Annotated in this window: 59 protein-coding genes and 1 riboswitch (2 of these 60 running past the window's edge); of the genes, 38 read left to right on the plus strand and 21 right to left on the minus strand. The window is 71.6% G+C overall.

Translation table 11 applies throughout. From position 1 onward, the window contains the following. Positions 1-698: the 3' portion of a hypothetical protein gene (locus ACZ7CD_RS11355; protein ID WP_360390493.1), read on the plus strand. 202 nt of this gene lie to the left of the window's left edge; 698 of the gene's 900 nt are visible here — the last part of the coding sequence; the start codon falls outside the window, past its left edge; the stop codon is at positions 696-698. Positions 699-713: 15 nt separating this feature from the next. Here ACZ7CD_RS11355 and ACZ7CD_RS11360 read toward each other — a convergent pair whose 3' ends face one another. Continuing rightward, a complete protein-coding gene (locus ACZ7CD_RS11360) occupies positions 714-1,058 on the minus strand; it encodes a DoxX family protein (RefSeq protein WP_360390490.1) in 345 nt (114 codons plus the stop codon). Between the two features lie 247 nt (positions 1,059-1,305). Between ACZ7CD_RS11360 and ileS the strand changes: the two genes are divergently transcribed. Together ileS and ACZ7CD_RS11370 are read left to right on the plus strand one after the other, a co-directional pair. Continuing rightward, on the plus strand, positions 1,306-4,410 hold the full coding sequence (gene ileS, locus ACZ7CD_RS11365; RefSeq protein ID WP_360390487.1) for an isoleucine--tRNA ligase: 3,105 nt from the start codon (positions 1,306-1,308) through the stop codon (positions 4,408-4,410). Between the two features lie 27 nt (positions 4,411-4,437). Continuing rightward, a complete protein-coding gene (locus tag ACZ7CD_RS11370; protein WP_470378837.1) occupies positions 4,438-4,947 on the plus strand; it encodes a hypothetical protein in 510 nt (169 codons plus the stop codon). Here the strand turns inward: ACZ7CD_RS11370 and ACZ7CD_RS11375 are convergent. Beyond that, positions 4,879-5,340: an SRPBCC family protein gene (locus tag ACZ7CD_RS11375; protein WP_470378838.1), complete on the minus strand. Its 462-nt coding sequence runs from the start codon at positions 5,338-5,340 to the stop codon at positions 4,879-4,881. The genes ACZ7CD_RS11370 and ACZ7CD_RS11375 overlap by 69 nt on opposite strands. Positions 5,341-5,399: 59 nt before the next feature. On the opposite strand from ACZ7CD_RS11375, the gene ACZ7CD_RS11380 reads away from it, so the two are divergent. Next, a complete protein-coding gene (locus ACZ7CD_RS11380; protein WP_470375498.1) occupies positions 5,400-5,939 on the plus strand; it encodes a TetR/AcrR family transcriptional regulator in 540 nt (179 codons plus the stop codon). On the opposite strand, the gene ACZ7CD_RS11385 is transcribed toward ACZ7CD_RS11380, so the two are convergent. Together ACZ7CD_RS11385 and ACZ7CD_RS11390 are read right to left on the minus strand one after the other, a co-directional pair. Then, on the minus strand, positions 5,936-8,023 hold the full coding sequence (locus ACZ7CD_RS11385) for a TIR domain-containing protein (RefSeq protein WP_470378839.1): 2,088 nt from the start codon (positions 8,021-8,023) through the stop codon (positions 5,936-5,938). The two genes, ACZ7CD_RS11380 and ACZ7CD_RS11385, sit on opposite strands and share 4 nt — an antisense overlap. 134 nt (positions 8,024-8,157) lie before the next feature. Further along, a complete protein-coding gene (locus tag ACZ7CD_RS11390; protein WP_458430738.1) occupies positions 8,158-9,090 on the minus strand; it encodes a M28 family metallopeptidase in 933 nt (310 codons plus the stop codon). Between the two features lie 133 nt (positions 9,091-9,223). Here ACZ7CD_RS11390 and ACZ7CD_RS11395 point away from each other — a divergent pair, with 133 nt between their 5' ends. The 5 genes from ACZ7CD_RS11395 (at position 9,224) to ACZ7CD_RS11415 (ending at position 14,617) form a co-directional block, all read left to right on the plus strand. After that, positions 9,224-10,702 (plus strand): potassium/proton antiporter, encoded by a 1,479-nt coding sequence (locus tag ACZ7CD_RS11395; protein ID WP_360390472.1) that lies wholly within the window; start codon positions 9,224-9,226, stop codon positions 10,700-10,702. A 72-nt stretch (positions 10,703-10,774) separates the two neighbouring features. After that, positions 10,775-10,889, plus strand: a riboswitch (SAM riboswitch). 34 nt (positions 10,890-10,923) lie between these two features. Next, entirely contained in the window at positions 10,924-12,255 is a 1,332-nt protein-coding gene (locus ACZ7CD_RS11400) for an aminotransferase class V-fold PLP-dependent enzyme (RefSeq protein ID WP_458430739.1), read from the plus strand. Between the two features lie 23 nt (positions 12,256-12,278). Further along, a complete protein-coding gene (lspA, locus tag ACZ7CD_RS11405; protein WP_360390466.1) occupies positions 12,279-12,998 on the plus strand; it encodes a signal peptidase II in 720 nt (239 codons plus the stop codon). Positions 12,999-13,039: 41 nt separating this feature from the next. Continuing rightward, on the plus strand, positions 13,040-13,924 hold the full coding sequence (locus tag ACZ7CD_RS11410; RefSeq protein WP_360391465.1) for an RluA family pseudouridine synthase: 885 nt from the start codon (positions 13,040-13,042) through the stop codon (positions 13,922-13,924). 84 nt (positions 13,925-14,008) lie between these two features. Further along, entirely contained in the window at positions 14,009-14,617 is a 609-nt protein-coding gene (locus ACZ7CD_RS11415) for an NAD(P)-dependent oxidoreductase (RefSeq protein WP_470378840.1), read from the plus strand. Here ACZ7CD_RS11415 and ACZ7CD_RS11420 read toward each other — a convergent pair. Next, positions 14,591-15,490 carry a LysR family transcriptional regulator gene (locus ACZ7CD_RS11420; protein WP_458430742.1) on the minus strand — a complete coding sequence of 300 codons (900 nt, stop codon included), beginning with the start codon at positions 15,488-15,490 and terminating at the stop codon, positions 14,591-14,593. The two genes, ACZ7CD_RS11415 and ACZ7CD_RS11420, sit on opposite strands and share 27 nt — an antisense overlap. A 24-nt stretch (positions 15,491-15,514) precedes the next feature. Between ACZ7CD_RS11420 and ACZ7CD_RS11425 the strand changes: the two genes are divergently transcribed. Continuing rightward, entirely contained in the window at positions 15,515-16,279 is a 765-nt protein-coding gene (locus tag ACZ7CD_RS11425; protein ID WP_470378841.1) for an inositol monophosphatase family protein, read from the plus strand. Positions 16,280-16,413: 134 nt separating this feature from the next. Here ACZ7CD_RS11425 and ACZ7CD_RS11430 read toward each other — a convergent pair whose 3' ends face one another. Beyond that, entirely contained in the window at positions 16,414-17,265 is an 852-nt protein-coding gene (locus tag ACZ7CD_RS11430; RefSeq protein WP_470378842.1) for an AsnC family protein, read from the minus strand. 156 nt (positions 17,266-17,421) lie between these two features. Here ACZ7CD_RS11430 and ACZ7CD_RS11435 point away from each other — a divergent pair, with 156 nt between their 5' ends. Continuing rightward, complete coding sequence (locus ACZ7CD_RS11435) at positions 17,422-18,627, plus strand: cytochrome P450 family protein (protein ID WP_360390453.1); 1,206 nt, start codon at positions 17,422-17,424, stop codon at positions 18,625-18,627. A 64-nt stretch (positions 18,628-18,691) separates the two neighbouring features. Beyond that, positions 18,692-19,894, plus strand: a complete 1,203-nt coding sequence (locus tag ACZ7CD_RS11440) for an adenosylmethionine--8-amino-7-oxononanoate transaminase (protein ID WP_470378903.1) — start codon at positions 18,692-18,694, stop codon at positions 19,892-19,894. Here the strand turns inward: ACZ7CD_RS11440 and ACZ7CD_RS11445 are convergent. Beyond that, entirely contained in the window at positions 19,867-20,109 is a 243-nt protein-coding gene (locus tag ACZ7CD_RS11445) for a glutaredoxin family protein (protein ID WP_360390450.1), read from the minus strand. The two genes, ACZ7CD_RS11440 and ACZ7CD_RS11445, sit on opposite strands and share 28 nt — an antisense overlap. A 36-nt stretch (positions 20,110-20,145) precedes the next feature. Here ACZ7CD_RS11445 and bioD point away from each other — a divergent pair, with 36 nt between their 5' ends. The 4 genes from bioD (at position 20,146) to ACZ7CD_RS11465 (ending at position 22,757) form a co-directional block, all read left to right on the plus strand. After that, complete coding sequence (bioD, locus tag ACZ7CD_RS11450; RefSeq protein ID WP_360390448.1) at positions 20,146-20,865, plus strand: dethiobiotin synthase; 720 nt, start codon at positions 20,146-20,148, stop codon at positions 20,863-20,865. Positions 20,866-20,935: 70 nt separating this feature from the next. Then, positions 20,936-21,952: a biotin synthase BioB gene (gene bioB / locus ACZ7CD_RS11455; RefSeq protein WP_360390446.1), complete on the plus strand. Its 1,017-nt coding sequence runs from the start codon at positions 20,936-20,938 to the stop codon at positions 21,950-21,952. Next, positions 21,952-22,149 (plus strand): biotin synthase auxiliary protein BsaP, encoded by a 198-nt coding sequence (gene bsaP / locus ACZ7CD_RS11460; protein ID WP_360390444.1) that lies wholly within the window; start codon positions 21,952-21,954, stop codon positions 22,147-22,149. Before bioB ends, bsaP begins: the two co-directional genes overlap by 1 nt. Before the next feature lie 14 nt (positions 22,150-22,163). Continuing rightward, positions 22,164-22,757, plus strand: a complete 594-nt coding sequence (locus ACZ7CD_RS11465; RefSeq protein WP_360390441.1) for a DUF2567 domain-containing protein — start codon at positions 22,164-22,166, stop codon at positions 22,755-22,757. Positions 22,758-22,776: 19 nt separating this feature from the next. Here the strand turns inward: ACZ7CD_RS11465 and ACZ7CD_RS11470 are convergent, their stop codons facing one another. From ACZ7CD_RS11470 to ACZ7CD_RS11485, 4 genes are all read right to left on the minus strand, one after another. Next, on the minus strand, positions 22,777-23,499 hold the full coding sequence (locus ACZ7CD_RS11470) for a putative hydro-lyase (protein WP_360390439.1): 723 nt from the start codon (positions 23,497-23,499) through the stop codon (positions 22,777-22,779). Next, a complete protein-coding gene (locus ACZ7CD_RS11475; protein WP_470370685.1) occupies positions 23,496-24,740 on the minus strand; it encodes an MFS transporter in 1,245 nt (414 codons plus the stop codon). The genes ACZ7CD_RS11470 and ACZ7CD_RS11475 overlap by 4 nt, the downstream gene beginning before the upstream one ends. A 260-nt stretch (positions 24,741-25,000) precedes the next feature. Further along, positions 25,001-25,681, minus strand: coding sequence for an LON peptidase substrate-binding domain-containing protein (locus ACZ7CD_RS11480; RefSeq protein WP_360390433.1), 681 nt, complete (start codon positions 25,679-25,681; stop codon positions 25,001-25,003). A gap of 10 nt (positions 25,682-25,691) precedes the next feature. Further along, the gene (locus ACZ7CD_RS11485) at positions 25,692-26,387 is read right to left on the minus strand and encodes an NUDIX hydrolase (protein ID WP_458430746.1); all 696 of its coding nucleotides are present in this window, start codon (positions 26,385-26,387) and stop codon (positions 25,692-25,694) included. Between the two features lie 73 nt (positions 26,388-26,460). Between ACZ7CD_RS11485 and nadA the strand changes: the two genes are divergently transcribed. Genes nadA through nadC form a run of 3 tightly spaced genes read left to right on the plus strand, consistent with a single transcriptional unit; the run spans position 26,461 to position 29,947 of the window. After that, complete coding sequence (nadA, locus tag ACZ7CD_RS11490) at positions 26,461-27,480, plus strand: quinolinate synthase NadA (protein WP_458430747.1); 1,020 nt, start codon at positions 26,461-26,463, stop codon at positions 27,478-27,480. Then, complete coding sequence (locus ACZ7CD_RS11495; RefSeq protein ID WP_360390427.1) at positions 27,480-29,108, plus strand: L-aspartate oxidase; 1,629 nt, start codon at positions 27,480-27,482, stop codon at positions 29,106-29,108. The genes nadA and ACZ7CD_RS11495 overlap by 1 nt, the downstream gene beginning before the upstream one ends. After that, complete coding sequence (gene nadC, locus ACZ7CD_RS11500; protein ID WP_360390424.1) at positions 29,105-29,947, plus strand: carboxylating nicotinate-nucleotide diphosphorylase; 843 nt, start codon at positions 29,105-29,107, stop codon at positions 29,945-29,947. Before ACZ7CD_RS11495 ends, nadC begins: the two co-directional genes overlap by 4 nt. Here the strand turns inward: nadC and ACZ7CD_RS11505 are convergent. Then, the gene (locus ACZ7CD_RS11505) at positions 29,918-30,349 is read right to left on the minus strand and encodes a hypothetical protein (protein ID WP_360390421.1); all 432 of its coding nucleotides are present in this window, start codon (positions 30,347-30,349) and stop codon (positions 29,918-29,920) included. The two genes, nadC and ACZ7CD_RS11505, sit on opposite strands and share 30 nt — an antisense overlap. A gap of 70 nt (positions 30,350-30,419) precedes the next feature. Then, a complete protein-coding gene (locus ACZ7CD_RS11510) occupies positions 30,420-31,193 on the minus strand; it encodes a carbon-nitrogen hydrolase family protein (protein WP_470378843.1) in 774 nt (257 codons plus the stop codon). A 25-nt stretch (positions 31,194-31,218) separates the two neighbouring features. Between ACZ7CD_RS11510 and ACZ7CD_RS11515 the strand changes: the two genes are divergently transcribed. Next, on the plus strand, positions 31,219-32,721 hold the full coding sequence (locus ACZ7CD_RS11515; protein WP_470378844.1) for an ABC transporter substrate-binding protein: 1,503 nt from the start codon (positions 31,219-31,221) through the stop codon (positions 32,719-32,721). Here ACZ7CD_RS11515 and ACZ7CD_RS11520 read toward each other — a convergent pair. Then, the gene (locus ACZ7CD_RS11520; protein ID WP_360390413.1) at positions 32,714-33,205 is read right to left on the minus strand and encodes a hypothetical protein; all 492 of its coding nucleotides are present in this window, start codon (positions 33,203-33,205) and stop codon (positions 32,714-32,716) included. The genes ACZ7CD_RS11515 and ACZ7CD_RS11520 overlap by 8 nt on opposite strands. A 70-nt stretch (positions 33,206-33,275) precedes the next feature. Between ACZ7CD_RS11520 and ACZ7CD_RS11525 the strand changes: the two genes are divergently transcribed. After that, positions 33,276-34,400: an aminotransferase class V-fold PLP-dependent enzyme gene (locus ACZ7CD_RS11525; RefSeq protein ID WP_360390410.1), complete on the plus strand. Its 1,125-nt coding sequence runs from the start codon at positions 33,276-33,278 to the stop codon at positions 34,398-34,400. On the opposite strand, the gene ACZ7CD_RS11530 is transcribed toward ACZ7CD_RS11525, so the two are convergent. Further along, on the minus strand, positions 34,381-35,679 hold the full coding sequence (locus ACZ7CD_RS11530) for a M14 family metallopeptidase (protein WP_470378845.1): 1,299 nt from the start codon (positions 35,677-35,679) through the stop codon (positions 34,381-34,383). The two genes, ACZ7CD_RS11525 and ACZ7CD_RS11530, sit on opposite strands and share 20 nt — an antisense overlap. A gap of 133 nt (positions 35,680-35,812) precedes the next feature. On the opposite strand from ACZ7CD_RS11530, the gene hisD reads away from it, so the two are divergent. Genes hisD through ACZ7CD_RS11555 form a run of 5 tightly spaced genes read left to right on the plus strand, consistent with a single transcriptional unit; the run spans position 35,813 to position 41,671 of the window. After that, positions 35,813-37,129, plus strand: a complete 1,317-nt coding sequence (hisD, locus tag ACZ7CD_RS11535) for a histidinol dehydrogenase (RefSeq protein WP_360390405.1) — start codon at positions 35,813-35,815, stop codon at positions 37,127-37,129. Then, positions 37,126-38,232: a histidinol-phosphate transaminase gene (locus tag ACZ7CD_RS11540; RefSeq protein WP_470378846.1), complete on the plus strand. Its 1,107-nt coding sequence runs from the start codon at positions 37,126-37,128 to the stop codon at positions 38,230-38,232. The genes hisD and ACZ7CD_RS11540 overlap by 4 nt, the downstream gene beginning before the upstream one ends. Then, positions 38,229-38,828, plus strand: a complete 600-nt coding sequence (hisB, locus tag ACZ7CD_RS11545; protein ID WP_360390400.1) for an imidazoleglycerol-phosphate dehydratase HisB — start codon at positions 38,229-38,231, stop codon at positions 38,826-38,828. Before ACZ7CD_RS11540 ends, hisB begins: the two co-directional genes overlap by 4 nt. Further along, positions 38,828-38,983: a hypothetical protein gene (locus ACZ7CD_RS11550; protein ID WP_458430754.1), complete on the plus strand. Its 156-nt coding sequence runs from the start codon at positions 38,828-38,830 to the stop codon at positions 38,981-38,983. The genes hisB and ACZ7CD_RS11550 overlap by 1 nt, the downstream gene beginning before the upstream one ends. Positions 38,984-39,007: 24 nt before the next feature. Continuing rightward, positions 39,008-41,671 carry a hypothetical protein gene (locus tag ACZ7CD_RS11555; protein ID WP_470378847.1) on the plus strand — a complete coding sequence of 888 codons (2,664 nt, stop codon included), beginning with the start codon at positions 39,008-39,010 and terminating at the stop codon, positions 41,669-41,671. A 6-nt stretch (positions 41,672-41,677) separates the two neighbouring features. On the opposite strand, the gene ACZ7CD_RS11560 is transcribed toward ACZ7CD_RS11555, so the two are convergent. From ACZ7CD_RS11560 to soxR, 3 genes are all read right to left on the minus strand, one after another. Next, a complete protein-coding gene (locus tag ACZ7CD_RS11560; protein ID WP_470378848.1) occupies positions 41,678-42,268 on the minus strand; it encodes an RNA 2'-phosphotransferase in 591 nt (196 codons plus the stop codon). A gap of 433 nt (positions 42,269-42,701) precedes the next feature. Continuing rightward, positions 42,702-42,830, minus strand: coding sequence for a hypothetical protein (locus ACZ7CD_RS11565; protein ID WP_470378849.1), 129 nt, complete (start codon positions 42,828-42,830; stop codon positions 42,702-42,704). Beyond that, positions 42,830-43,276 carry a redox-sensitive transcriptional activator SoxR gene (gene soxR / locus ACZ7CD_RS11570; RefSeq protein ID WP_458434336.1) on the minus strand — a complete coding sequence of 149 codons (447 nt, stop codon included), beginning with the start codon at positions 43,274-43,276 and terminating at the stop codon, positions 42,830-42,832. Before soxR ends, ACZ7CD_RS11565 begins: the two co-directional genes overlap by 1 nt. A 73-nt stretch (positions 43,277-43,349) precedes the next feature. Here soxR and ACZ7CD_RS11575 point away from each other — a divergent pair, with 73 nt between their 5' ends. From ACZ7CD_RS11575 to priA, 5 genes are all read left to right on the plus strand, one after another. Further along, complete coding sequence (locus tag ACZ7CD_RS11575; protein ID WP_470378850.1) at positions 43,350-44,012, plus strand: thiamine pyrophosphate-dependent enzyme; 663 nt, start codon at positions 43,350-43,352, stop codon at positions 44,010-44,012. Next, positions 44,009-44,899, plus strand: coding sequence for a transketolase family protein (locus ACZ7CD_RS11580; RefSeq protein WP_458430757.1), 891 nt, complete (start codon positions 44,009-44,011; stop codon positions 44,897-44,899). The genes ACZ7CD_RS11575 and ACZ7CD_RS11580 overlap by 4 nt, the downstream gene beginning before the upstream one ends. A gap of 171 nt (positions 44,900-45,070) precedes the next feature. After that, entirely contained in the window at positions 45,071-45,889 is an 819-nt protein-coding gene (locus ACZ7CD_RS11585; RefSeq protein WP_360390379.1) for a hypothetical protein, read from the plus strand. Between the two features lie 24 nt (positions 45,890-45,913). Continuing rightward, the gene (gene hisH, locus ACZ7CD_RS11590) at positions 45,914-46,549 is read left to right on the plus strand and encodes an imidazole glycerol phosphate synthase subunit HisH (RefSeq protein WP_360390377.1); all 636 of its coding nucleotides are present in this window, start codon (positions 45,914-45,916) and stop codon (positions 46,547-46,549) included. Positions 46,550-46,645: 96 nt separating this feature from the next. Next, positions 46,646-47,377, plus strand: coding sequence for a bifunctional 1-(5-phosphoribosyl)-5-((5-phosphoribosylamino)methylideneamino)imidazole-4-carboxamide isomerase/phosphoribosylanthranilate isomerase PriA (gene priA / locus ACZ7CD_RS11595; RefSeq protein WP_360390374.1), 732 nt, complete (start codon positions 46,646-46,648; stop codon positions 47,375-47,377). Here the strand turns inward: priA and ACZ7CD_RS11600 are convergent. Together ACZ7CD_RS11600 and ACZ7CD_RS11605 are read right to left on the minus strand one after the other, a co-directional pair. Continuing rightward, the gene (locus tag ACZ7CD_RS11600; protein WP_360390372.1) at positions 47,343-48,044 is read right to left on the minus strand and encodes a Clp protease N-terminal domain-containing protein; all 702 of its coding nucleotides are present in this window, start codon (positions 48,042-48,044) and stop codon (positions 47,343-47,345) included. The genes priA and ACZ7CD_RS11600 overlap by 35 nt on opposite strands. 70 nt (positions 48,045-48,114) lie before the next feature. Further along, complete coding sequence (locus ACZ7CD_RS11605) at positions 48,115-48,489, minus strand: PPOX class F420-dependent oxidoreductase (protein ID WP_360390369.1); 375 nt, start codon at positions 48,487-48,489, stop codon at positions 48,115-48,117. A gap of 46 nt (positions 48,490-48,535) precedes the next feature. On the opposite strand from ACZ7CD_RS11605, the gene hisF reads away from it, so the two are divergent. From hisF to hisI, 3 genes are read left to right on the plus strand one after another with little or no spacing between them, the layout of a single operon-like run. Further along, complete coding sequence (gene hisF, locus ACZ7CD_RS11610; protein WP_360390367.1) at positions 48,536-49,294, plus strand: imidazole glycerol phosphate synthase subunit HisF; 759 nt, start codon at positions 48,536-48,538, stop codon at positions 49,292-49,294. After that, positions 49,291-49,662 carry a hypothetical protein gene (locus ACZ7CD_RS11615; protein WP_458430760.1) on the plus strand — a complete coding sequence of 124 codons (372 nt, stop codon included), beginning with the start codon at positions 49,291-49,293 and terminating at the stop codon, positions 49,660-49,662. Before hisF ends, ACZ7CD_RS11615 begins: the two co-directional genes overlap by 4 nt. Beyond that, the gene (hisI, locus tag ACZ7CD_RS11620; RefSeq protein ID WP_360390361.1) at positions 49,659-50,009 is read left to right on the plus strand and encodes a phosphoribosyl-AMP cyclohydrolase; all 351 of its coding nucleotides are present in this window, start codon (positions 49,659-49,661) and stop codon (positions 50,007-50,009) included. The genes ACZ7CD_RS11615 and hisI overlap by 4 nt, the downstream gene beginning before the upstream one ends. 16 nt (positions 50,010-50,025) lie before the next feature. Here the strand turns inward: hisI and ACZ7CD_RS11625 are convergent, their stop codons facing one another. Then, positions 50,026-50,637, minus strand: coding sequence for a TetR/AcrR family transcriptional regulator (locus ACZ7CD_RS11625; RefSeq protein ID WP_470378851.1), 612 nt, complete (start codon positions 50,635-50,637; stop codon positions 50,026-50,028). 38 nt (positions 50,638-50,675) lie between these two features. On the opposite strand from ACZ7CD_RS11625, the gene ACZ7CD_RS11630 reads away from it, so the two are divergent. From ACZ7CD_RS11630 to trpB, 4 genes are all read left to right on the plus strand, one after another. After that, positions 50,676-52,214, plus strand: a complete 1,539-nt coding sequence (locus tag ACZ7CD_RS11630) for an anthranilate synthase component I (protein ID WP_360390356.1) — start codon at positions 50,676-50,678, stop codon at positions 52,212-52,214. Continuing rightward, complete coding sequence (locus ACZ7CD_RS11635) at positions 52,204-52,629, plus strand: Trp biosynthesis-associated membrane protein (RefSeq protein WP_360390353.1); 426 nt, start codon at positions 52,204-52,206, stop codon at positions 52,627-52,629. Before ACZ7CD_RS11630 ends, ACZ7CD_RS11635 begins: the two co-directional genes overlap by 11 nt. Before the next feature lie 132 nt (positions 52,630-52,761). Next, a complete protein-coding gene (gene trpC, locus ACZ7CD_RS11640) occupies positions 52,762-53,571 on the plus strand; it encodes an indole-3-glycerol phosphate synthase TrpC (RefSeq protein ID WP_360390350.1) in 810 nt (269 codons plus the stop codon). Positions 53,572-53,608: 37 nt separating this feature from the next. Continuing rightward, on the plus strand, positions 53,609-54,370 hold the 5' portion of the coding sequence (trpB, locus tag ACZ7CD_RS11645) for a tryptophan synthase subunit beta (RefSeq protein ID WP_360390347.1). It continues 459 nt past the right edge of the window; the window shows 762 of its 1,221 coding nt (coding positions 1-762); the start codon lies at positions 53,609-53,611; its stop codon lies beyond the right edge, outside the window.

Genomic DNA, 54,370 nt, shown 5'->3' on the forward strand with positions numbered 1-54,370 from the left:
TGCCAGGGGTGACCGACGGGTTCTGCGACTGGCTGCCGCTCGCGCGCCACTTTGAGGACGACGGCTACCAGGTGCTCCTGCTCCAGGCGCGCACCGAGGTGCTCGACCTCGGCAAGTCCTTCCGGTTCGACCACGACGTGGTCGCCGCCGCCCAGGAGCTGGAACGGCGCGGGGTGACCTCGCTCATGGCGGGCGCCGGGACCACCGGTGCGACCGCCCTCGCCGCGGTCGCGGCCGACGTGCCCCGGCTGCACGGCATGTTCCTGCTCTCCCCGCTCGAACGCGTGGCGATGGGCGGCAACGTGCTCGACGCCGCCGCGGGCCTGGAGGCGTTCGACGGGCCCGTCTTCCTCGCCGCGGCGGAGGACGACGGTGTGGGCCTCGGTGGCGGGCGCGAGGTGACCGCCACCGGCGTCGTGGCGCGGCTCGGGAACGCGGCCCTGTTCAGCACCGTCAAGACCGTGCCCGGCTCTGCCCAGGGCGCCCGGCTGGCCGACGGGCCGGTGCGGGCGGACCTGCTGGCGTTCGTGCGGGAGACCGTGCCGCCGCCGGGCTTCCCGCTCTGGCTGCCGGTGGTCGCGGTCGCACTGGTCCTGCTGCTGGTCCCCGCGGTCATGCTCGTCCGGGGCCGCCGGGCCGTCCGCCGGCTGCCCGACCTCGGCGGCGCGAGGATCGTGGAGCTCGGGCCGCGCCCGTAGGGGCGGAGTCGCCGCTCAGCGGTCCAGGAACAGCAGGGTGATCAGCAGGCCGAGCAGCACCAGGTCCAGCACCACGCCGGTCGGCTTCGAGTCGTACCTCAGCCGGGTGACCGTCGCGCCGACCATCAGCAGGCCCAGACCGACCGTCGCCGCGTGCGCGACCCACGCCCAGGTGAACGAGCCGACGACGAGACCGGCCGCGCCCGCCCACTCCAGCGCGCCGATGGTCCGCCACAGGCCGCCGCTCATCCGGAAGTGGTCGCGGACCTCGATCGACTTCCGCGCACCCACGAGCTTGCCGGCGCCGGTCGCGACGAACAGGACGGCCAGCACGATGGACAGCGCGGTGGTCAACGTCATCGCGCGAGCATACGGTTTGCGCCCACCCGTTACGCTGTAACCACAGGCACCGATCCGGCCATCACCGGGGAGCCTCCGGAAGAACGGGTTCGGCGAACCTCAGTAGAACCGGACGGGACCGGCCCGTCACAGCCGAAGAACGAGCGGCTCACCCGCGTGGTGGGCAAGCGGGGTGGTACCGCGGCTCGCCGAGCCACATCGGCGTGTCGTCCTCGCGTGTCACATCTGACCGCGAGGAGCAGTGGAGATGGCCTACCCCAGGGCCGGAGCGAACGAGGTCCCGGCGCAGCCGTCCTTTCCGAACCTCGAGCAGGACGTGCTCGGGTACTGGAAGGACGACGAGACCTTCCAGGCGAGCATCGACCGCAACCCGGTGGGCGACGACGGCGCGAACGAGTTCGTCTTCTACGACGGCCCGCCCTTCGCCAACGGCCTGCCGCACTACGGCCACCTGCTGACCGGTTACGTCAAGGACGTCGTGCCGCGCTACATGACCATGCGCGGCAAGCACGTCGAGCGCCGGTTCGGCTGGGACACGCACGGCATGCCCGCCGAGTACGAGGCGGAGAAGCAGCTCGGCATCACGCACAAGAACGAGATCGACGCCCTGGGCATCGAGAAGTTCAACGAGGCCTGCCGCACGTCGGTGCTGCAGTACGCCGACCAGTGGCGCGACTACGTGACGCGGCAGGCGCGCTGGGTCGACTTCGACAACGACTACAAGACGCTCGACCTCGACTACATGGAAAGCGTCATGTGGGCGTTCAAGGCCTTGTGGGACAAGGGCTTGATCTACGAGGGCTTCCGCGTGCTGTGGTACTGCTGGCGCTGCGAGACGCCGCTGTCCAACACCGAGACCAAGATGGACGACGCCTACCGCGACCGGCAGGACCCGGCCGTCACGGTGGCGCTGCGCCTGGAGTCCGGCGAGAAGGCCCTGGTCTGGACGACCACGCCGTGGACGCTGCCGAGCAACCTCGCCGCCGCCGTGCACCCGGACGTCGACTACGTGACCGTGGTCGGCTCGGACGGGGACAGGTACCTGCTGGCCGAGGCCCGCGTCGCCGCCTACGCGCGGGAGCTGGGCGAGGAGCCCGAGGTCGTCGCCAGGTACAAGGGTGCGGACCTGGTCGGCAAGAGGTACCTGCCGCCGTTCGACTTCTTCGTCGGCCGCGAGAACGCCCACCAGGTGCTGACCGCCGACTACGTGACCACCGACGACGGCACCGGCATCGTCCACATCGCACCGGCGTTCGGTGAGGACGACAAGGTCGTGACGGACGCGGCGGGCATCGAGGTCGTCGTGCCGGTCGGCTCCGACGGCACGTTCACCGCCGAGGTGCCGCCGTACGCGGGCGTGCACGTGTTCGAGGCGAACAAGCAGATCATCCGCGACCTCAAGGACGCCGGTCTGCTGCTGCGGCACGAGACCTACGACCACCCGTACCCGCATTGCTGGCGGTGCAACAACCCGCTGATCCAGCGGGCGCTGTCGGCGTGGTTCGTCGCGGTCACGCAGTTCAAGGACCGGATGGTCGAGCTCAACCAGCAGATCAACTGGGTGCCCGGCCACATCAAGGACGGCCAGTTCGGCAAGTGGCTGGAGAACGCGCGCGACTGGAACATCTCGCGCAACCGCTACTGGGGCTCGCCGCTGCCCGTGTGGGTGTCGGACAACCCCGAGTTCCCGCGCACCGACGTGTACGGGTCGCTGGACGAGCTGGAGCGCGACTTCGGCGTGCGCCCGGCCGACCTGCACCGCCCGCACATCGACGAGCTGGTGCGCCCGAACCCGGACGACCCGTCCGGCCGGTCGACGATGCGCCGCGTGCCGGACGTGCTCGACTGCTGGTTCGAGTCGGGCTCGATGTCGTTCGCGCAGGTGCACTACCCGTTCGAGAACGCCGAGTGGTTCGAGAACCACTACCCCGGCGACTTCATCGTCGAGTACAACGGGCAGACGCGCGGCTGGTTCTACACGCTGCACGTGCTCGCGACGGCGTTGTTCGACCGGCCGGCGTTCCGCGACTGCGTGGCGCACGGCATCGTGCTCGGTGACGACGGCCAGAAGATGTCCAAGTCGCTCAAGAACTACCCGGACGTCAACGAGGTCTTCGACCGCGACGGCTCCGACGCCATGCGGTGGTTCCTGATGGCCTCGCCGATCCTGCGCGGCGGCGACCTGGTGGTGACCGAGCGCGGCATCCGCGACGCGGTGCGCCAGGCCGTGCTGCCGCTGTGGAACTCCTGGTACTTCCTCGCGTTGTACGCCAACGCCGAGGGCGTCGAGGGCACCTGGCGGGTCGACTCGAAGCACGTGCTGGACCGGTACGCGCTGGCGAAGACGCACGACCTCGTGCGCGACGTCACCGCGGCGATGGACGTCTACGACATCTCCGGTGCCTGCCAGCTGGTCCGCGAGTACCTGGAGGTGCTCACGAACTGGTACGTGCGGCGTTCGCGCGGCCGTTTCTGGTCCGGCGACCAAGACGCGGTCGACACGCTGCACACGGTGCTGGAGGTCGTCACGCGCGTCGCGGCGCCGTTGCTGCCGTACACGGCCGAGGTCGTGTGGCGGGGGCTGACCGGTGGCCGTTCCGTGCACCTGGCGGACTTCCCGGCCGTGACCGACCTGCCCGCGGACGACGCGCTCGTGGCGGCGATGGACGAGGTGCGCGCGGTCTGCTCCACGGCGTTGTCGCTGCGCAAGGCGAACAAGCTGCGCGTGCGGCTTCCGTTGGCGCGCTTGACGGTTGCTTCTTCTTCGGCGGCGGCGCTGGAGGACTTCGCGGAGATCGTGCGCGACGAGGTGAACGTCAAGGAGGTGTCGCTGACCCCCGACGTCGACGCGTACGGCCAGTTCCAGCTGGTCGTCAACGCGCGCGCGGCCGGTCCGCGGCTCGGCCCTAACGTGCAGAAGGTGATCAAGGCCGTCAAGGCCGGCGACTGGTCCCTCGTGGACGGTCAGGTCGTGGCCGCCGGGATCGAGCTGTTCGAGGGCGAGTACGAACAGCGCCTGGTGGCAACGGATCCGGCCGCCACGGCGGCACTGCCCGGTGGCGGCGGCGTCGTCGTGCTGGACACGGCGGTGACCCCGGAGCTGGAGGCCGAGGGTGTCGCGCGTGACCTCGTGCGGGTGGTGCAGCAGGCGCGCAAGGACGCCGCGCTGGACGTGTCCGACCGGATCACGCTGACGCTGGAGCTGCCCGAGGAGGTCCGCGCGGCCGTGGAGCGGCACCTGGAGTTCGTGAAGTCGGAGACGCTGACCGCGGACGTGGTGTTCGGGGCCGGTGTCTCGGAGGGCACGGTCGGCGACGGTGCCAAGGTGAAGGTGGCCGTGGCACGCGCCTGATGACGTGAGACGGGGCCGTTTCCGGGGATGTCGACCGGAAACGGCCCCGTCCCGTGTGCACGGCGGAAAACGATCGCGGGCACCGATGACGGCGCCACCTACCAGGTCGAGGACTTCGACGACGACGGGCGGGTCGTCGCCACCCGGTACGGCGCGCGGGACGAGCCGGTGCTCGGGCAGGTCTGGGACGCCGCCGGTGAACGCAGCACCCTCCAGCCGCCGGCCGGTCACCGCTACACGGTGGTGCGCTCGGCGCGGGCCGGATACGTCGTCGGCTTCGCCGCCGAGGACGGGTGGGGCGACCCGGTCGGTGTGGTGTGGGACGTGCGACGTGGTGGGGCTGACGTCCGGGGCTCCGCGGCGGTGCGGCGGGTGGTGCGGGTGAGCCGGTGCCCGCGGGCATCTACGAGAAGTTCGCGGACACGGGTGCGTTGTACGGGCGCGCATACCGCCGTGACCCGCCCGGCCTCACACCCGCACTGCGCGACGCTTCGTCAGCATCTCGAGGCCCTGTCGCAGCAGCCGCACCCAGGGTGACCACCGGGCCGGGCGGGCCGGTTCGCGGCCGGCTGCGCGTTCGCAGGCGTCGAGGAGGTCCTCCAGGCAGGCGTCGTGCAGCCACCGCACCGCCAGCGCCCAGCGCAGGCGGGTGAGCGGGGCGAACTCGCCGACCAGTTCGTGGGTCAGGACGGTGCCCGCGGCCGAGAACGTGTGGGTGCCCTCGCCGCTGGAGAACGCGAAGGTGATCGACGAACCGGGGATGAGCTCCATGCAGTGGTAGCGGATCGGGCCGTGGCCGCCGTCGGCGCCGACGCCGAGCGGGCGGTCGAACTCCTGCCTGCCCCAGGCGGGTGGCCAGAGCTCCTGGATGCGTTCGACGAACGGACCGGCCGGCACGCCGAGGTCCCGCGAGTGGACGTTCCTGATCATGGTGATCTCCCTCCATGCGGTGGCGTATGTTCTCGGAACGTACGGTAGCGTATGGAAGCGTGGTGCGGAGGACTCGTGACGACTGGACTGAGAAAGCGCTGAGAGCGTTGGCGGAAGGCGGGCTCAGCGCCGTCGCCATCGAGCCGCTCGCTGCCAGGGAGGGCGCCACCAAGGGCAGCGTCTACCACCACTTCAAGAGCCGGAAGGAGTTGCTCAGGGCCACCGTCGAGCGGTGGGAGCGCGAGCACACCGAGAAGGTCATCGAGCTGGTCGAGGCGGAGCTGACGCCGGAGGCCAGGCTCAGGACGTTGTTCGCGACGGTGCTCGACCGCACCCACAAGGGGTCGGTGGAGATGGCGTTGCAGGCCGGCGCCGACGACGAGGTGATCGCGCCGGTGCTGCGGCGGGTCACCGAGAAGCGGATCGCCTACCTCGCGGTGCTGTTCGAGCAGCTCGGGTTCGCGCCGGAGCAGGCGAGGAAGCGGGCGTTGATCGCGTTCAGCCTCTACCTCGGGCAGGCGCAGATGTGGGTGACGTCGCCGGAGCTGGTCGAGCCGGTGGTCGACGAGGCGGTGGAGGTCCTGCTCCGGCGCGGCTAGGGCAGCCCCACGAGGTGCACCGACATGGCCGCCATCGCACCGGCCGCGGCCGTCAGGGCCGGGAACACCGTCCAGGCGTCGGTCCGGGTGCGCGGTGGTGGCCCGCCCGCGACGACGAGGGGGAGCCAGCGGGTGCGCAGGGGCAGGTAGAGGGCGAAGAGCACGGTGTCGGCCAGCAGCACGACCAGCAGCACCAGCGCGATCGGGTACAGGACCGCGGGGTTGCCGCGGCCGGGCTGGACGCCGTCGACCGGGGTCCACAGCAGTGACACCGCCACGCCGGTCCACAGCGCGAAGAGCAGCCAGGCCGACCAGTAACCGCGGCGGAAGGCGGTCGCGGTGCACCGCCGCGTCACCACCCCGCGGTTCAGGGCGGTGTGGCGCCAGACCAGCAGCGCCGCCAGGGCGCACAGCACGGCCGACTGCCAGGCCGACGGGTGGAAGGCCAGGTACACCACCGCGAAAGCCGCGGCGAACGCGGGCAGGGTGCGGCCGTACTGCAGGAACGCGCGGACCTCCGGCGGCGCGAGGAACCGGTTGGGGACGAGCGGGGTCGGTGCCATGCCGTCCTCGACGGCGGCCGCGGCCGGTGAGCGCAACGACGACAGCAGGAACAGCAGGGTGTCGGAGCGGCGTTCGCGGAAGTCGAGCCACTGGTGGCGGCGCAGGTCCTCGTCGTCGGCGGGCAACACGAGCGGGTCCAGCAGCACGCCGATCGCGCCGGACCCGAGCGAGCGGATCGCCTCGGCCGCCTCCTCCCACGGGACCTGCGCGCTGACCAGCACCAGGGTCCAGCGGGGCGAGGAGGACGTGGTCAGGCCCGCGCGCAGGCAGGCCGCCCTGATCTCGTCGGCGACCGGCTCGTCGGCGGGCGCGAGGCACCGCACCCCGACGGACGGCCCGTCCCGCGACTCGGACGGGACGCCGCGCTGCGCCAGGAACTGGGTGAGGACCAGCCAGGGGTTGCGGCCCTTCCGGTCCGCGGGAAGTGCCTCGTGGTAGGCGGGCCAGCCCGCCAGGAGCTCGCGGTGCTCGGCGCGGGTCATGGGCGGCAGGCGGGTGCGGCGGGTGCCCGAGCCGGTCGGCAGCCACAGCCGCAGGACACGGGAGCGGAGCACCAGGGCCGTGCCCGCCAGACCGCACAGCACCACCACGACCAGCAGCACGGTGATCGTCTCCAGCGCACCGGCCACCTCCGGCGGGATGGCGTACAGCTCGTAACGCAGCGACCGGTCGAGGAACACGTGGTCGGGCAGCCCCGGCAACGGCACGGTCCCCACGACCACCTGCGCCACGTAGCCCAGCGCCAGCGCCGATCCGGCGGCGGAGGTGAACGCGAACAGCAACGCGCTGGACCGGCTGCGCCGCCGCGGCAGACCGGCGCCCGCGAGGACCACCCCGGTCAGCGCCGCGAACACCATCGCCGTCAGGCCCGTGAACAGGAACAGCATCGTCAGCCAGTACTTCTGCCGCAGCGCGAGCAACGCGCTCTGCCGGGTCCACCCGGTGCCACTGAACGGGTCGAACGTGAGCCCGGTGATCCGCACGTCCGTCACCGCCAGCAGCGCGAACGCCCACCCGAGGACGGCGGTCGTCACCACCAGCAGCAGGAACACCGCGAGCACCGGCACCGGCATCCGCGGCCACCCCCACCGGCTCGGAAGTGGCGCGCTGCCACCGGGTTCGGCCCGTCCGGACGCGATGGCGGCCGCGAGCCCGGCGGTCCGGTCCCAGAACCGGGTGCGCAGGTCGTGCACCGGCAGACCGGCTAACTCCTCCGGCAGCACGGCGGCCTCGACCACTCCGAGGTGCACGGGGATGCCGCGCTCCAGCGCGCGCGTCCACTCGTGGCGCACGTACGCGGAGGCGAGCGCGGCCGGCGACACCAGCAACAGCAGCGCGTCAGCCTGTTCCAGGCCCTCGTCCAGTGCCGCGGCCCAGTCCGTGCCCGGCCGCAGCCGCTGCACGTCGAGCCACGGGTCGAGGCCGGCCCGCGCCCCCAGCACGGCCGCCGCCTCCTCGGCGAAGTGGAACTCCCGCCGTGAGTAGCTGATGAAAACCCGTTGCGCCCCCACCCCGGTCACCGGCCCATGATCGCGGTCGGGCGCCGCCGCGAACAGGGGCAAACGCAGCAGGGGTGCACTGGAACCGGGCCACAACGCCGCACGGCCGCACCGGGGCAGGACCCGGTGCGGCCGTGCGGGTGTTCAGAACGCGATCAGGCCGCCGTCGCCCACAGGGTGTAGGCGATCACGTCCGCGTTGCGGTCCAACGCGGTCGCGTTGACGTTGGCCGAGGTGTCGCAGGACCGGTGGTAGCACCGGTCGAACGCGACACCGGAGGAGCCGCCCCACTTCTGCGCCTGGGCCGAGGTCTTGATGCCCTCGGCGCCGGTGAACGTGCCACCGACCGGGATGCCGGCGCGGGCGAACGCGGCGTGGTCGGACCGGCCGCCGACGCTGGTCAGCTCGGTCTGGACGCCGATCGAGGAGAACCCGGCCTGCAGCCGCTGCTGCAGCGCGAGGGAGCCGGAGGGCTGGCCGGACGCGCTGTAGACGAAGTAGCCGGGGTTCGGCGAGCCGGTCATGTCGAAGTTCAGGTAGGTCTTGATCTTCGAACGCTCGGTCGTCGACAGCGAGTTCACGTAGTACGTGGAACCGACCAGGCCGAGCTCCTCCGCGCCCCACCAGGCGAAGCGCAGGTGCTTGGTGGGAGCGAACCCGGTGGCCTTCACCTGGAGGGCGACCTCCAGGATCGAGGCGGAACCGGTGCCGTTGTCGTTGATGCCGGGACCGGCGCTGACGCTGTCGAGGTGACCGCCGAGCATCACGACGTTGTTCGCGTCGCCGCCGGGGTAGTCCGCGATCAGGTTGTAGCCGGTGGCGCCGTTGCTGGTGAACGACTGGACGCGGGTGGTGAAGCCGGCCGCGTCCAGCTTGCCCTTCACCCAGTTCACCGAGGCCAGGTAACCGGGCCTGCCGTGGGCGCGGTTGCCGCCGTTGGCGGTGGCGATCGACTGGAGCTGGTTCAGGTGCGCCTGGACGTTCGCGACGCTGATGTCGGGTGCTGCCAGGACCGCCGGAGCGGCCGCTTGCGCCGGCGCGGTTCCGGCCACCGTCAGGGCGGCCGCCAGCGCGATCAGGATCCTCATGGTTCAACTCCGTGCAGGGTAGGGATTGAGCCACTGATCAACATGCTCTGCCGTGCATGAGCCGCGCTAGGGGCGAAGGTCGGTTTCGCGTCGGATTAGTTCAACTCGGTGGTGATCAACCAGAATGGTCCGGGTGGGTGATGTCACGGTTGTCCTGGGCGTCGGTGCCGCGGTCCTGCTGATCTCCGTGATCGCGGTCCGGGTGTCGATCCGCCTCGGGCTGCCCTCACTCCTGCTGTACCTGGGCATCGGCGTGCTCCTGGGCGAGTCGGTGCTCGGCATCGACTTCGAAGACGCCGGCCTCACCCAGTCCCTCGGGATCGCGGCGCTGGTGCTGATCCTGACCGAGGGCGGCCTGACGACCCGGTGGCACGCGGTCAAGACCTCGCTGTGGCTGGGCGTCGCACTGTCCACAGTGGCCGTTGCGGTGAGCGTCGCCATCACCGGAACCGCGCTGCACCACCTGCTGGGTCTCGACTGGCGGATGGCGCTGCTGTGGGGCGCGGTGCTGTCGTCCACGGACGCGGCGGCCGTGTTCAGCGTCCTGCGGTCGCTGGGGGTGGGGGCACGGCTCACCGGCGCGCTCGAGCTGGAGTCCGGCCTCAACGACGCGCCCGTCTACATCGCGGTCGTGCTGCTCGCCTCGTCCGACCAGATCTCGTGGACGGCACCGCTGCTGGTGCTCTACGAGCTGGGAGCGGGCGCGCTGATCGGCGTCGCGCTCGGCTGGCTGGGCGGCACGGGACTGCGGCACGCGGCCCTGCCCGCCACCGGCCTCTACCCGCTCGCCACCGTCGCCGTCTGCGTGATCGCCTACACCGCGGGCGACCTGGCGCACGCGTCCGGTTTCCTCGCCACCTACGTCGCCGCGCTGGTCCTGGGCAACGCCCGGCTGCCGCACCGCGCCGACACCCTGTCGTTCGCCGAGGGGCTCGGCTGGCTGGCCCAGATCGGCCTGTTCGTCCTGCTCGGCCTCTACGCCTCGCCGTCCCGGCTGCTCGACGTGCTGGTGCCCGCGCTGATCGCGGGCGTGGTGCTCACGTTCGTGGCGCGCCCGCTGTCGGTGGTGCTGTCGTTGCTGCCGTTCAAGGTGCCGTGGCGGGAACAGGCGTTCCTCTCCTGGTCGGGGCTGCGCGGCGCGGTGCCGATCGTGTTCGCGCTGATCCCGCTCATCCAGGGCGTCGAGGGTGCGCGCGAGCTGGTCGACGCGGTGTTCCTGCTGGTCATCGTCCTCACGGTGGTGCAGGGCACGACGCTGCCGTTCCTCGCGCGGCGGCTCGGGCTGGTCAACGCGAGCGAGCCGCAGGAGGTCCAGGTCGACTCCTCGCCGCTGGACGAGCTCGGCGCCGAGCTGCTGCAGGTGCACATCCAGCGCGGGTCGAAGCTGCACGGCGTCTACATGACCGAGCTGCGCATGCCCACCGGCGCCACGGTGAGCCTCGTGGTGCGCTCGGGCAAGAGCTTCACGCCACTTCCGACGACCCGGCTGCAGACCGGCGACCAGTTGCTCATCGTGACCACAGAAGAGGCGCGCGACGCCACCGAACGGCGGGTTCGCGCCGTGGACCGGGCCGGTCGTTACGCGCGGTGGAAGGGCGAGACCGGCGAATAGTCGGTCCCCGACGCTTCTCACGATGTGATCAGGTGTCGACGGATCGTGACGCGCCCGCTAACGTCGTCGGCAGGTCATGAGAGCCAGCGTCAAGCCCAAGCTTGCTGGCCGGCAACCCTCCAACCGCGGTGGGGTGCCCTTGGTGAGGACCTGGTCCGGCGCGCAGGGCGCCGGTCAAGCGCGGGCCTCCGAGAAGGCCCCCCGGCCCAGGAGGCAGCTCGATGACGCTCGCGATCACCCCGGACACCACCACCAAGGTTCCCGCCGTCGTCGGTTCCGACCTGCGCGTCCCGCTGGTGACCGGAGAGCGCGTCACCTACGCCAACCTCGACCACGCCGCCTCCGCCCCCTGCCTGCGGGAGGTGCGCGACGCCGTCGACGAGCTGCTGCCCTGGTACGCGAGCGTGCACCGCGGCGCCGGCTTCGCCTCCCAGGTGTCGACCCGCGTCTACGAGCAGGCGCGTGACCGCGTCCGGCGGTTCGTGGGCGCCCGCTCCACCGATGCCGTCGTCTTCACCCGCAACACCACTGACGCGCTGAACCTGCTGGCCCGCAGCGTGCCCAAGGGCACCGCGGTCGTGCTGTTCGACAGCGAGCACCACGCCGCGCTGCTGCCCTGGCGCGGGCCGAACGTGCAGCGCATCTCCACTCCTTCCTCGTCCGGCGCGGCACTCGTCGCGCTGGACCGGGCGTTGGCCGCCGCCCCGGTCGGTCCTCGGCTCGTGATCGTCACCGGGGCGTCCAACGTCACGGGGGAGCTGTGGCCGGTCGCCGAGCTCGCGAAGGTCGCCCGCAGGCACGGCGCCCGCATCGCGCTCGACGCCGCGCAGCTCGCCCCGCACCGCCCGATCGACGCCCGTGAGCTGGGCGTGGACTACCTGGCGTTCTCCGGCCACAAGATCTACGCGCCGTTCGGCGCCGGTGTGCTCGTCGGCCGGTCCGACTGGTTGCAGCAGGCCCAGCCCTACCTGGTGGGCGGCGGCGCCACGGCGAAGGTGACCGACCACGGCGACCGGCTCGGCGTCGCGTGGTCCGCGGTGCCGGAGCGGCACGAGGCGGGCAGCCCGAACGTCATCGGCGTGCACGCGCTGGCCGCGGCCTGCGAGATCCTGTCGCGGCACTGGGAGCAGACGATCGCGCACGAGCAGGAGCTGCTGCAGCGGCTGCGGGACGGCCTGCGCGCCATCCCCGGCCTGCGCGAGCTCTCGATCCTCACCGACGTCGACCGCGTGGGCGTCGTGAGCTTCACGGTCCCCGGCTTCGACGCGGGCTTCCTCGCGGCGGCGCTGTCGGCCGAGTACGGCGTCGGCGTGCGTGACGGCGCGTTCTGCGCCCATGTGGTCGTGGGACGTCTGGTGAAGAAGGCCGGTTCGCACGAAGACCGCGCCGTGCGCGCGTCGATCGGTCTCGGGACGACGGCCGAGCACGTGGACCGTTTGGTGGCCGCGCTGCGCACTCTCGTCACCGAAGGTCCGAAGTGGACCTACGCGCAGCGCGACGGCCGCTGGGTGGCCGAGGACGACAGCCGAACCCTGCCGCCGTTCCTCGCGTAGTCCAGGTAGTGGACAATGACCTGGTGAGTGACGAGTCCAAGGCCCCGGCGAAGGCCGCTGACGAGACTGCCGAGGAGCAGCCCAGCGCGCCGGAACCGGTCGCGGAACCGCAGGTCGCGCCTGTGGTGACCGCCGAGGCCGAGGACCGGCGCGAGACCGAGCAGCCCGAGCGGGCGCTGACGGTCTCCGAGCCGGACGCCGAACCCGAGTTCTCGATCACCGGCTCGCTGCCGGAGCCGCGGACCACCTACCTCGCGGTGCTGGCCGCCGGTGTGCTGGCGCTGGACGTCCTCACGAAAGTCCTCTCCGTGGCGTTCCTGGAGCGGTCAGAGCCGATCCAGCTGTTCGGCGGGCTGCTGCACCTGACGTTCGTCCGCAATCCCGGTGCCGCCTTCGGGCTGGCCGAGGGGTGGACGTGGATCCTCGCGCTGATCGCGTTCGGGGTCGTCGGGTTCATCACCTGGATCGCGCGCGACCTGCGCTCGACGCCCTGGGCGGTCGGTCTCGGGCTGGTGCTCGGCGGCGCCGTCGGCAACCTCGCCGACCGGCTGTTCCGCGCGCCCGGCCCGATGCGCGGCCACGTGGTGGACTTCCTGTCGTTGTTCGACCCGTTCGGCCAGGTGTGGCCGGTGTTCAACGTCGCCGACATGGCGATCGTCTGCGGTGGCGCGACGATCATCGTCTTGGCGCTGCTGCAGCACGACTACGACGGGACGGTTCACAAGGAGAAGATCGACGCGTGAGCGGATACCGAACGCTGCCCATTCCCGACGGTCTGGACGGCATGCGCGTCGACGCGGGCCTCGCGAAGCTGCTGGGCCTGTCCCGCACCGCGGTGGCCGCCATCGCCGACGCCGACGACGTGCTGATCGACGGCCGGGTCGTGGGCAAGTCCGACCGGCTCACGGCCGGCGCGATGCTGGAGATCACCCTGCCGGCCCCGCCGCAGCCGGTGACCGTGCAGGCCATCCCGGTCGAGGGCCTGGTCGTGATCCACGAGGACGACGACATCATCGTCGTGGACAAGCCCGTCGGCGTGGCCGTGCACCCCTCGCCGGGCTGGACCGGCCCGACCGTCGTGGGCGGTCTCGCCGCCGCCGGTCACCGGGTCGCGACCTCGGGTGCCGCGGAGCGCCAGGGCGTCGTGCACCGCCTCGACGTCGGTACCACCGGCGTGATGGTCGTCGCGAAGTCCGAGTCGGCGTACTCGGCGCTCAAGCACGCGTTCAAGGAGCGGACCGTCGACAAGGTCTACCACGCGATCGTCCAGGGCCACCCGGACCCGATCAAGGGCACCATCGACGCGCCGATCGACCGGCACCCCAAGCACGACTACAAGTTCGCCGTGATGAACTCCGGCAAGCCGTCGATCACCCACTACGAAGTGATCGAGGCGTTCCGCGCGGCGTCGTTCGTCGAGGTGCACCTGGAGACCGGCCGCACGCACCAGATCCGCGTGCACTTCTCGGCGCTGCACCACCCGTGCGTGGGCGACCTGACCTACGGCGCGGACCCCACGCTGGCCAAGCGGCTCGGCGTGGCGCGGCAGTGGCTGCACGCGCGCCAGCTCGGGTTCCACCACCCCGGCACGGGCGAGTGGGTCACCTACACCTCCGAGTACCCGGCGGACCTCGCCGCGTCCCTGGAGCAGCTGCGCGAGGAAGGCTGAGCGCAGGCCGATTGCGTCTGGGTAAATCACCGGTTGACGACGTTTCATTTGATGTTGATCGGTGCCGCTCATAGCGTTCTCGGCATGAACCTCACCGTCCTCGCCGCCTCCGGCCGCACCGGCCTCGCCCTCACCCGGCAGGCCCTGGCCCGCGGCCACGCGGTCACGGCGATCGCCCGCGATCCCGGCAAGATCGCGCTCGACCACCCGGACCTGCGCAAGGTCGCGGGTGACGTGGCCGACCCGGCGAGCCTCGCCGTCGCCGGGGGCACCGTCGTCCTCTCCGGCCTCGGCACGGACCGGCCCGGTGTCCTGCTCGACGGTGCGAAGGCCGTCGTCGCCGCCGGACCGGAACGGGTCATCTGGCTCGGCGCGTACGGCACCGGCCCGTCGCGCGCGGCCGCCGGTGACGGTGCCCGTGTGCTGGAGAAGTTCCTCGGCGACCGGATCGCCGACAAGGTGGCGGCCGACGAGACCGTCCTCGCCGCCGGTGGCACGGTCTTCCACGCCGGTGTGCTCTCCGACGGGCCGCTCAGCCCCGAGCGGCGCACGGTCGGGCTGGACGCCGCGCCGCCGTTCGACCTCACCGCTCAGGTCAGCCGCGAGACCGTGGCCGCGGCGATGCTCGACGAGGCCGAGTCGCCGCGGTTCGCCGGTGCCGTCGCGCTACCGCTGGACCACCTCGGCGAATGACGCCCGCACCTGCTCGCGCAACCACGCGTGGGCGAGGTCGGAGTCGTAGCGCTGGTGCCAGTTGCAGTTCACCGGTGCCGGCGGCGACTCGACCGGCAACGGCAGGGTGACGAGCCCGAACGCCTCGATCAGCGGGCGGCACAGGATCGCCGTGGTGGTGACCAGCGCGTGGCTCGCGACCGCGATCTGCAGTGCGGAGTGGACGGTCGCCACCGTCGCGATCACCCTGCGTTGCAAGCCTTCCGCTGCCAACAGGTCGTCGATCGGCGCGGTGAGCCGGCCGCGGCGGGACACCACGACGTGCGGGTGTGCCGCGTACGCCGGGAGGTCGAGCCCGCCCGCGCACGGGTGGTCCGGGCGCAGCGCGACGGCCAGCGGGTCGTGGCCGAGCGTCTCCGACCGGAACTCCGGCAACGCCGGTGCGCCGCCGCCGAGCTCCAGGTCGACCCGGCCGTGCCGCAGGTCGTCGGTGTCACCGGAGTGCTCGGCGAGCACCCGCAACCGCACACCGGGTGCCCGTTCCGCGACCCGGGCGACCAGCGCCGGCACCAGTGACGAGGCCAGCGCGTCGTGGCACCGCACGGTGAACGTGCGGTCCAGTTCGGCCAGGTCGAGCGCACGACTCGGTGCCAGCACGGCGTTGGCCTGGCGCACCAGCCGGTGCACCTCGTCGGCGATCCCGAGCGCGTACGGCGTCGGCGTCATCGAATGACCGGTGCGCACCAGGATGTCGTCTCCGGTGACCTTCCTGATCCGCCCCAGCGTGCGGCTGACCGCGGGTGACGACAGGTGCAGCCGTTCGGCCGCGCCCATCACGCTGCCCTCCTCGAGCAGGGCGTCGAGCACGGTCAGCAGGTTCAGATCCGCTTGCATGAACAGACATCGTATGGAGGAACCGTGAACGCGGAACTCGTCGCGGCCGTTCGCCGCGCAGGAGCCCGGATGCTCAAGCGCTACTCGCCGGAGTCGCGCGCCGCGGACCTCGACGCGGTCGTCGCCGGCGTGCGCGCCAACGACGCGGCCGTCGTCGACCTGCTGCGCCCCGAGCTCGCCGCGATCCGGCCGCGGGCGCGCTGGCTCGACGACGAACACGGCTCCGGCCCGCTGGAGCCGGGCGAGTGGTGGCTCGTCGACCCGGTGGGCGGCAACATGAACGCCGTCCACGGCATGACCGACTGGAACATCGGCGTGAGCCTCGTCCGCGACGGCCGCCCGGTGCTGGCCGCCGTGTACTTCCCGTTGTTCGACGAGATGTTCACCGCGGCCGAGGGCGAGGGCGCGTTCCTCAACGGGGTGCGGCTGCGGGTGTCCGCGAAGACCTCGCTGGACGGTGCGCTGGCCGGGACCGGGCAGGCCCAGCCGGGGCAGGGGCCGGAGATGGCCGACCGGGTCGGCGCCTCCTACAGCGCGATGGCGAAGGAGGCCCTGTGCGTGCGGATCTCCGTGCCGGTGACCCACCAGCTCGCCCAGGTCGCCGCCGGGCGGATGGACCTGCACTGGCAGTACGACAACGTGCGCGCGCACGCCGCCGGTGTGCTGCTCGTGCAAGAGGCGGGCGGTGTCGTCACCGACTTCGACGGCACGCCGTGGAAGCTGACGACCCGCGAATACCTGGCTGCCGCACCGGGCGTGCACGCGGCGGCGTTGACGGTGCTGTCCTGAGCAGGTCACCAATCCCCGCTCGCTCCGTCCAAGCTGCCTCAGCCCCTGGCTCCAACGGCGTCTGCAAGTACCGCCAACTCAACATCAACAGGCACTTTTCTACTACCAACAACGCGCGAGGCGCCTGCGAGGGGTCAGTCCTCGACGGTCCACACGAGGGTGTTGACGTCGACCTCGGGGCGCACGCTCCACCGCACCTGGGTGAGGTCCGTCGTGTCCGGCAGCACGAACACCGTGTGACCGCCTGCGGTCTCACCCGGCTGCACGCCGAGCTTGTGCGCGGGCCGCGAGGACAGCGACACCGGCGCCTTCGTGACGGTCTCGCCGGTCCTGGTCACGAGGACCAGGTACATGTCCGGCAACGAGGTGAACGGGACCTGCGAGGCGTTGGTGACCTCGGTGTGCACGACCACGGCCCGCTCACCCTCGGCCAGCTTGTAGCCGGCGGCGGTGAACAGGAAGTCGGCCGGGTCGACGACCTCGACGAGCTGGATGGACAGACGGGCGCCCTCCAGGCTGTCCGCCTCCAGCGTCGTGCCGACCTTGCCGGTGCGTGACATCGGCCGGGGCTGCGGCTGGTCGGCGCGGACCCAGCCCGCGGACTGCGGCGGGCCCCACGGGTTCGGCGGTTGCTGCTGCACGGGGAAGGGCTGGGACTGCGGGCCGGGCTGGGGCTGCGGCGGCGCGACCGGGTGCGGGCCGCTCACGTGGTGGGGTCCGCTCTGGTGCACGGCGTAGGCACCGGACGGGGGCGGGCCCTGGTAGTTGCCGTAGGCGGCGGCGTTCGCCAGCGCGCGCCGGATGCCGTTCGGGTCGCACTCCACGCCGACGAGCAGCGGCAGACCGCTGCCGGACAGGGTGATCAGGCGCATGGCGGCCTCGCGCGGGTCCATGCCCAGGCGCTGGGCGATCTCGTGCACGGCGGCACGGCCCGAGTCGGCGAGCATGGCCAGCAAACGGGCGTCAACGGGATCAGGGGCCACCACGAAAAGAACGCTACCCCCCGCTCCTGATCTTCGCGTCACCGCCCGGCCCCAGCGCGATCACGGTCACGCCGGTCCTCCGGGGGTGGCGTCACAGCGCGTACCGGATCGAGTGGGAAAGAGTGGCGAGCCAGGAGTTAACGGGGTTAACTGGGTGGGGTGACAACACTCACCAAGCTGCCCGACGACTACGTCCAGAACCCGCACGAGGCGCACGACCTGCTGCGCGCAGAGGCACCCGTGCACGAGGTCCACCTGCCCCGTGGACTGAAGGTCTGGCTCGTGACCCGTCATGAAGAAGCGAAGATCGCCCTCACCGACCCGCGGATCAGCAAGGACATCACGGTCGGGCGGTCCGTCTTCGACAAGCACACCCCGCCGGACGCGCGGCGCGGCGAGTTCGAGTCCTCGCTCTCGGTCCACATGCTCAACATGGACCCGCCGGACCACACCCGGTTGCGCAAGCTCGTCACCAAGGCGTTCACCGCCCGCCGCATCGAGCTGCTGCGGCCCCGCGTCAACGAGATCGCGGCAGAGCTCATCGCGCGGATGAACGACGGCGACGAGGTGGACCTGCTGGAGGAGTTCGCGTTCCCGCTGCCGATCACGGTGATCTGCGAGCTGCTCGGCATCCCGATCGACAACCGCGAGGAGTTCCGCGGGTGGTCGAACACGCTGCTGTCGTTCGGCACGCCCGAGCAGATCCAGCACGCCGCCGGCGCGATGGCGCAGTTCCTGTTCCAGCACGTCGAGAAGGTCCGCGCCGCCGAACCGGACGACACGTTCTTCTCGGCGCTGGTGCACGCCGACGACTCCGGTGACCGGCTCAACACCGAAGAGCTCGTGTCGATGGCGTTCCTGCTGCTCGTGGCCGGCCACGAGACGACGGTCAACCTCATCGGCAACGCCGTGCTGGCACTGCTGAAGAACCCCGACCAGCTGCAGGTCCTGAAGGACCGGCCGGAGCTGATCCCCGCCAGCGCCGAGGAGTTCCTGCGGCTGGAGGGCCCGGTCAACATCGCGACCTTCCGCTACACCACCGAGCCGATCGAGCTGGGCGGCGTGCAGATCCCAGCCGACGAGCTCGTCATGGTGTCGCTGATCGCCGCCAACCGGGACCCGGCCAAGTACGAGAACCCCGACCGGCTCGACGTGACCCGCTCCGCGCAGGGGCACGTGGCGTTCGGCCACGGTCTGCACTTCTGCCTGGGCGCGCCGCTGGCCCGGCTGGAGTTCGACGTGGCGCTCACCCAGCTGCTGGCCCGGTTCCCGGACCTGTCGCTGGCGGCGGAGCCGGAGACCCTGGCGTGGCGGGACAGCACGCTGATCCGCGGCCTGCTCACCCTGCCGGTCAAGCTCGCCTAATGTCACGCGGGTGGACGACCTGCTGAAGCTCGACCAGGCGCACGTCTGGCACCCGTACGGCCCGATGCCGGGCACCCAGGAGCCGCTGCTCGTCGAGTCCGCGGAGGGTGTCCGGCTCACGCTCGTCGACGGTCGCGAGCTGGTCGACGGCATGTCGTCGTGGTGGGCCGCGATCCACGGCTACCGGCACCCGGTCCTGGACGCGGCCGTCACCGACCAGCTGGGGCGGATGAGCCACGTGATGTTCGGCGGGCTCACGCACGAGCCCGCCGTCCGGCTCTGCGCGCGGCTTGTCGAGGTCACGCCCGCCGAGCTGCAGCACGTGTTCCTGTGCGACTCCGGTTCGGTGGCGGTCGAGGTCGCCGTGAAGATGTGCCTGCAGTACTGGCGTTCGCGCAACCGGCCGGAGAAGCGGCGGCTGCTCACGTGGCGCAGCGGGTACCACGGCGACACGTTCACCCCCATGTCCGTGTGCGACCCCGAGGGCGGGATGCACTCGCTGTGGCGCGGCGTCCTGCCGGCGCAGGTGTTCGCCGACGCGCCACCGGCGGAGCTGGACACCGCGTACGTGCAGCACCTCGCGGACGTGGTCGAGCAGCACGCGGACGAGCTGGCCGCGATCATCGTCGAGCCGGTCGTGCAGGGCGCCGGCGGGATGCGCTTCCACGACCCGCGCTACCTGCACGTCCTGCGCGAGCTCGCGTACACCCACGACGTGCTGCTGGTGTTCGACGAGATCGCCACCGGGTTCGGGCGCACCGGCGAGCTGTTCGCCGCCGACCACGCGAACGTCAGCCCGGACGTGATGTGCGTAGGCAAGTCGCTGACCGGCGGGTACCTGTCGATGGCCGCCGCGCTGTGCACGCCGCGGGTCGCGGACGGGATCAGCCGGGGCGAGGTGCCGGTGCTCGCGCACGGGCCGACGTTCATGGGCAACCCGCTCGCCTCGGCGGTGTCACTGGCCTCGATCGACCTGCTGCTGTCGCAGAACTGGAAGCGTGAGGTCGCACGCATCTCGGCCGGGTTGTCAGCCGGACTGGAGCCTGCGCGCGCGTTGCCGGGTGTGAAGGACGTGCGCGTGCTGGGAGCCATCGGTGTCGTGCAGCTGCACGAGCCCGTGGACATGGCACGGGCCACGAAGGCCGCGGTGGACGCCGGGGTGTGGCTGCGGCCGTTCCGCGACCTCGTCTACACGATGCCGCCGTTCATCAGCACGGACGACGACATCGCGCAGATCGCTCACGGGGTGATCGCGGCGGCCAGCTGAGTGTCGGACGGCTCGACCAGGAACTCGCCGTTCGGCAGCACCACGACGGGGATGTTCTTGCGGCCGGAGATCTCGACGGCCCTGTCCCGCGCCTCGTCGTCGTGCTCCACGTCGACGTAGGTGAAAGCCACGTTGTTGCGGGTCAGCCACGACTTGGCCCTGCGGCAGTCGCCACACCACTCGGCGCCGTACATCACGATCGGTTCATCAGCCATGCCGTCACCGTAGGTGAAGTTCTAAGGTGAGTGCCTGTGAGCGTGCTGGTGATCACCGGAACCGGGACAGAGGTCGGCAAGACCGCCGTCACCGCGGGCATCGCGGCGCTGGCCAGGGCAGAGGGCAGACGGGTCGCGGTGCTCAAGCCCGCGCAGACCGGTCTGCTGCCCGGCGAGCCGGGCGACGTGGCCGAGGTGGCGCGGCTGGCCGGCGACGTCACGACGCGTGAGCTGGCGAGATACCCCGACCCGCTGGCGCCGGCCACCGCCGCCAGGCGCGCGGGCATGGCCACCGTGCACCCCAAGGACGTCGCCGCGGCCGTGACGGAGCTCGACGCCGACCACGACCTGGTGCTCGTCGAAGGAGCCGGCGGGCTGCTCGTGCGGTTCGACGAGGGCGGTTCGACCCTGGCCGACATCGCGTGGGCGGTGAACGCACCGGTGCTCGTCGTCGCCCAAGCTGGGCTCGGCACGCTCAACACGACCGCGCTGACCGCCGAGGCGTTGCAGCGGCGCGGCCTGGAGGCCATCGGCGTCGTCGTGGGCAGCTGGCCGCCGCACCCCGACCTCGCGTCCCTCACGAACCTCGCGGACCTGCCGGAAGCGGCCGGTGCCCCGTTGCTCGGCGCGCTCCCGCAGGGGGTGACGAAGCTCGGCGCCCCGGACTTCCTGGCGGTGGCCAGGAGGTCGTTCTCGCCCTGGTTCGGCGGTGCGTTCGACCCGGACACGTTCGCCGCTCAGTTCGCGGTCCAGTGACCTACGTCGCTGCACGATGAAGGATTCAGTGCGGCATAGTGCACGCCAGGCCACAGGAGGAGGAGAGACAGTGACCGCAGCCCCGGAACGGATCGACGTGCTCGACGAGGCTCGTGAGCAGGTGCTCGAACGAGGAGTCGGCCTGTCCGAGGCACAGGTCCTGCGGGTGCTCGAGCTCCCCGACGACCGCGTCCCCGAGCTGCTCGCGCTGGCCCACGAGGTCCGCGAGCGCTGGTGCGGTCCCGAGGTCGAGGTCGAGGGCATCGTCTCGCTCAAGACCGGCGGCTGCCCGGAGGACTGCCACTTCTGCTCGCAGTCCGGCCAGTTCCCCTCGCCGGTGCGCTCGGCGTGGCTCGACATCCCCGGCCTGGTCCGCGCGGCGCGGCAGACCCGCGACACCGGCGCGACCGAGTTCTGCATCGTCGCGGCCGTGCGCGGCCCGGACAAGCGGCTGCTCTCGCAGGTCCGCGACGGCATCAAGGCCATCCGCGCCGACGGCAACGACATCCAGATCGCCTGCTCGCTCGGCATGCTCACGCAGGAGCAGGTCGACGAGCTCGTGGCGATGGGCGTGCACCGCTACAACCACAACCTGGAGACGGCCCGCTCGCACTTCCCGGAGGTCGTGACCACGCACTCCTGGGAGGAGCGCTGGGACACGCTGAAGATGATCCGCGCCGCCGGCATGGAGGTCTGCTGCGGCGGCATCATCGGCATGGGGGAGACGCTCGCGCAGCGCGCCGAGTTCGCGGTGCAGCTCGCGGAGCTGGAACCGGACGAGGTGCCGCTCAACTTCCTCATCCCCAACCCCGGCACGCCGTACGAGAACTACCCGGTCGTCGAGGGCGCCGAGGCGCTGCGCACGGTCGGCGCGTTCCGGCTGGCGCTGCCGCGCACGATCCTGCGGTTCGCCGGCGGTCGTGAGCTGACGTTCGGCGACCTGGGTGCGAAGCAGGGCATGCTCGGCGGCATCAACGCGATCATCGTCGGCAACTACCTGACGAACCTCGGCCGCCCGGCGCAGCAGGACCTCGACATGCTCGAAGAGCTGTCGATGCCCATCAAGGCGCTGAGCCAGACCCTGTGATGGTCACGACCGTGTACTGCTCGTTCTGCGGCAAAGAGGAAGCTGACGGCGACCACGCGTTCTGCCGTCAGCGGCTGTCCCTGATCGACCCGCCGCGCTACTGCGCCGAGTGCGCCCGCCGGATGGTCGTCCAGGTGACCCCGGACGGCTGGACGGCGCGCTGCAGCCGTCACGGCGAGACGACGTCGGCTCGGTAGTAACCTTCCGCGACATGGACGACATCGCAGCGCCGGTGCGCATCGAACCCGTGCCGGAGCCGCCGTACGTCTACCACTACGTCCGGCCGCGGCCGAAGGTCGTCGTGAAGCGCGACCTGCTGCCGGGGCTGTCGGTGCTGCTGACGACGTCCGTCTTCGGCATGGTGGCCGCGTTCCTGTGGGCGTGGCTCGCCCCGCCGCAGACGAAGGTCGCCTCCCCGCAGGAGGGTGTCGGCTTCCAGCCGTTCGGGGTGGAGAGCTACCACCGGCTGGACGCGCTGATGGTGTTCGTCGTCATCGGTCTCGGCGCGGGCACCGTCACCGGCATCGCGGTCTGGATGCTGCGCCAGCGCCGCGGACCGGTCGTGATGTTCGCGATGACGCTGGGTTCGCTGGGCGCGGCGGCGCTGATGCAGTGGCAGGGCACCAAGACCGTGGAGGGCATGTACCCGCAGCCGGCCACCGCCCAGCCCTACGACGTCGTGCAGTTCGCGCCGCAGCTGGAGACGTGGTGGGGGGTTCTCGCGTGGCCGTTGGCGGCGGCGCTGACCTACGGCTGCTGCGCGGCCTGGAACGGCCTGGACGACCTGGGACGGCGCCTCGGCTGAGGCGCCGCCCTCCGGCGGTCTACCCGACGCGGTAGGCGAAGTCCGGCATGTCGGTCACGAACATCTGCCCCGGCGCGTGCGTGATCGCGAACGGCGGTCTCGACCGCATCAGCACCGCCTGCGGGGTCACGCCGCACGCCCAGAACACCGGCACGTCACCGGGTTCCGGCTCCACCGCGTCGCCGAAGTCGGGCGCGTGCACGTCCTCGATGCCGAGCATGCGCGGGTCGCCGGTGCCCACCGGGGCCCCGTGCACCGACGGCATCAGCGCGGTGACCTTGTGCGCGATGTCCACAAGGGACTCCGGTACCCACCGCATCGACACGACCATCGGCCCGTGCAGCCGTCCGGCCGGCCGGCACTGGAGGTCCGTGACGAACATGGCGACGTTGCGGCCCTGCTCGACGTGCCGCAGCGGCACGCCCGCGCTCTTCAGCGCCGTCTCGAACGTGAAGCTGCAGCCGATCAGGAACGTCACCAGGTCGGCGCGCCAGTGCCCGGTCGCGTTCTCCGGTTCCGCCACCAGCTCGCCGTGCTCCCAGACCCGGTAGCGCGGCACGTGGGTCCGCACGTCCGCGTCCGGCTTGAGCGAGCTGACCGTCTCGCCCGCGTCGAGGACGTCGAGCACGGGGCACGGCTTGGGGTTGCGGTGGGTGAAGAGGAGGAAGTCGTAGGCCCAGTCCCTGGGAACGGCGATCAGGTTGGCCTGCGCGAGTCCCGGTGCCTTGCCCGCCGTCGTCATCCCAGCTCCTCGTTCACCGTCTCGGGCAACCAGATGAGCGCCACGACCGCGATCCCGTAGGCGGCCGCTCCGAACAGCATCGCACCGCCGATGCCCAGCCGGTCGGCCATGAACCCGACGAGACCGGGGAACACCGCGCCGAACGCGCGCCCGAAGTTGTAGGTGAAGCCCTGGCCGGTGCCGCGCAGCCGCGTGGGGTAGAGCTCGGACAGGTAGCTGCCGAACCCGCTGAAGATCGCGCTCATGCAGAACCCGAGCGGGAAGCCCAGGAACATGACCAACGTGTTGGCACCGTTGGGGATCTGCGTGTAGGCCACGATCAGCAGCGCGCTGGCGACCGCGAAGAGCACGAAGGTCTTCTTGCGCCCCAGGCGGTCCGTGAGGTAGCCGCCGCACACGTACCCGATCCACGCGCCGGTGATGAGGAACGCGAGGTACCCGCCGGTGCCGATGACCGTGAGCCCGCGCCCGGTCTGCAGGAACGCCGGCAGCCACGTGGCGAGCGTGTAGTAACCGCCCTGCACACCGGTCGCGAGCAGCGCGGCGAACAGCGTGGTCTTGAGGATCGGCCCCCGGAAGATCTGCGGGAACGTACCGCGCGGCCGGGGCTGCGCCGCGACCTCGGGGGCGTCGTCGACGTTGCGCCGCACGTAGAAGACGAGGACCGCGGGCAGTGCGCCGGTCCAGAACATGACCCGCCACGACCAGCTCGGGTCCGCGAGCGAGCTGACCAGCGCGTTCACGACGACCGCGAGCCCCCAGCCGACCGCCCACGCGCTCTGGACGAACGCCACCGTGCGGCCGCGGTACTTCGGCTTGCAGTACTCGGCCACGAGGATCGCCCCGGCCGCCCACTCACCGCCGAACCCGAGGCCCTGCAACGCCCGGAACACCAGCAACGTCTCGTAGTTCGTCGCGAAGCCGCACAGCACGGTGAAGAACGCGTACGCCACCACCGTGATGACCAGCGTCTTCGCCCGCCCGAACCGGTCGGCCATCACCCCGGCCACCGCGCCGCCGACGGCGCTCATCAGCAACGTGCTGGTGCCCAGCAACCCGGCCTCGGCCTTGGTGAGGCCGAAGTAGCCGGTGATCGCGACCAGGCTCAGCGGCAGGACCCAGTAGTCGTAGGAGTCCAGCCCGTACCCGCCGAACGCACCGATGAAGGCGCGCTTGCCCTTCGCGCCGAGACTGCGGAACCAGGCAGCGCGCCCTGTCTCCTCGGTCGTGGTCGTGCTCATGGGACACCTCGCAGCGTGGTGGAGGAGTGGTGGGGTGTGATGTGGCCCTCACTGTAAGGATTGTTCAACAATCCCACAAGACCACAATCCAACGATCCCTCCGGCGCTCCCACCCTGCTTCTCCGGCATCTGCAAGTACCACCAACTCTTGATCAAACCGTCGCTGAGCACCTCCAACTGGTTCGGCGCGCGCCGAACCAGTTGGAGGTAGTTACGAGCCTGTTGATGTCGGGTTGGTGGTACTTGCAGATGCCGGGCGGTCAGTTCGGGTTCGGCACGTGGCCGAACTCGGTCAACGGCACCGGAACCGCCTTCAGCGCGCTGAAGATCCCGGTCTCCCGGTGCAGCATCCGGCGCACCAGCCGCAGCCGCCGCGCCGGCGACGTCTCCTCCAGCAGCCGCTGGCGGTCGTCGACCGGCAGCAGGCAGTCGGCGGCGAGCAGGTACGACAACGCGCCCAGCTCCACGTCCGCGGCCGGGGCCGACCAGTCCTCGCGGTGCCAGGCGGCGCCGCAGTAGCGCTCGTGGGCGGCGCGGGCCCCGCGTTCCAGGATCGGCACGACCTCCAGCGCCGCCTCGGGCACCGGGACGTCGTCGAGGTACTCGACGCTGCCGAGCAGGTACGGGGCGGTGGTGGTGTCGACGTCGAGCAGGCGGAAGCGGCGCACCCCGCGCGTGACGATGTCGAAGCGGCCCTCCGGCAGCGGGCGGGCGTCGAGCAGGTCCGCCGAGCAGCCGATGTCCTGCAGGGAGCGGACGTTGTCGGCGCCGACCTCCCAGCCCTCCTTGATGCAGACCACGCCGAAGGTGCGGCCGAACAGGGTGCCGGTCATCAGGTCCACGACGAGCTGGCGGTAGCGCGGCTCGAAGATGTGCAACGGCAAAGACGCACCGGGCAACAGCACGGTGCCCAGGGGGAACAGGGGGAGCGTCTCGGCCACGCGTGCAACGTTACGGGGTGCCACCCCCGCCTGCTGGACGGCCGGATCCCGGCGGTCTCAGCACGGCGAACGGATCGGTGACTTTGATTCCCCTTGCGCTGAACCGGAACAGTGCGGCGGGGCGGCCGCCGGACGGTCCGGGCGGTGCGGTGCCGCCGGTCGGTTCGAGCAGCAGGCGGCGCGACAGCACGCGCTGCAGGTTCGTTGCGGAGACCCGGTAACCGAGTGCCGCGGAGTAGTGGTCGCGCAGCAGGGAGATGGTGAACTCCGGTGGCGCCAGCGCGAAGCCGAGGTTCGTGTACGACAGCTTCGAGGCGAGCCGGTGGCGGGCCCGGTGCACGATCGCGGAGTGGTCGAACGCCATGAGCGGCAGCGATTCCACGCAGTGCCACGCCGTGTCCGCCGGCACCTCCGGGTCGACGTCGGAGGGGACCAGGCCGAGGAACGCCGTCGCCACCACGCGGGGACCGGGAACGCGGCCGGGGGCGCTGAAGACGGCCAGCTGCTCCACGTGAGACAACTGTCGCGCGTCGACCTTCTCCGCGAGCTGGCGGCGGATCGACGACTCCACGTCCTCGTCCACCCGCAGACCGCCACCGGGCAGCGACCAGCGGTGAGCGTGCGGCTCCCGTGCGCGCTCCCACAGCATGACCTGGAGTGACGCACCTCTCACCCGCAGCACGGCTGCCAGAACTTCGTGCCCCACACCTGCCACCCGGCTGATACTATCGGCCACGTTTTCGACCAATAGGCGAAAACCCCGGATCGAGGAGGCAGTGATGGTCGCTACCGCAACCGTGGAGCGAACCGCTTCGGGTGTGTACGGCGGAGTCGAGCCGAACGCCGCGTGGCGGGACGAGGTGCTGCGGCTCGCCGAGGAGCGGGACGCCGTCATCCTGGCGCACAACTACCAGCTGCCCGAGATCCAGGACATCGCCCACCACACCGGCGACTCGCTCGCGTTGTCCCGCATCGCCGCGCAGTCCGACGCGCAGACCATCATCTTCTGCGGCGTGCACTTCATGGCCGAGACCGCGAAGATCCTGTCGCCGGAGAAGACCGTGCTGATCCCGGACGAGCGCGCGGGCTGCTCGCTCGCCGACTCGATCACCGGTGCGCAGCTGCGCGAGTGGAAGGCGCAGCACCCCGGTGCCGTCGTGGTGTCCTATGTGAACACCACCGCCGAGGTGAAGGCGGAGACGGACATCTGCTGCACGTCGTCGAACGCCGTCGACGTGGTGCGCTCGATCCCCGCCGACCGCGAGGTGCTGTTCTGCCCGGACCAGTTCCTGGGCGCGCACGTCAAGCGCGAGACCGGTCGCGACAACCTGCACGTCTGGGCGGGCGAGTGCCACGTGCACGCCGGCATCAACGGCCCGGAGCTGGCCGAGCGCGCCGCCGCCAACCCGGACGCGGACCTGTTCATCCACCCGGAGTGCGGCTGCGCGACCAGTGCGCTGTACCTGAGCGGTGAGGGCATCGTCCCGGCGGAGAAGGTCAAGATCCTCTCGACCGGCGACATGATCACCGCCGCGCGCTCGACCAACGCCCGCAAGGTGCTGGTCGCCACCGAGGTCGGCATGCTGCACCAGCTGCGCAAGGCCGCCCCGGAGATCGACTTCCGCGCGGTCAACGACCGTGCGTCCTGCACCTACATGAAGATGATTACCCCGGCCGCGCTGCTGCGGTGCGTGCGCGACGGCCTGGACGAGGTGCACGTGGACCTGGAGACCGCGAAGCGGGCCCAGGGCGCCGTGCAGCGCATGATCGAGATCGGCCAGCCCGGCGGCGGTGAGTGATGACCGCGCGCTGGGAGGCGCGGGCCGACCTGATCGTGGTCGGCACGGGCGTGGCGGGCCTGACCGCCGCGCTGCGGGCGCGTGAGCTGGGACTGCGCGTCCTGGTCGTCACCAAGGCGGCCGGCGACGACGGCAACACCCGGTGGGCGCAGGGCGGTGTCGCGGTCGTGCTGGAGGACCAGCACGACCCCGGTGACTCGGTCACCCGGCACATCGGCGACACGCTGACGGCCGGTGCCGGTCTGTGCGACGACGCCGCCGTGGCCGCGATCATCACGGACGGACCCGCGGCCGTGGCCCGGTTGCGGGAGCGCGGCGCGCTGTTCGACGCGCGGCCCGACGGTCTGCTCGAACGCACCCGCGAAGGCGGCCACAGCGCGTTCCGGGTCGTGCACGCCGGGGGCGACGCGACCGGTGCCGAGGTCGAACGCGCGTTGCTGAAGGCCACTGTGGACGGACGGGTTCCGTTGCTGGAGAACCACGTCGCCGTCGACGCGGTGAAGACGCCGCTCGGCGCGGTCGGCGGTCTGCTGGTGCTCGACGGCAACGGCGTGCCCGGTGTGCTGACCGCGCCCGCCGTGCTGCTCGCGACCGGTGGCCTCGGGCAGATGTACCAGGCGACCTCGAACCCTTCCGTGGCCACGGGCGACGGCCTCGCGCTGGCGCTGCGGGCCGGTGCGCTGGCCGCGGACGTGGAGTTCATCCAGTTCCACCCGACCGTGCTGTACACGGGCCGGGGCGCGCGTGGCCGGTGCCCGCTCGTCACCGAGGCCGTGCGCGGCGAGGGTGCCGTGCTGGTCGACGCGACGGGCGCGCGCGTGATGAAGGGCGTGCACCCGCTCGAAGACCTCGCCCCGCGCGACGTCGTGGCGGCGGCGATCACCCGGCACATGGCCGGTGGGCCCGGTGGCGTCGACGACCACGTGTTCCTGGACGCGACCTCGTTGCACGACATGGCTTCGCGCTTCCCGACCGTGCACGCGGCCTGCACCTCGGTGGGCATCGACCCGGCCGTGGACCCGATCCCCGTCGCCCCTGCGGCCCACTTCGCCTGCGGCGGCGTGGTCTCCACGGTCGACGGCCGCACCGGCGTGACCGGTCTGTACGCGGTCGGCGAGGTCGCCCGCACCGGTCTGCACGGCGCGAACCGGCTGGCGTCCAACAGCCTGCTCGAAGGCCTGGTGTGCGGCACCCGTGCCGCCGAGGCCGTGGCGTCGGACCTGGCCCTGAAGCTGATCGCCCCGGCACGCGCGGCCGAGCCTTCGCTGCCGACCGCTCCCGTGGCGGACCGCGACCTGCTGCAGCGCGTCATGTCGCGCTACGCCGCGATCGGCCGTGACGCGGAAGGCCTGGCCGTCGTCGGCTCGGCGCTCGACGTGTCCACCGTGGACAAGCAGCTGGAGTCGCGCGAGCTCGTCGAGGACGCGGCGCTGACCACGGCCGCCCGCGCGTTGATCGCGGCGGCCCAGGAACGCACCGAGTCGCGCGGCTGCCACGTGCGCACGGACTTCACCGAGCGGTCCGACGTGTGGCGGCGCAGCCAGCTCGTCCGGCTCACCCCGAGCGGCCAGCCCGTGCTGGCCGACCCCGTCCTGACCCACCCCGTGCTGGCGGAGGTTGTCGCATGACCACCGAGTTCGACTGGGACGACGCGAACCGGGTCATCCAGCTCGCGCTGGAGGAGGACCTCCGCTACGGCCTGGACGCCACGACGCTCGCGACCGTGCCGGAGAAGGCCGTCGCGACCGCGGAGATCACCCCGCGCGCGGCCGGCGTGCTGTGCGGCGTTCCCGTTGCGCGGGCGGCGTTCCAGCGCTACCTGCCCGAGGTCGAGGTGCTCTCCGAGGCCACCGACGGCGACAAGGCGGTGCCCGGCGAGCCCGCGCTGGTGCTGACCGGCCCGGCCCGCGGCCTGCTCACCGTGGAACGCACCGCGCTGAACCTGGTCTGCCACCTCTCCGGCATCGCGACGCAGACCGCGCGCTGGGTGGCGGCGGTCGAGGGCACCGGTGCCGCCATCCGCGACAGCCGCAAGACGTTGCCGGGCCTGCGGTTGCTGCAGAAGTACGCGGTCCGCTGCGGCGGCGGCGTGAACCACCGCATGGGCCTCGGCGACGCGGTCCTCATCAAGGACAACCACGTCGCCGCGGCCGGTTCGGTCGGCGCCGCCATCCGCGCGGCCCGCGAACACGCCCCCGACCTGCTGATGGAGGTGGAGGTCGACAGCCTCGCGCAGCTCGACGAGGCCATCGCCGAGGGCGCGGAACTGGTGCTGCTCGACAACTTCACCCCCGAGCAGTGCGCGCAGGCCGTGGCCCGCAGGCCCGCCGGGGTGAAGCTGGAGGCGTCCGGCGGCCTCACCCTCGACGTGGCCCGCCGCTACGCCGAGACCGGCGTCGACTACCTCGCCGTCGGCGGCCTCACGCACTCGTCCCCGTCACTCGACCTCGGCCTGGACCTGCGCTGACGGCCGGTACCGCCGCACGCCCACGTGCTGGACGCCGGGAAAGTTCTGCACCCGGCGCCAGTCCGCGGTCGGCGAGCCGACCCCGTTCCCCCTGGCGGAGAGGGCGTCGAGGTGGTCCTCGGCGCTGACCCACTCCGCGTAGTTGACGACCCGCTTGCCGTCCGCGCGGATGTGGAAGGCGGCGGAGATCCCGCCGGGGTGCGGGTCCGGGTCGCTGGCGAGGGCGGTGAACACCGAGTCGACCCACGCCCGTGCGGTGGCCTCGTCCTCGGTGTCGACGGTGACGAGCACGACGCAGCCGACCTCCCTGGTGGGGTCGTTCGGTCCGCCGGAGCGGTAGAGCGCGTAACCGTCGAGGTGGGTGCGGCCGCGGACGAACGCGGGCAGTTCGGGGAGGGTCATGTCCCTGATCCTGGGAGCTCGACCTAACCCGAGGTCAAGCGATCGGCCGGACGAACCGCCGGGGTTCGGCTCACCCCAGCCGCCGGTTGGCCAGCACGGGCAGGACCTCCCGCGCCTGCGCGACCGCCGCCACGTCCAGGTCGACCACCGCCACCTCCGGCCGTTCGGACAGCTGCGCCACGACGTTGCCGAACGGGTCCGCCACCGTCGAGTACCCGATGCCGGTCGGTGCGGACGAGCCCAGGTCGCCGGGGTAGGCCTGGCCGCACGCCACGACGAACGACGTGCAGTCCAACGCGCGCGCTCGCACCAGGAGCTCCCACTGCTCCTTCTTGCCGGGGCCTGCGCCCCACGACGCGCCCAGCAGCACCGCTGACGCGCCCTTGTCCGCCAGCGCGGTGAACAACGCGGGGAAGCGGACGTCGTAGCAGGTCGCCACGCCCAGGGTCACCCCGTCGAGCTCGAACGTCACCACGTCCGAGCCGGGCGCGACCGTGCGCGACTCCTGGAAGCCGAAGGCGTCGAACAGGTGGATCTTGTCGTAGCCCAGGTGCACGTCCGCGCCGGTCACCAGCGTGGTGTTGGCCACGCGGTCACCGGAGGGCGTGAACATGCCCGCCACCACCACGACGCCGTGCTCCACGGCGATCTCCCGCACCGCCGAGGCCCACGGGCCGTCCAGCGGTTCCGCGACCGGGCCCAGCGGCACGCCGAAGCGGCACATCGTCGCCTCGGGCAGCAGGACCACCCGCGCGCCGTCGGCCCTGCGCACCGCGTCGCGGACGAGCTCCAGGTTGGACCGGGGGTCGGTGGTGGAGCTGAGCTGACTCACGGCGATGCGCATGAGGACCACTGTAGGGTCGCGGACTGTGTCGCGTTACCCACTGCTCCTCGTCGTGCTGCTGGCCGTCGCGGGCTGCACCGAGACCGCCGCGCCCAACCCGGACGGTGGTGGCGTCGGCACGTCGATCGTGCTCGCCGACCGCGACGAACCGACGACGCTGAACCCGCTGCTCGGCTACGGCGCGCAGGGCGTGTCGAAGATCTACGACGGGCTGGTCGAGCACCGCCAGGACGGGTCGCTCGCCCCGCAGCTGGCCGCCGACCTGCCGCAGCCGGCGCCGGACGGCCTGAGCTGGACGGTGAAGCTGCGCGGGGACGTGAAGTTCACCGACGGCAGCACGTTCGGCGCCGAGGACGTCGTCGCCACCTACACCGCCGCGTTGCAGAGCCAGGTCAAGGACCGGTTCGCCACGCTGAAGGGCGTCGACCAGCTCGACCCGTCCACGGTGCGGTTCCAGCTGAACCAGCAGCACGCCGCGTTCCCGCACCTGCTCGTGCTCGGCGTCCTGCCGAGCGAGCAGGCGAACCCGAGCGGGCAGCCGGTCGGCACCGGCCCGTACAAGGTCGTCGACTGGAAGAAGGGCGACCGGCTGCTGCTGACGGCCAACGAGGACTACTTCGGCGGCGCGCCCAAGGTGAAGAAGCTGACCGTCGTGTTCGTCACCGACGACAACCAGCGCGCCCGCCGCATGCAGGACGGCGAGTTCGACGGCACCGTGCTGCCGCCCAAGCTCGCCGCCGCCTTCCCCAACCGGTCCGGCCTCCAGGTCCGCTACCACCGCAGCGCCGACTACCGGGCCGTCGCGCTGCCCGCCGCGCACCCCGTCACCGGCAACGCCGCCATCCGCCTCGCGCTGAACTACGCGGTCAACCGCCAGGGCATGATCGACAGCCTCCTCGACGGCAAGGGCACCGTGGGCTTCACGCCGGTGCCGGACGCGCTGGCCGAGGACTTCGACCCGACGGTGAAGTTCCGCTACGACAAGGCGGAGGCCGCGCGCCAGCTCGACGCCGGCGGCTGGCTGCCGGGACCGGACGGCATCCGGGTCCGCGAAGGCGTCGCCGCCCGCTTCACCCTGATGTACCCGCTGGGCGACGACCTGCGCGCCGACCTCGCCACCGCGTTCGCCGCCGACGCGAAGGCCGTGGGCGTGGACGTGCAGCTCGCCGGCCTGTCGTGGGAGGCGATCCGCCCGCGCGTCGGCCAGGACGCGCTGCTGTCCGGCGAGGGCTCGCCGTTCGACCCCGACCTGATGCTGCACGGACTGCGCGGCCAGGGCAGCCCGGCCGCGGACGTGGCGCTGGAGAACGGCCGCAAACTGGTCGACCCGGCCCAGCGCGCCGTGGCCTACAAGCTGTTCCAGCAGGCCTACGCGGCCGTGCCGACGATGGCGGTGCTGGTGTTCCCCGAGCACGCCTACGTGCTGCGCGACTCGTGGACCGGCTACCAGCCCGTCGTCGACCCGAACTCCTACGGAGCCCTGTCCTGGGGTCCCTGGTGGAACCTGGAGCGCTGGGAACCTAGGTGAGCCGGGCGTTGATCTCGCGGACGGCCCGCTCCGGGTCGTCCGCCCAGAACTCGACCCGCTCCACCTGCTTCGCCCCGGTCTTGCCGAGGTCGACCAGCTGCGGCCCGCGGAACGGCACCGACACGTTCGTCCTGGTCAGCGAATGGATGACGACGGCGTCACCGACCACCTCGACGGTGCGCTGACCCTTGTGGCCGCGCTCGGCGACCTCCGCGGTCGCCAGGTCCTCCGTCGGGATGCGCCAGTCGAAGAACCCCAGCTGCCGCAGCCGCAGCTCGTCGTCCGTCACCGCGTGCGGCTGCTTGTGCAGCACGTAGAGCGCGCCCACGCACACCACCACGTTCAGCCCGCCGACCAGCAGCAGCACGACCTGCAGCCACCACACGTCGAGTGCGAACGCGACGAGCGCCATGCCGACCGCCGTGATGATCAGGAACCGCCAGTACCGCGGCCGCATGCGCTTGCCGTAGGGGATCTCCACCATGGACCGGAGCCTATTTCCGCAGCGCACGCACCGCGGCCCCGGGGTTGCCCGCCCGTGGCAGAGTAGGGCCGTGAGCGACCTGATCTTCCTGGACAGCGCCGGTTCCTCGATCCCGCCCGCCGAGGTGGTCGACGAGGTGGTCGGCCACCTGCGCCGCGAGACCGAGATCGGCGGCTACCGGGCCGCCGCGGAACGCGCCGACGACCTCGAGGCGGGCTACGGGGTGCTGGCAGAGCTCTTCGGCGTGCGGCCGTCGGAGGTCGCGTTCACCGACAGCGCCACCCGCTCGTGGCTCACCGCGTTCGACGCCGTCCCGCTGGCCGCCGGCGACCGCGTGCTGGTCACCGAGGTCGAGTACGGCGGCAACGCGGTGCCGATGCTGCGCCGCGCGGAGGAGACGGGCGCGACGATCGAGGTCGTGCCGTCGGACCGGCACGGGCAGGTCGACGTCGACGCGCTCGACCTCGACGACCGGGTCAAGCTGATCTCGCTGGTGCACGTGCCCACCAACGGCGGCCTGGTCAACCCGGTGAACGAGGTCACGGCGAAGGCCCGCGAGGTCGGCGCGCTGGTCCTGCTCGACGCCTGTCAGTCGACCGGCCAGCTCGACCTGCGCGGTCTCGACTACGACCTGCTCGTCTGCACCGGCCGCAAGTGGCTGCGCGGGCCGCGGGGCACGGGCGCGCTGGTGGTGAAGGACGACGTGCGGCCCAGGCTGCGCCCCCGGCTGTTCGACCACAGCGGCGCCGAGTGGGCGGCCGCCGACCGCTACGAGCCGCGTGACGACGCCCGGTGGTTCGAGCTGTGGGAGTACAACGTCGCTGACCGGCTCGGGCTCATCGCCGCCGCGAAGTACGCGCTGGCCAAGGGCCTCGACGTCATCGAGGCCGAGGTCACCGCCCGTGCCAAGCGCTTGCGCGAGGGGCTGGCGCGCATCCCCGGCATCACCGTCCACGACCTGGGCGAACGGCACTCGGGCATCGTCACGTTCACGTCCGAGCGGGTCCCGCCGACGGAGCTCAAGGACCGGCTGTGGGACCGGGAGGTCGCCGTCACGGTGTCGCAGGCCGCGGCCACCCGGATCGACATGACCCGCCGCGGCCTGGACGAAGTAGTGCGGGCCTCCCCGCACTACTTCGTCACCGACCAGGAGGTCGATCAGGCGCTGGAACGGGTCAGCACGTCTGCCCGATGACCCGCTTCACGCAGTCCGAGTAGCTCAGCAGCAGGTCGACGGCGCGGTCGTTGCGCGCGGTCTGCGTCGCGATGGCCGTGTCGCGCGGGTAGAAGCCGTTGAGGCCGCTGCCGCTCGCCGGGTACATCTCGAAGGTGTAGGCCCAGATCTTGTGCTGGCCCCACATCCAGTCGTCGCTGCTGCCGTCGGTGATGTACAGGTCGCTCGCCTGCTCCGGCGTGTAGCCGTTGGTGGCGGCCATCTGCCTGCCCAGCGTCTGGAACGCGCGCGCCTCGTCCGCGTTCAGGCCCGTGTCGGTGTCCGAGCGGGTGTAGCCGTACGGCCACAGCACGAGCTCCGAGTACGAGTGGAAGTCGATGAACGTCTTGATCTGCTGGGCGCCACCGACCACGCGCGAGTTCACGAAGTTGCGGATGACCGAGGTCTCCGGCGCCGAGAACGCCGCGGTGCCGCGGTAGGTGTCCGACGTGCTGCTGCCGCTGGAACCACCGCAGCAGCCCCACTTGTAACCCCAGTTGCGGTTGAGGTCGGTGCCGTTGCCCTGGCGGTTCTTGCGCCAGCCGCGGAACGAGCCGGTCTCGATGTCGTACTCGGCGCCGTCCGGGTTCATCATCGGGACGAGCCAGACCTCGCGGTTGTCGACCAGGTTCTTCACCGCGGGGGTGGCGTAGTTGTCGGTGAAGCGCTTGATGATCTGCAGGCACTGCTCGACGGTCAGGTGCTCGCGGGCGTGCTGACCGCAGACGAACAGCACCTCCGGCTCGTTCTCGTCGGTCGCGACGTTGTCGCTGACCTTCAGCGCGTAGATGTCGCGGTTCTGGTAGCTCTTGCCGATGCTGCGCAGGCTCGCCAGCGTCGGGTGGTCGCGCACCGTCTGCTGCAGCTCCGCGGTCATCTCCGCGTAGTTGTGGTAACCGGCGTAACCCGACGGGAAGTCCTGCGTACCGACCTGGCCGGGGACCGGGTCCGTGAAGTCGACCTTGCCGAGCTTCTTCAGCTCCTGCTCGAAGTCACCGACGTACTTCAGGGGCAGCCCGGTCGCCTGCAGGGCGCGGTACTGGGCCTTGTCGGCGACGACCTGGACGGTGGTGAGCTTCGTCGCGCCGAGCACGTCGACACCGATCTGGGCGACCTGCGTGCGTTCTGCGGACGTGTTCGCCTCGACCTCCAGCAGGTAGCGGCCGGAGTCGGCGGTGCTGGGCACCGCCATGCCCGCTACCAGCACGGGCAGGCACACGGCGAGCACTGCGGCGATCTTGCCGCGGCGCTTGTTGGACATCTTTCCTCCATCATCAGCAGGGGTTTGCGACGGAGTGGTGCTCGACCGAGCGTGGCGGCCCCGTCACGGGCTGAGGTAGCGCCGATAGCGGGCTGACCGTTGACAGATTTCGGCAGGAACTAGGCTGTGGGGCATGCTGAACCGCATCGACCTGCGAGGTCGCACCACGACCCCCGCTCAGTTGCGCGCCATCGTGCCGCGCGCCGAGGTGGACGTGGACGCGGTGCTGCATCACGTGCGGCCGATGGTGGACGCGGTCGCCGCCCGCGGCGTCGAGGCGGCGCTGGAGTACACGGAGAAGTTCGACGGCGTTCGCCCGGCGTCCGTCCGCGTTCCCGCCTCCGAGCTCCCGGCCGCTCTGTCCTCACTGGACCCCGCCGTGCGCGCGGCACTGGAAGAGGTCATCGCACGCACCCGGCGCGTGCACGCCGACCAGCAGCGCGTCGGCACGACGACCCAGGTGGTCCCCGGCGGCACCGTCACGGAGAAGTGGGTGCCGGTCGCGCGCGTCGGCCTCTACGCGCCCGGCGGCCTCGCCGTCTACCCGTCGACGGTCGTCATGAACGTCGTGCCCGCCCAGATCGCCGGCGTCGAGTCGCTGGTCGTGGCCTCACCGCCGCAGGCGGAGTTCGGTGGCCTGCCGCACCCGACGATCCTGGCCGCCGCTGCGTTGCTCGGCGTCGACGAGGTGTGGGCCGTGGGCGGCGCCCAGGCCATGGCCCTGCTGGCGCACGGCGGCGTGGACACCGACGGCGCCGAGCTGGCGCCGGTCGACGTCATCACCGGACCCGGCAACATCTACACGACGGCGGCGAAGCGGTTGCTGCGCGGCCTGATCGGCATCGACTCCGAGGCCGGGCCCACGGAGATCGCGATCCTCGCCGACTCCTCCGCCGACCCGGTGCACGTGGCCGCCGACCTGATCAGCCAGGCCGAGCACGACCCGCTCGCCGCCTCGGTGCTGGTCACCGACTCCGACGAGCTCGCCGACGCGGTGGACGCCGAGCTGGAGCGCCAGGTCGGCGCCACCAAGCACGTCGACCGGATCCGCACGGCGCTGTCCGGCCCGCAGTCCGGCATCGTGCTCGTGTCCTCGGTGGACGAGGGCGTGCGCGTGGTCGACGCCTACGCCGCGGAGCACCTGGAGGTCCAGACGCGCGACGCCCGCGCCGTGGCGGACCGGGTCCGCTCGGCGGGCGCGATCTTCGTCGGTCCGTACGCGCCGGTGTCGCTGGGCGACTACTGCGCCGGCTCGAACCACGTGCTGCCCACCGGTGGCTGCGCGCGGCACTCGTCGGGGCTCTCCGTGCAGACGTTCCTGCGCGGCATCCACGTGGTCGACTACTCCGAGGAAGCCCTGCGCGAGGTGGCGGACAAGGTCGTCGCGCTGGCCAACGCGGAGGACCTGCCCGCGCACGGTCAGGCCGTGACGGCGAGGTTCCCCCGATGAAGCCGGTGGTCGGCGCGCGGGTCGAGCTCTCCGACCTGCCGCTGCGCGAGGACCTGCGCGGCCGCACGCCGTACGGCGCACCGCAGCTCGACGTGCCGTACCGCCTCAACACCAACGAGAACCCGTACGCGCCGACGGACGCGCTGGCCGCCGACGTCGTCGCGGCGGTCGCGGAGATCGCCGGGGAGCTGCACCGCTACCCGGACCGCGACGCGATGGCGTTGCGCGAGGACCTGGCCGCCTACCTGACGGAGGCGACCTCGGTCACCCTCACGTCGGAGAACGTCTGGGCCGCCAACGGGTCCAACGAGATCCTCCAGCAGGTGCTGCAGGCGTTCGGCGGGCCCGGCCGGGTGGCGCTCGGGTTCGAGCCGTCGTACTCGATGCACCCGATCATCGCCGCCGGCACCCGCACCGAGTGGTCGCCGACGCCGCGCCGCCCCGACTTCTCGCTGGACGTGGAGAAAGCGGCGGCGATCATCGCCGAGACCCGCCCGGACGTCGTCTTCGTGACGTCGCCGAACAACCCGACCGGCCAGTCGATCCCGCTGGAGGACCTGCGGCTGCTGATCGCGTCCACCACCGGCGTGATCGTCGTCGACGAGGCGTACGCGGAGTTCTCGCCGCAGCGCAGCGCGATCGAGCTGCTCGACGAGTACGGCGCGCGGCTGATCGTCTCGCGGACCATGTCGAAGGCCTTCGCGTTCGCCGGCGGCCGGCTCGGCTACCTGGCCGCGGCGCCGGCCGTGGTCGACGCGTTGCAGCTGGTGCGCCTGCCCTACCACCTCTCGCAGCTCACGCAGGCGGCCGCGCGGGCCTCCCTGCGGCACGCCGCGGAGACGTTGGGTTCGGTGGCGCTGCTGGCCGCCGAACGCGACCGCGTGATGGCCGAGCTGAGCGCCCTGGGTTTCCGGGTCGTGCCCTCGGACGCGAACTTCGTGCTGTTCGGCTGGTTCGAGGACGCGCGGTCGACGTGGAGGTCCTACCTGGACCACGGCGTGCTGATCAGGGACGTCGGAATCGCGGGTCACCTGCGGGTGACCATCGGAACGCCCGAGGAGAACGACGCTTTCCTCGCGGCCAGCAAGGAGGTCAGCCGGTGAGTCGCGTGGGCAAGGTGGAGCGCACGACCAGGGAGTCGTCGGTCCTCGTGGAGATCGACCTGGACGGCACCGGCCAGGTGGAGATCAGCACCGGCGTGCCGTTCTACGACCACATGCTCACCGCGTTCGGTGTGCACGGCTGCTTCGACCTGGTCGTGCGCGCCACGGGCGACACGCACATCGACGCGCACCACTCGGTCGAGGACATCGCGATCGTGCTCGGCCAGGCGCTGCGGGAGGCGTTGGGGGACAAGAAGGGCATCCGCCGCTTCGGCGACTGCTGGATCCCCATGGACGAGACCCTCGCGCACGCGGCGGTCGACGTCTCCGGCCGCCCGTACACCGTGCACCGCGGCGAGCCGGAGCAGTTCAACAGCTTCGTCATCGGCGGCAACTACCCGTTCGTGCTGAACCGGCACGTGTTCGAGTCGCTGGCGTTCCACGCGCAGATCGCCCTGCACGTGCGCGTGGAGTACGGCCGCGACCCGCACCACATCGCCGAGGCCGAGTACAAGGCGATCGCGCGGGCCCTGCGCGCGGCCGTGGAGCCCGACCCGCGCGTCGGCGGCGTTCCGTCGACCAAGGGCGTGCTCTGATGCCCAAGGAGGTCGTCGTCATCGGCCTGCTGGCGTTGGCGGGCTTCCTGGGTGGCGGGGTGTACTCGACGTGGAAGACCGCGAGGGTCGCGGCGGTCGTCCTGCTGGTGCTGGCGGTGATCGCCGTCGGCGGCGCGGTGCTCTGGCTGATCTAGGTCCGGACCACCAGAATCAGGCGAGTGAGCGAGCCGCCCGAATACGACGCGTTCTTCTCGTGCAGCCGGGCGTTGGACGGCACGCTCGCCCCTGAGCTGCGGCGCGGTGTGGAGCGGTTCGCGAAGCCCTGGTACCGGCGGCGGGCGGTGCGGGCGTTCCTCGACGACGCCCCGCTACCGGACACCCCCGGCCGCTGGGCGTCGATCGAGTCGGCGCTGGGCCGGTCCCGCTGGCTGGTGCTCCTCGCGTCACCGGAGGCGGCGGCCTCGCCGCGGGTCGCCCGCGAGGTCGGGTGGTGGCTGGAACACCGGTCGGCACACCGGGTCCTGGTGGTGCTGACGGCGGGGGAGTACTCGGCGTCGGTGCCGGCGGCGCTGCGGACCGCGCTGGGCCAGGAACCGCGCTGGGTCGACCTGCGGTGGCTGCGCTCGGCCGATCAGGTCGACCCGTCGAACCCGCGGCTGCGGGCGGCCGTCGCCGGCATCGCGAGCACCGTGCGGGGCGTGCCAGAGGACGACCTCGTCGGCGAGCACGTCCGCGAGCGCCGCCGGACCGTTCGGCTGGCGCGCGGTGCCGTGACGGCACTGGTGCTGCTGACCGCCGCCGTGCTGGTGGCGGCGTTCCTCGCGGTGGGACAACGGGACTCCGCACGCGACGAGGCCAGGACGGCGACCGCCCGCGGCCTGGCGTCGGCGGCCGTCGCCTCGGTGCGCACGGACCTGTCGCTCGCGCAGGCCCTGGCGGCCGAGGCGTACCGGGTCGAGCCGAACGAGCAGACGCGCGCCGCGTTGTTCCAGGCGCTGACCGCGAGCCCGCAGCTGGACCGGTACGTGCCCGTCGGCGGGGTGGTGTCGTCGCTCGCGGCCTCGGCGGACGGGAAGGTCGTGGTCGCGGGAACCGAGGACGGCCGCGTGGTGCGGCTGCCGCTGACCGGCGGGCGCACCGAGGAACGCGTGTCGTCGAACCCGGTCGATGCGGTCGCCGTGAGCGCCGACGGCGGCGTGGTCGTGGCGGCCTCGTCCGGTTCCGCGCTGCGCTGGGACCGTTCCGGCGCCCACCGGACCGACCTGCCCGGCCACCCGGCCGTGCTGACCGCGGTGTCACCGTCCGGCCGGTTCTCCGCCGTCTACACGACACCGGCCGCGGACGGTGCCACCACCGGCACCCGGACCGTCCACGACGGACAGACCGGCCAGGTGGTCACCCGCGCGGAGACCGCGTCGCCGGTGACGTTCCTGCGCCTGCCCGACGACGGCACGCTGCTGGAGGTCTCCTACGACAGCTGGGTCCGCCGCTCACCCGCGACCCTGGACGTCACCTCGGCCACACCGGCGGGTCCCGCACCCGCCTTCGGTGTCCGGGCCGGCCTCTCGCCGAACGGCGACCACTACGGCTACTCGTGGGAGGGCGAGACCGCGCTGTGGACCACCACGGCCGCGTTCACCCCGGCCCCGCTGTCCCGCGTCCCCACCGGCCGCGCCAGCCCGTCGTTCGTCGCGGTCAGCCCGGACGGCGCACGCACCGCAGTCGCCGACACCGGCACGATCCACGTCTACGACATGACCGGCCCCGACCCCGGCGAACGCGTGCGGCTGGAGGGCAACACCGCCACGCCGTTCGTGGAGTTCCTGGGCGACGGCGACCACCTGGTGTCCGCCACCCGCGACCAGCTGGTGCTGTGGGACCTGACCCGCAACACCCGCATCAGCAGGCCGGAGCCGACAGCGGTGCCCCTGGTGTGCACGGCGTGCCCGCCCCCGTTCGTGGCGTCGGCGAACGGCCGGACCGCCGTGGCCTCCGGCGAGGAGCTGGCGGTCGACTCCCGCGCACTCGGCGCGGAACAGCCGAACCTGTTCGGCCCGCCCGTCTGGAACGGCGACCACCTGTTCCTGGTGACCACCCCCGACGGCATCGGCGAGACGTGGGAGGTGCGCGACGGCATGCGCCGCCTCGCGCAGTGGAAGGGCACGGTCACAGCGGACCACGTGCTGGCCATGGCCGTCTCCGCCGACGAACGCCGCGTCGTGACCGTGAACGAGCTCGGCGACGTGCAGGTCCTCGAAGGCCCCGACCTCGCCGTTGCGCGAACGACCACCCTGAACCGCGAACTCTCCCAAGACGGCTGGCCGCCCGCGGGCCACCTGGCGGCGGTGAGCCCCGACACCGCTTTCGCCGCCGTCGCGACCCCGGACTCCGTCACGGTGGTCGACGTGTCCACCGGCACCCAGCACCCGTTGCCCGGCGGCAAGGCCCGAGCGGTGACCTTCACCCGCGACACCCTGCTCGTCCAGCGCGCCGACCGCATCGAGGCCTGGAACCCCGCCGGCACCTCGCTGCGGCACACGTTCCGCACCGACCCGGGCTACCTGCCGGGCCTCTCGGCGAACTCCACCTTCGTCACCCAACTCCGCCGCGACCGCGTGCTCGTCCTCTCCTGGCTCGCGACCGGCGACCTGGTCGGCGAGGTGCGCCTGGCCGAACAGGCGGGCAGGTACGGCCGCATCGGCACGGCGTTCGACGGCGACACGCGCCTGCTGACGGCGATCTCCGAAACCGACCTGCGCACGTGGGACCTGTCGGCCGAGAACTGGGTGCGCGCTGCCTGCGCCTCTGCGGGGCGGGCGGTGACGGAGGAGGAGTGGCAGCGGTTCGCCGGGAGTCCGCCGGGGGAGCTGACCTGCGGGTGAGGGGGTTCAGCGGCCGGTTCTGGGGTTGTTTCGCTTGTCGGTTCGGCTTTCGGTTCGTTTGTCGGTGCGTTTGTCGGTGCGTTCGAGGTAGGCCGCCGGGACGTGCTGGGTGAGCCACACGCCGTTCGCGCTGACCCGGAACTCGTGCCCGTCCGCGTGCATCCCCTTGGCATCCACGACCAGGACCAACGGCCGCCCCCTGCGCGCCCCGACCCGGCGAGCGGTCTCCCGGTCGGGCGACAGGTGCACGTCGTGCCGCGCCATCGGCCGCAACCCGTCGCGCATGATGTCGTCCAGGTACTGCTCGACGGTGCCGTGGAACAACTCGTCCGGCGGCGTGGCTGGTGCGAGCGCGAGGTCGACCTCGACGCTGTGCCCCTGATTCGCCCGAATCCGGTCGCCGTCGATGGTGAAGCGCTGCTTGTCGTTCCTGCGGACGACCTCTTCGAGCTCTTCGCGGCTGACCTTGAGCGCGGCGAGGAGGTCTGCGGTCGCGACCCAGCCCTGGGCGTCGAGGGTGAGGCCGAGGCGTTCCGGCTGGTGTCTCAGGGCCTTCGACATCCGCTTGGAGAGGCGGATCATCCTTTCGTCTTCCATGGCCCTCAGGAAAGCACGGCGGTCGAGCGGTTTTCGGTGCTCAGCCTGGGGTGTCGAGGCGTGCGCATCACTCGGACGGGTGAAGGTTGTCCGGATCTGCGTCCTGGGTCGTCTGATGGGGTGGTGAGTTCGAATTCGTGTCCGGAACTCATGATCGAGTTCGCCCCGGGATGAGGAGGCGCGGGGGCCGGCAGAGGTTCGTGGTGAGGAGTCAGCGTCTGGAGAGGTGAGCGCCGGGAGGGGGAGTCGGGAGGGACGAGCGTCGGGGAGGAACGCCGTCAGGGCGGGAACTGGTCTGCGGACGTCGGGCAAGGCGCGCGACCGGGGTGCTCACGCGACCTGCCCGCTGCACATCGCCCGCGCCAACGCACCGCGTCCACGGCACCGCCGCGCGTCCACGGCACCGCCACGTCCCCGCAACGCGCCAACGCGCCTACGTCACCGCGGCGTGCCACCGCACCACCGCGGCGCCCACCGCCGCGCCGCGGCCCACCCCCGCACCGCCGTCCACCGCCGCGCCGTCCACCGCCGCGCCGCGCGCCCGCGCCACCGCGGAGCCCACTACGCCGACCCGCCCTCCAGCACCGGCTTCAACCGCGGCGCTCCGGGCCCGAGCTCCGCCTGCTCGTCATCGATGTTCTGCAACGCACAACTGCGCAACGACAAACACCCACACCCGATGCACCCCGTCAGCCGGTCCCGCAGCCGGAACAACGCGTCGATGCGCGCGTCGAGCTCGGCCTTCCACGAGCGGGACAGCCGTTCCCAGTCGGACTTGGTCGGGGTGCGGTTGTCGGGGAGCTGGGCGAGGGCGTCGCGGACGGCTTCGAGGGTGAGGCCGACACGTTGCGCGGTGCGGATGAAGGCGAGGCGGCGCAGGACGGAGCGGGGGTAGCGGCGTTGGTTGCCGGCGGTGCGCACGGAGCCGATGAGGCCGCGGTCCTCGTAGAAGCGCAGGGCGGTGTGGGGGACGCCGCTGCGTTCGGCGACCTGGCCGATGGTCAGCATTTCGGGCAGCTTGCTCACCTGATCATCGTAGCCGCTTGACCTCCAGCATGGTGGAGGTTGAAGAGTTGGTGGCATGCAACGGATACCGGAGCTCTTCGCGAGGATGACCGGGGACGAGAAGCACGAGTGGGCCGCCGCCTCCACGATCGACGTGCTGTGGGTCCTCTACGACCGGGTGCTGAACGTGTCGCCGGCGACGGTCGACGACCTGGGGCGGGATCGGTTCCTGCTGTCCAAGGGGCACGGGCCGATGGCCTACTACGCCGTGCTCGCGGAGAAGGGGTTCATCGACGAGTCCGCTTTGGACGGCTGGACGTCGTGGGACAGCCCGCTCGGGCAGCACCCGGACCGCGTGCTCGTCAACGGGGTGGAGATCAGCAGCGGGTCGCTCGGGCACGGGTTGCCGATCGCGGTCGGGACGGCCATCGGGCAGCGGGTCGCCGGGAGTGCGGGGCGGACGTTCGTGCTGGTCGGGGACGGGGAGCTGGACGAGGGCAGCAACCACGAGGCCATCGCGGTCGCCGCGCGGCGCGGGGTCGCCAACCTCACCGCGATCGTGATCGACAACGAGAGCGCGTGGTACGGCTGGCCGGGTGGGGTCCAGGAGCGGTTCGCGGTCGAGGGGTGGGCGGCGACCACTGTCGACGGGCGGGACCACGAGGCGATCTTCGCGGCGTTGACCGCGCGGTACGACCGGCCGAACGTCGTCGTCGCCAGGACGGGGAAGAGCTCATGACCATGCGCGAGGCGTTCATCAAGACGGTCAACCAGGCGCTGCACACCGATCCGAGGGTGGCTGTCGTGACCGCTGTCATCTCGGCGGTCAACTTTCCACAAGACCACGAACGAGTAGTGGACGTCGGCATTCGCGAACAGGCGATGGTCGGTGTTGCGGGCGGGCTTGCGCTCACGGGACTGCGTCCTGTCGTGCACAGCTACGCGCCGTTTCTGGTCGAGCGGCCGTACGAGCAGATCAAACTCGATATCGGTCATCAGGACGTCGGTGCGGTGTTCGTGAGTATCGGTGCTTCGTACGACGACCCGGTGTGGGGGCGTACGCATCAATCGCCGGGAGATGTCGCATTGTTCGACACGCTTCCGGGATGGGAAGTGCACGTGCCCGGTCATCCGGAAGAGGTCACTCCTCTGCTTGAGGAAGCTCTCAAAAAAGACAACCGCGTCTACATGAGGCTTTCGCTGCGCGAGAACGCGCAGGCGTATCCGGTGGGTGAGGGGTTCACCGCGTTGCGTCACGGAAAACGCGGAGTGGTGCTTGCCGTGGGACCGATGCTCGACCGTGTGCTCAAGGCCGTCGAAGCCGAGAACGCCGACGTCACGGTGCTGTACGCGGCAACGGTCCGGCCGTTCGACTCGGACGGTCTGCGGAAAGCGGTCGAGGACACCGACCACGCCGACGTGCTCGTCGTCGAGCCGTATCTCGAAGGAACTTCATCCCACCTGGTTTCCGAAACCCTGCAACAAATCCCGCACCGCGTTCGTTCTACGGGTGTCAAACGACACGCAGAGCTCCGCAACTACGGCACGGCCGAGGACCACGACGCTGCGCACGACCTCGACGTGGTGGGGCTGGGGAGCACTGTGCGGAGTTTCTTCAGGGGGTGAAGGAACATGTTCGCGGTCATGGGGGATGACTGGACCGGCGCGCCTTCCCGCGCCGTTTAGGGGAGAAGGGCGCACGACCGGGCGAGGTGCCCGGTCGTGCGCACCTCCACGAGTGGGACGTCCCTGGCATGTCGGCAGGGTCTCGCGCGGCGGAGGGGGAATGATGTGCGCGTGAGAATGCTGATCTGGACCCCGTTGAACACCGCCGAGCTGCAGAAGGACATGCACGGCGCCAACGTCGGTCCCGCGGCGCTCGTCCCCGTGCAGTCGGGGACGGTGCTGCTGCCCTCCCTCGACATCAGGCTCGCCGAGGCCGTGCTCATGGCGGCACGGGTGCGCAAGGTCGCAGGACGCGCCGCCCTGTTCGTGTGGAACGAGAACGCCGCCGCCTGCTACCCGCTCGTCAAGGCCTCACCCGCCGGGCGGGCCTGGTTCTGGGGCGCCCGCGACGACGTGGTGGAGCTGCTCGCGGCGGCCAAGCGGTCCGGCCGGGTCGGGCGGGCCGTCGAGCGGTCGTTCAGCGGCCTGCTGGAGCAGCAGCGCGGCGAGAAGGGGCTGGCCGCGGCCACCGAGCGGTTCACGGCGCTGCAGACCGGCGTCACGACCGGTGAGGTGCGGGCGGCGCTGGGCGAGCACGACCACGGTGCCGAGGCGGTGCCGCGGTTCCTGCGGGCGTGCGGGCTGCCGGACGTGGCGCAGGTCGCCGAGCTCGCCGAGGAGGGCCGCGCGGACGCCTGGCTGTCCCCGCTCGCCCCGCCGCGCACGGCGGGCTGGCCCAAGGCGCTCATCCCGCCGATCTGGCTGGTGCTGCTGGTCGCGCTGCTCGCGTTCGGCCTGCCCGTGTGGGTGTTCCTGCTCGCCTGGGTGGCCAGCGTCGTGGCGGTCTACGCCGCCGTGGCCGCGGCCGGGAAGCACTTGGTCCAGCGCAAGCCGGTCAACGCCGTGCTGCCGGTAATCCCCGTCACGCAGGGCGCCGCACCCACCGACTGACGCAGACCGACTAACCTGGACGGCGTGGCACGCGTCGTCGTTCTTGACTATGGCTCCGGCAACCTGCGCTCCGCCGAGCGCGCGCTCCAGCGGGTCGGCGCCCAGGTCGAGGTGACCTCGGACGCCGCCGCGGCGCGCAACGCCGACGGGCTCGTCGTGCCCGGCGTGGGCGCGTACGCGGCGTGCATGCAGGGGCTCAACTCGGTGCGGGGCGCGCGGATCATCGGCGAACGGCTCGCCGGTGGCCGGCCGGTGCTGGGCATCTGCGTGGGCATGCAGATCCTGTTCGAGCGCGGCATCGAGCACGGCGTGCTGACGGAGGGTTGTGGCGAGTGGCCCGGCACCGTCGAGCGGCTCGACGCGCCGATCGTGCCGCACATGGGCTGGAACACGGTCAGGGCACCGGAGGGCTCGCGGCTCTTCGCCGGGCTCGACGACGACACGCGGTTCTACTTCGTCCACTCCTACGGCGTGCGCAAGTGGGAGCTGGAGCCGGCCGAACACCTCCGGCCGCCGCTCGTGACGTGGGCCGACCACGCGGGCGACGACTTCGTGGCCGCGGTCGAGAACGGGCCGCTGTGGGCGACCCAGTTCCACCCGGAGAAGTCCGGTGACGCCGGGGCGCACCTGCTGCAGAACTGGCTCAAGACCCTGTCGTGACCGCGGCCCGCCGGTGTGTCCGGTGAGGACACCGGTCCGGTTCCCGCTCGCCACGGCCGTCACGGAGCGCGTGCGGGGGGAGGCTAGGCTGAGCGCGTGACGTTCACACTCCTCCCCGCTGTCGACGTGGCCGACGGTCGTGCCGTTCGCCTCGTGCAGGGCGAAGCCGGTACCGAGACGAACTACGGCGAGCCGCTGGACGCCGCCCTGCAGTGGCAGCGCGACGGCGCGGAGTGGGTCCACCTGGTCGACCTGGACGCCGCCTTCGGGCGCGGCTCGAACCGCGAGCTGGTGGCGCGGGTCGTCGGCGAGCTGGACGTGCGGGTCGAGCTGTCGGGCGGCATCCGCGACGACGCGTCGCTGGAGGCCGCGCTGGCCACCGGCTGTGCCCGCGTGAACCTCGGCACCGCCGCACTGGAGGACCCGCAGTGGTGCGCGAAGGCCATCGCCCGGTACGGCGAGAAGATCGCCGTGGGCCTCGACGTGCGCATCACCGAGGAGGGCCACCGGGTCAAGGGCCGCGGCTGGACCTCCGACGGCGGTGACCTGTGGGAGGTGCTGGACCGCCTCGACCGCGACGGCTGCGCGCGGTACGTGGTCACGGACGTGTCGAAGGACGGCACGCTCACCGGCCCCAACGTCGCCCTGCTGGCCGAGGTCTGCGCCCGCACCGACGCGCCGGTCGTCGCCTCCGGTGGGGTGTCCAGTGTGGACGACCTGGTGGCGCTCGCGAAGCTCTCCCGCGACGGCGTGGAGGGCGCGATCGTCGGCAAGGCGCTCTACGCGGGCGCCTTCACGCTCCCGGAAGCGCTTGCTGCGGTGCGTTGACGACGCTCTCGACGTGACGGGCCGCGGCCTCGTGCGTGACACCGGTGGTGTTGAGCACGTCGGCCGCGGTCCCTCCTTCTTCGAGCAGCACGCCGAGCAGGATGTGCTCGGTGCCGATGAACATGTGGCCCAGCCGCAGCGCTTCCCTCACCGCGAGCTCCAGCGACTTCTTGCAGTGCGTCGAGTAGGGCTGCTTCTCCGGGCGCTGCTTCGGTTCCTTCTCCAGCCGGTGCAGCACGGCGATGCGGGTGCTGCCGTCACCGGACTCCAGCTTCGCGATCGTCTTCGCCGCGAGCCCGCCGGACTCGTCGAGCAGGCCCAGCAGCAGGTGCTCGGTGCCGATCCGCTCGCTGAACCGCGCGTGGTGCCGGGCCAGCGCGATGACCCGCCGCGACCGCTGCGTGTAGCGGTCCATCGACGGCTTGGTCAGCTCGGGCGACTCCTTCGGCACGAACCGCTTCTGCGCGGCCTGCTTCGTCACGCCCATGCTCTCGCCGATCTCCGCCCAGCTGGCCCCGCCGCGGCGGGCCTCGTCGACGAAGTGGCCGACCAGGTGGTCGCCGAGCTCGGTGAGCTGCCCGCTGCGCTCAACCGCCTTCGCGAGGCGGGTGAGCACGTCGTCGGCTTCCTCGCCGATCGTGGCGATGAGGTCGGTCAGCTGGATCACGCCGTCAACTCTAGGTTGACGATCTTGATCACGTCAACCGCCGGTTGACGGTTGCCGGGCAGGCAAGTGGTCAGGCGGGGGTGATCTCGATGCCGACCGTGCCGGTGCGGCCGCGGCGCAGCCTGCTGCCGAACACCGTCAGCCAGCCGGGAATCCCGTACTTCTTCGTGATCCCGGCCCTCACCCGGTCGCTCGCGGCGTCGTCGAGGATCCGCGCCCGCGCCGGGATCGAGGCGCCCTTCGGGTTGCCCCGGACGTCGCAGGCGCCGATCTCCACGGCACCGCTGCGCCGGATCCGCTTGACCTTGCCGGTGTCCCTGGCGGTCCAGGCGTAGACGACCGCGCCCTCGCCGGGCACCACCCACACCGGTGTCGGCACCGCGGTGCCGTTCTTGCGGAACGTCGTCAGCAGCAGGTACTTGCCCTCGCCGAGCTCGGTGATCATGGTGTCCCAGCGTAGTCCCGAAAGGGCTGCTTGTAGGCTTTCGGGCATGTCGGTCGCGGTCCGTGTCATCCCCTGTCTCGACGTCGACCGGGGCCGGGTGGTGAAGGGCGTCAACTTCACGAACCTCGTCGACGCGGGCGACCCCGTCGAGCTCGCCAGGGCGTACGACGCCGAGGGCGCGGACGAGCTGACGTTCCTCGACGTGACCGCCAGCAGCGGCGACCGCGAGACGACCTACGACGTGGTGCGCCGCACGGCCGAGCAGGTGTTCATCCCCCTGACCGTCGGCGGCGGCGTGCGCAGCCCGGACGACGTCGACAGGCTGCTGCGGGCCGGCGCGGACAAGGTCAGCCTGAACACGGCGGCGATCGCGCGGCCCGAGCTGCTCAGGGAGTGCTCCCAGCGGTACGGCGCGCAGTGCGTCGTGCTGTCGGTCGACGCGCGGCGCGTGCCCGGCGGCACCGGCTTCGAGGTCACCACGCACGGCGGCCGCACCGGCACCGGCATCGACGCGGTGCGGTGGGCCGCGCAGGGCCAGGAGCTGGGCGTCGGCGAGATCCTGCTGAACTCGATGGACGCCGACGGCACCAAGGCCGGGTTCGACCTGGAGCTGATCGAGCTGGTGCGCCGCGAGGTCGACGTGCCGCTCATCGCGAGCGGCGGCGCCGGCGCGGTCGACCACTTCGCGCCCGCGGTCGCGGCCGGTGCGGACGCGGTGCTGGCGGCGAGCGTGTTCCACTTCGGACAGCTGCGCATCGGCGAGGTGAAGGACGGCCTGCGCCACGCGGGCGTGGTCGTGCGATGACCACCCGCCGCAGGTCGCCGGAGGTGCTGGTGTCCTCGGCGGTCGCGTTCGGCGGCGCGCTGGTGTTCTTCGCCGTCGGCCTGGTGCTGTGGCGGACCAGCGGTGACGCGGACGTGCTGAAGCTGCCGTCGTTCCTCGCCCTCGTCGAGCTGCCCGTCGCCGCCTGCCTGCTGCTGGGCCTGCGGTTCGCGCACTACCCGGCGATGGTCTTGTTCGTGCTCGTCGCCCTGCTGCACCTGGTGATCGTCTTGGCCGACGGCCCGGTGTGGGCCCGCGTCGCGTCCGGCGTGCTGTCCGTCGTGCACATCTACGGAGTGGTCCTGCTCAACACCGGACCCGCTCGTCGACAACTGGGAGGACCCCGGTGAGCAGCCCGCTCGACCCCGCCGTCTCGGCCAAGCTGAAGCGCACGGCCGACGGCCTCGTCTGCGCGGTCGCCCAGCAGCGCGGCACCGGTGAGGTGCTGATGGTGGCGTGGATGGACGACGAGGCGCTGCACCGCACCCTCACCACCCGCCGCGCGACCTACTACTCGCGCAGCCGCAGGCAGCTGTGGGTCAAGGGCGAGACGTCCGGGCACACCCAGTACGTGCACGAGGTGCGGCTCGACTGCGACGGCGACGCGCTGCTGCTCGTGGTCGACCAGGTCGGCGCGGCCTGCCACACCGGCGACCGCACCTGCTTCGACGCCACGGTGCTGCTCGCGGACGCGTGAGGCCGAGGGCGGCCGGTCAGTCCAGGTCGCCCGTCAGGTACCGCTGCATGTTCGGCGCGATCGCCTTCACCACGGTCTCCACCTCCGCCGAGGCCAGCGGCTCGAACCGCACCACGTACCGCACGATCCCCAGCCCCACCATCTGCGTGGCGGCCAGGGTCGCGCGCAGTTCGCGGTCCTCCGCCCCGATCTCGGTCAGCAGCTTGGTGAAGATCGCGCTGATGAAGAACGACCGCAGGGCGTTCGCGACCTTCTGGTGGCTGGTGACGCTGCGGATCAGCGCCGCGAAGGTGCCGCCGCCGGTCGCGTCCCAGACGGTCGCGAAGGTGCGGATGATGCGTTCGCCCGCCTCCTCGACCGGGCCGTCGAGCAGGCGCTTGAGGATCTCGGCCGGGTCGAAGGGCAGCTGCAGCACGGACTGGGCGAAGAGGCCCTCCTTGCCGCCGAACCAGTGGTTGACCATGGCCGCGTCCACGCCGGCGCGGGCGGCGATCGCGCGGACCGTGGCACCGTCGTAGCCCTTCTCGACGAAGGTCTCGCGGGCCGCGGCCAGCAGGGCGGCCCGCGTGTCCTCGCCCGCGGCGCGGCGGCCCCGCCGTTTCTGGTTCACTTGGTCCACGGGAGTCATGGTTCAACAGTTGTTGAATTTATGCAACAATTGCCGTCATGGTGAGCGTCATCGGGGCTGTGGCCGCCGCTGGTCTGGGGGCCGTGAGCCCCACGCGTGAGGAGTTCCGCGAGCTGGCCGTGAACCGCCGGGTCATCCCGGTGGTGCGCAGGCTGCTGGCCGACGCGGAGACGCCGGTCGGGCTGTACCGCAAGCTCGGGGCGGACCGGCCGGGCACGTTCCTCCTGGAGTCCGCGGAGAACGGGCGGTCGTGGTCGCGCTGGTCGTTCATCGGCGTGCGGTCCACGGCGGCGCTGACGGCGACCGGTGGTGAGGCGTTCTGGACCGGCACGCGGCCGGTCGGGCTGCCCGACGGCGGCGACCCGCTGCTCGCGTTGCGCGAGACCATCGAGGTGCTGCGCACCGACCCGTTGCCCGGCATGCCCCCGCTGACCGGCGGCATGGTCGGCTACATCGGCTACGACGCGGTGCGCAGGCTGGAGCGGCTGCCGTCCATCGCGGAGGACGACCTGAAGCTGCCCGAGCTGGTCATGCTGCTCGCCACGGACCTCGCGGCGCTCGACCACCACGAGGGCACGGTCACGCTCATCGCGAACGCGATCAACTGGGACAACTCGCCGGAGAACGTCGACGCCGCCTACGACGACGCGGTGCGGCGGCTGGACGACATGACCGAGGCGCTGCACATGCCCGCGCCGCCGACCACCGCGGTGTTCTCCCGCCCCAAGCCGGAGTTCCGCCGCCGCCGTTCGCAGGCGGAGCACTTCGCGGCCGTCGAGAAGGCCAAGGAGGCCATCCGGGCCGGCGAGGCGTTCCAGGTCGTGGTGTCGCAGCGGTTCGAGATCGACACGGACGCCGACGCGCTCGACATCTACCGCGTCCTGCGCACGACGAACCCCAGCCCGTACATGTACCTGCTGCGCCTGGACGGCTTCGACATCGTGGGCTGCAGCCCCGAGTCGCTGGTCACGGTGCGCGACGGCAAGGCGACCACTCACCCGATCGCGGGCACCCGCTGGCGCAGCGAGGACCCGGAGGAGGACGCCCTGCTGGAGAAGGACCTCCTCGCCGACCACAAGGAGCGCGCCGAGCACCTGATGCTCGTCGACCTCGGCCGCAACGACCTGGGCCGGGTCTGCAAGCCGGGCTCGGTGCACGTGGTCGACTTCTTCAAGGTCGAGCGCTACAGCCACGTCATGCACATCGTGTCGACCGTGACCGGTGAGCTCGCCGAGGGCAAGACGGCCTACGACGCGGTCGCCGCCTGCTTCCCGGCCGGCACGCTGTCCGGTGCGCCCAAGCCGCGTGCGATGGAGCTCATCGAGGAGCTGGAACCCACCCGCCGCGGCCTCTACGGCGGCGTGGTCGGCTACTTCGACTTCGCCGGCGACGCGGACACCGCCATCGCCATCCGGACCGCGCTGCTGCGCGACGGCGTGGCGTACGTGCAGGCGGGCGGCGGCATCGTGGCGGACTCGGACCCGCTGGCCGAGGACAACGAGACGCTGAACAAGGCGGGTGCGGTGCTGGCCGCGATCGCCACCGCGCAGACGCTGAAGCCCGCCGTTGAGGGGTAACCGTCCACTGTGGATCGCCGCGCTCCTGCTGGTGGGCGCGGCGGGTGCCTTCTGGGGTGCTGACCTGGTGCCGGTCGCGCTGCTGAGCCTCGCCGCCGTGGCCGCGGCCGTGGCGGTCAGCGGGGTGGCCCGGCGCGTGCTCGGGGCGCTGCTGGTCGCCGTGGGCGTCGCGGCGGCGTTCGGCGGGCACTGGCTCGCCATCGCCGGCGGTGTGCTCGTGGTGGCCTCCGGCGCGGTCCAGGTGGTCTTCGGCGCGCGCATGCCGAAGATCGGGGTGGGCGGGCAGAAGACCCGCGCCGCGGACCCGGAGAAGGACATGTGGCGCGCGCTGGAACGCGGCGACGACCCCACCGACGGACCGGCGGACGGGTCGACTGACGGTAGGGGGCCGGTCCGGGGTGACACCGACGAGTGAAGATCAACGATCGGCATTCGCGCATGTGACGGGCGAACGACCACGGCTAGCTGCGTGGACGCGGAACCCCCGGTGGTCGGTGCGTTACTCCGGCGGGGTTAGCATCCCCGTAGCGGGAAGGGGTTCAAGACTGTGACGGTTCTCGAGTCGATCCTCGAAGGTGTGCGTGAGGATCTCGCCGCTCGTGAGGCTCAGTTGTCCTTCGACGTCGTCAAGGAGCGCGCGGCCAAGGCCGCTCCTCCGCTCGATGTGATGTCGGTGCTGCGCGGTCCGAACGTGGGGGTCATCGCCGAGGTCAAGCGCAAGAGCCCGTCGAAGGGCGCGCTGGCCGAGATCCCCGAGCCGGCGGAGCTCGCGGCCGCGTACGAGGCCGGGGGCGCCTCGGTGATCAGCGTGCTGACCGAGCAGCGGCGCTTCGGCGGGTCGCTCGCCGACTTCGACGCGGTGCGCAGAACGGTGAAGATCCCCATGCTGCGCAAGGACTTCATCGTGTCGCCGTACCAGGTGCACGAGGCCAGGATGCACGGCGCGGACCTGGTGCTGCTGATCGTGGCCGCCCTGGAGCAGAACGCGCTGGTGTCGCTGCTGGACCGGGTCGAGTCGCTCGGCATGACGGCGCTCGTCGAGGTGCACACGGCCGAGGAGGCCGACCGCGCGCTGGAGGCGGGGTCGTCGGTCATCGGCGTCAACGCGCGCAACCTCCACACGCTGGAGGTCGACAAGGACGTTTTCGGCCGGATCGCTCCCGGACTACCCTTCGAGACGGTCAAGATCGCCGAGTCCGGTGTGACCGGGCCCGGTGACCTGATGTCCTACGCCGGAGCGGGCGCCGACGCGGTGCTCGTCGGTGAGAGCCTGGTGACCAGCGGCGACCCCAAGGCCGCCGTGAACAAGCTCGTGACCGCCGGTTCGCACCCGGCGTGCCCGAGGCCGAGCCGGTAAGAGGCGCGGTCGACAACAGCGCTGGAGGAGCCACCCGATGGGCCAGTTCACGCCCACGCCGCACGACCCCGACAACCGCGGCCACTTCGGCCCGTGGGGCGGCCGGTTCGTCCCGGAGGCCCTGATCGCGGCGGTGGACGAGCTGGCCGCCGAGTACGACAAGGCGCGCATCGACCCGGAGTTCGTGAACGAGTTCCAGCGCCTGCTGCGCGACTTCGCGGGCCGCCCGTCGCTGCTGACCGAGGCCCCGAAGTTCGCCGAGCACGCCGGCACGCGGGTGTTCCTCAAGCGCGAGGACCTCAACCACACCGGCTCCCACAAGATCAACAACGTGCTCGGTCAGGCGCTGCTCACCAAGCGCATGGGCAAGAAGCGCGTGATCGCCGAGACCGGCGCGGGCCAGCACGGCGTGGCGACGGCGACGGCGTGCGCGCTGCTCGGCCTCGACTGCGTCGTCTACATGGGCGAGGTCGACACCGAGCGCCAAGCGCTCAACGTCGCGCGCATGCGGCTGCTCGGCGCCGAGGTCATCCCGGTGAAGTCCGGCTCCCGCACCCTGAAGGACGCGATCAACGAGGCGTTGCGCGACTGGGTCACCAACGTCGACGAGACGCACTACCTGCTCGGCACCGCCGCGGGCCCGCACCCGTTCCCGCTGCTCGTGCGCGACTTCCACCGGGTCATCGGCATCGAGGCCCGCGAGCAGATCCTCGAGAAGGCGGGCCGGCTGCCCGACGCCGTCGTCGCCTGCGTCGGTGGCGGCTCGAACGCGATCGGCATCTTCCACGGCTTCATCGAC

It is taken from the genome of Lentzea sp. NPDC036949 (genome assembly GCF_055608075.1).

Excerpts from the sequence above, each read along its gene's own strand:
- ACZ7CD_RS11360 (WP_360390490.1), bottom strand. The coding sequence starts at position 1,058 with ATGACGTTGACCACCGCGCTGTCCATCGTGCTGGCCGTCCTGTTCGTC.
- ileS (WP_360390487.1), top strand. The coding sequence starts at position 1,306 with ATGGCCTACCCCAGGGCCGGAGCGAACGAGGTCCCGGCGCAGCCGTCC.
- ACZ7CD_RS11370 (WP_470378837.1), top strand. The coding sequence starts at position 4,438 with ATGTCGACCGGAAACGGCCCCGTCCCGTGTGCACGGCGGAAAACGATC.
- ACZ7CD_RS11375 (WP_470378838.1), bottom strand. The coding sequence starts at position 5,340 with ATGATCAGGAACGTCCACTCGCGGGACCTCGGCGTGCCGGCCGGTCCG.
- ACZ7CD_RS11390 (WP_458430738.1), bottom strand. The coding sequence starts at position 9,090 with ATGAGGATCCTGATCGCGCTGGCGGCCGCCCTGACGGTGGCCGGAACC.
- ACZ7CD_RS11400 (WP_458430739.1), top strand. The coding sequence starts at position 10,924 with ATGACGCTCGCGATCACCCCGGACACCACCACCAAGGTTCCCGCCGTC.
- ACZ7CD_RS11410 (WP_360391465.1), top strand. The coding sequence starts at position 13,040 with ATGCGCGTCGACGCGGGCCTCGCGAAGCTGCTGGGCCTGTCCCGCACC.
- ACZ7CD_RS11415 (WP_470378840.1), top strand. The coding sequence starts at position 14,009 with ATGAACCTCACCGTCCTCGCCGCCTCCGGCCGCACCGGCCTCGCCCTC.
- ACZ7CD_RS11420 (WP_458430742.1), bottom strand. The coding sequence starts at position 15,490 with ATGCAAGCGGATCTGAACCTGCTGACCGTGCTCGACGCCCTGCTCGAG.
- ACZ7CD_RS11440 (WP_470378903.1), top strand. The coding sequence starts at position 18,692 with ATGCCGGGCACCCAGGAGCCGCTGCTCGTCGAGTCCGCGGAGGGTGTC.
- ACZ7CD_RS11445 (WP_360390450.1), bottom strand. The coding sequence starts at position 20,109 with ATGGCTGATGAACCGATCGTGATGTACGGCGCCGAGTGGTGTGGCGAC.
- bsaP (WP_360390444.1), top strand. The coding sequence starts at position 21,952 with ATGGTCACGACCGTGTACTGCTCGTTCTGCGGCAAAGAGGAAGCTGAC.
- ACZ7CD_RS11465 (WP_360390441.1), top strand. The coding sequence starts at position 22,164 with ATGGACGACATCGCAGCGCCGGTGCGCATCGAACCCGTGCCGGAGCCG.
- ACZ7CD_RS11470 (WP_360390439.1), bottom strand. The coding sequence starts at position 23,499 with ATGACGACGGCGGGCAAGGCACCGGGACTCGCGCAGGCCAACCTGATC.
- ACZ7CD_RS11475 (WP_470370685.1), bottom strand. The coding sequence starts at position 24,740 with ATGAGCACGACCACGACCGAGGAGACAGGGCGCGCTGCCTGGTTCCGC.
- nadA (WP_458430747.1), top strand. The coding sequence starts at position 26,461 with ATGGTCGCTACCGCAACCGTGGAGCGAACCGCTTCGGGTGTGTACGGC.
- ACZ7CD_RS11495 (WP_360390427.1), top strand. The coding sequence starts at position 27,480 with ATGACCGCGCGCTGGGAGGCGCGGGCCGACCTGATCGTGGTCGGCACG.
- nadC (WP_360390424.1), top strand. The coding sequence starts at position 29,105 with ATGACCACCGAGTTCGACTGGGACGACGCGAACCGGGTCATCCAGCTC.
- ACZ7CD_RS11505 (WP_360390421.1), bottom strand. The coding sequence starts at position 30,349 with ATGACCCTCCCCGAACTGCCCGCGTTCGTCCGCGGCCGCACCCACCTC.
- ACZ7CD_RS11510 (WP_470378843.1), bottom strand. The coding sequence starts at position 31,193 with ATGCGCATCGCCGTGAGTCAGCTCAGCTCCACCACCGACCCCCGGTCC.
- ACZ7CD_RS11520 (WP_360390413.1), bottom strand. The coding sequence starts at position 33,205 with ATGGTGGAGATCCCCTACGGCAAGCGCATGCGGCCGCGGTACTGGCGG.
- ACZ7CD_RS11530 (WP_470378845.1), bottom strand. The coding sequence starts at position 35,679 with ATGTCCAACAAGCGCCGCGGCAAGATCGCCGCAGTGCTCGCCGTGTGC.
- hisD (WP_360390405.1), top strand. The coding sequence starts at position 35,813 with ATGCTGAACCGCATCGACCTGCGAGGTCGCACCACGACCCCCGCTCAG.
- ACZ7CD_RS11540 (WP_470378846.1), top strand. The coding sequence starts at position 37,126 with ATGAAGCCGGTGGTCGGCGCGCGGGTCGAGCTCTCCGACCTGCCGCTG.
- ACZ7CD_RS11550 (WP_458430754.1), top strand. The coding sequence starts at position 38,828 with ATGCCCAAGGAGGTCGTCGTCATCGGCCTGCTGGCGTTGGCGGGCTTC.
- ACZ7CD_RS11560 (WP_470378848.1), bottom strand. The coding sequence starts at position 42,268 with ATGGAAGACGAAAGGATGATCCGCCTCTCCAAGCGGATGTCGAAGGCC.
- soxR (WP_458434336.1), bottom strand. The coding sequence starts at position 43,276 with ATGCTGACCATCGGCCAGGTCGCCGAACGCAGCGGCGTCCCCCACACC.
- ACZ7CD_RS11575 (WP_470378850.1), top strand. The coding sequence starts at position 43,350 with ATGCAACGGATACCGGAGCTCTTCGCGAGGATGACCGGGGACGAGAAG.
- ACZ7CD_RS11580 (WP_458430757.1), top strand. The coding sequence starts at position 44,009 with ATGACCATGCGCGAGGCGTTCATCAAGACGGTCAACCAGGCGCTGCAC.
- ACZ7CD_RS11605 (WP_360390369.1), bottom strand. The coding sequence starts at position 48,489 with ATGATCACCGAGCTCGGCGAGGGCAAGTACCTGCTGCTGACGACGTTC.
- hisF (WP_360390367.1), top strand. The coding sequence starts at position 48,536 with ATGTCGGTCGCGGTCCGTGTCATCCCCTGTCTCGACGTCGACCGGGGC.
- ACZ7CD_RS11615 (WP_458430760.1), top strand. The coding sequence starts at position 49,291 with ATGACCACCCGCCGCAGGTCGCCGGAGGTGCTGGTGTCCTCGGCGGTC.
- ACZ7CD_RS11625 (WP_470378851.1), bottom strand. The coding sequence starts at position 50,637 with ATGACTCCCGTGGACCAAGTGAACCAGAAACGGCGGGGCCGCCGCGCC.
- ACZ7CD_RS11630 (WP_360390356.1), top strand. The coding sequence starts at position 50,676 with ATGGTGAGCGTCATCGGGGCTGTGGCCGCCGCTGGTCTGGGGGCCGTG.